Raw genomic sequence first — 57,671 nt, 5'->3', positions numbered from 1 at the left:
TGAGGTGATGCTCTGATGAAAAGGAACTTGCAGTGCTTAATGATGGAGCGGGCTCAGCGGCATTCGGCATAATGATTATCTAAAGAATAAGGTTAGCTGCAGTGTAGCAAACTCCTTGTGGGGATAAAATGGCCGCTTATTGCGGCCATTGATATACTGATTGCTATTATAGTGCGGCTTGCTGTTGCTTGATGAAGTCGTTAATTTGCTGCTCAAGAATCGACATTGGCACTGATCCATTGGCTAATACTGCGTCGTGAAAAGCTCGAATATCAAAATTCTCGCCTAGTGCTTGTTCGGCTTGAGCACGCAGGCGCTTAATTGTTAACTCGCCAATCTTGTAAGACAGAGCCTGTCCAGGCCAAGAGATGTACCGGTCGATTTCGGTGGTAACATTATGCAGCGACAGGGCCGTGTTACTTGCCATAAAGTCCATCGCTTGTTGACGGCTCCAGCCTTTGGCATGCATGCCTGTATCGACAACTAATCTTGCTGCGCGCCACATCTCATAGGTTAGGCGACCAAAATTGCTGTATGGATCTTGGTAAAACCCTGCCTCTAACCCTAGGTACTCAGAGTAAAGTCCCCAGCCTTCGCCAAATGCAGAAATATAGCTGTAACGTCTAAAATCAGGCAGATCGGTTAACTCACGATTGAGTGAGATTTGTAGATGATGACCAGGCACCGCTTCATGCAATGTTAGGGCTTCCATCTCATACAAAGGGCGTTTATCGAGTGCATAGGTATTGACCCAGTAATAGCCGGGCTCATCGTCACGGTTGGAGCCAGAGTATCTGCCGGTTGTGTACTTTGGGGCTATTTCCGCAGGCACTGGTGCTATACCGTAAGGTTGGCGTGGCAGCTTACCAAAGTACTTAGGTAGCATGGCATCGGCTTTCTTAGCAATATAGGCCGCTTCCTTTAGTAGCTCCTCAGCCGTTTTAGGGTAAAACTGTGGATCGGTTCTTAAGAAGTGTAAGAAGTCAGCAAAACTCCCTTCAAACTCCAATTCGTCGATGATCTGCTGCATCTCGGCGCGAATACGTTTAACTTCGCTTAACCCCAGTTGATGCACTTCATCTGAAGTCATGTCTAAAGTCGTGTAGTAACGTACTCTATTTTCGTAGAATGCTTCACCGTCGGGTAGCTTTGAAGCGGCGATGTCATTACGGGCATTGGGTATATACTCATTGACCATGAAATCGTAAAACGCTTGATACTCTGGTAGCACGGTATCTGTAACCAATGCTAAGCCTTGCTCGGTGAGCGCGACTTTTTCTGCGGCAGTGAAATACTCAGGGTACTCAGTAAAAGGGCCGTAATAACCACTTTCTTTTGCTGGCACTATGAAGGCGCTGATACTTGTTTCAAAGCCATTAAGGGTGACTTTTGCCGGCGTAATTCCTGCTTTAAGACCCTGTTTTAACCAGTAGGTTTGCTGAGCAAAGTAAGTAGGTAGCGCTTTAAGTTGGCTGATGTAATTTTGATAGTCTTCAACTTTTGCAAATCGCCCTTTTGAGATAGAAGCTATATAGGCATGAAAGCCACTTTCTGCAGACAGGGGAATGTAGTGATCTTTATAGCGATATTGGTCAACACTATTCTGTACTTGGTCCTGCAGGATTTTAGCATTAATAACGTCGTCAGCACTTAACTCTGCTCGGTTTAGTGCTTTTATCTGGCTGAGTAATTCAATGCGACGCTGGTTGAGTGATGCCAGTGACTCTGGTGATAAGTTTTGTAATTTTCCCGCCGCTGATTGAGCACCCAAAGAGTAGGCAAGGCTTGGGCTTTCATCTAAAGAGATCTGCCAAGAGGTATCGATAGCTTGTTGCAGTTGTGCGTTTATCTGTGATTTTATCGGCGCAGTGGTAGCGCTAGGTTCGCTAACTGACGAGGTTGGGGCGGTTTGACAGGCGCTTAAGCCGATAATTAACACCGAGGGTAGTAGGTATTTATACATGATATGTCCGTGATTTTGTTATTATTGTAAGCTCGATTATGCCTATTGTGTTGTTAAAGGTCACGTAGGAAAGTTATACCAAATGTTATGAGAAGTATGGCCTTTATGATTGAGCTTATCTGACTTTATAAGGGGTTATACGGCAGGTACAAAAAAACCGGCCTTAGCCGGTTTTTTATGAGGTTATCTAATGCTAATTAGTATAAGACTAGATAACGCGTGAGAACTGCTGCTGTCTTGCTTTCTCACGGTAGTAAACATCAAAACAGATACAGATGTTACGGATCAACAAGCGGCCAGTTGGGCTGATGGTGATCTTTCTATCTGTGATGTCGACTAGCTTATCGTCAATGAACGTTTGCAGTAGCTTTAAGTCTTCTACAAAGTACTCTTCGAAGTTGATATTCAGCTTCTCTTCAATTTGTGCCATATCTAGGTCGAAGTGACAGATAAGCTGCTTAATCACTACGCGACGAATTTCATCGTCACGGTTTAAGCCACAACCTTTCCAAAGTGCATGGCCGTTAGCATCGATAGATTCGAAGTAAGGACGGACATCTTTTTGGTTTTGTGCGTAACAATCGCCAATCTGGCTAATTGAAGAAACACCTAAACCAAGTAGGTCACATTCTTCTTGGGTCGTGTAGCCTTGGAAGTTACGGTGCAAGCGACCTTCATTTTGAAGAATTGATAATTCATCATCTGGTTTAGCAAAGTGGTCCATACCGATATATTGGTAACCGGCGCCCGTTAAGGTTTCGATTGTTTGATGCAACATATCTAGCTTTTGCTGTGGAGACGCTAAGTCTTCATCTTTAATCTTACGCTGCGCTGCAAAACGTGATGGCAGGTGAGCATAGTTAAAGACAGATAAACGATCTGGATCGAGATCGAGTACGCGTTGCATGGTTTCTGCAAAGGTCTCTGGTGTCTGGTGAGGCAAGCCGTAGATAAGGTCGATGTTAGTAGAAACAAAGCCAAGCTCTTTTGCGCGTGCCATCAGGTCAAAAATGAACTGTTCATCTTGTTCACGGTTAACCGCAATTTGTACTTTCTTATTGAAATCTTGCACACCAATAGAGATACGGTTGAAGCCCGCTTCTTTTAGGGTGTCTAGCATAGACAGCTCAATTTCACGTGGGTCGACTTCAATTGAGTACTCGCCGACTTCTGCTACGTTAAAGTTAGCTTTAACAAGTGCAGATAATGTTAGGATTTGCTCTGGAGTCAAGAATGTTGGTGTACCGCCACCCCAGTGAATTTGGGTGACTAAATAGTCTTTGAATAACGGCGCACGCTTAACAATTTCAGCTGCTAGGTATTCAATGTACTGATCAGCTTTATGTTGGTGGCGTGTGATGACCTTATTACAGCCACAGTAGTAACAAAGCTTTGCGCAAAATGGGATATGAATATAAAGAGAAAGCTTATCACTTTTGCTATTTTTGATGGAGGTCAGCAATTGATCTTCGGTAAACGAATCGTCGAACTCTAGCGCCGTCGGGTAAGAGGTATAACGCGGTCCGCTATAATTGTACTTTTCGATCATTGACTGATCCCAGCTAATTTGTGTGGGCTGCTTCAAGGCATGTCCTCCGACGTTTAGTAATTTAGCAACATGTGAAGTATGCATCGTAATTAGTGCAATAACCTTGATCCATGTTGTAAATTTGGAATGTGGGTAACAAAGAGCAACAGAATATCGCTGAATTTAAGCTCTATGTCTGCGCTGTTAAGTAGATTTTGTGCACAGACTCACCCAATATTATTAAAATCTTCTATAAGTGCGATCTGGGTAGAATCTAGATAGAGAGATAGTACAAGCTTTAACCATAGTTGTTGATGCTGATTAGTGCAGTGACGCTGCATCGAATTCGCTAAGTTGTTTAGCCTCTTCGAGTATTTGAACTTCGAGCTCTGCTTCTGATTTCATACGAGTATAGTCGAGCTTCATGCGTTGTTGTTTTGACAGCGTTTTACGCTGCTCTTTAATTGGATGCTCTTTTATTACTTCAAAATGTTTGAAAGTCGCAGGGTACTTCTCGCTAACAAGTTCTGACATACCTACCAAATTGAATAGTTTGGCGATACGCATTACTCCTTCAGAAAGCTCGCAACGCTCTTCTAGCATGGCTGCTGCGATGTAGCGAATGCTGTCTAGCAACTCTTCAGACTTTGCTTTAGCGGCTTCAGCTTGCTGTTGTTGCTGCTTTGCCCTAGCTTGGTTTTGCTTGCGTAAGCGCAGCAGTAGCGAGGTCGCATAAGCGGTGAGTGCAACGAGTATAAAAAAGCCAATAACAATAAGCGCTGTGGTCATGCTAGGTCCTGTTGCGGTTAAAAAGCGTTCTAATTAATTGGATAGCAGATAAAAATATGGCATCAATAAAGATGCCATAAAGTGTCGGTATATTGAGAGCTAGTCGTTCTGGTAATCTTTTAGCAGATCGGCACCAGATTCAAACTTGTCGAATAGGTCGTCATCAGAGACTGCTTTCTTCGCTTTAGGTTGCTCCTCTTCATCAGATAAGCCGAGCTTATCTAACAGAGTTTCAATTTGAGTTAATTGCTTATCTAACCACTTCTGGTCATCTTGGTTAAGGCTCTTACCCTCTTCAAGCATGTCTAGCAGGCTATTGAGCCTAGGATCTTCCTCAAGCTTTAATAACTTCTGTTCATCAGTCAGTTTCGGCCCTTTAGGCTTACTCTCTACTTTTTTCTCTTTAACAATATTGAGCTGAACAGGTTTCTTGCTGCCATGACGAGGGTCGCTGTTTTTGGCGCTGCCCCCATTGGCTTGGTTTTCAATCATCGAAGCGTTGTGACGGCTTCCCGCTTTATTGCCAGCAACCTGTTTTTTACCCGCAAGAACTCGTTCGTGCTTCTTGGTTCTTGGAGCTAATTTTGGAGCATTTTCGTTGCTCTTACGCGTTTTCTTACTACGGGACATGATTCGCTTATCTCGATAACTTAAAAGACTCTGCTGCTGACAGAACTAGTTGTCTCTATCAACAATTGAAGTTTGGTCGCGTGTTATACCAGATCCTGATGGTTTTTGCACCAGAATGAGATCGTTTGCTGCAAATAATAGCTTAAAACCGTCATTTTCAGCCAGATATTTGAAACTTTGCTGTTGGTAAAAGCTTACGTGGGTAAGGTTGTTCTTATAATGCCATTTATCAAATCCAGCTAAATCGGTAAGTAATGGCGTGTTAATCGCAATCCACCCCCCCGGCTTAACTCGCTCACATAGCAGGGTCCACTCTTTGCGCGGGAACTTAAAATGTTCAAATACGCGATAACAACAGATGAAGTCATATTGCAGGTTTAGCTGCTTAGTCCACGGGGCAAGGCTGGGATCATACTGGTTTATTTGGTGGCCGCGCTCAGTCACTCTTCGTAAATTTTTGGGATTAAGAGTTCTACCAAAATTGAGCCCAAGCAGAGAGTGGTCTGTGGTTTCACATTGCAATACTAAATCGAATAGAAATTGAGATAGCGATTTTTGCTTGTTGTTGGCTAAGCGATACTTTTGCAGTTCTGCGGTGTGTGGCAGGTGTGAATTTGCGTCTGCAAACACCAGTTCACATTGGTGACAGCGGTATAAGCAGCGTTTTTTATTCTCAAAAAATATCTGATTGTTGTCACTAAAGCATAATGGACATCGACGCATTAAAACGACTCCAGCTACATTAATGGTGAGAATAGCCGCAAAGGCTGTTGAAGAAAAGAGAGAGTAGCCACTCAACAACTTGACTTGATATTAACATATAAACCAATTGTTTGAGTGATACCAATTGCATTAAGTATTTGACCAGTTCAGAGCCCCTCAGCCTTTTCAATTCAAAGCGCATTGGTAAAGAAATGGTTATTCCCTTTTAAGCCAATGCAAAGCAGAAGTGGAAAGACTGAGGGGCTCACGTAGTGCGGGTTTCAAAACGCTGTATGCTTCGCTATGGGATTTGGATATACGACTAAATGGATTTAGGAGGTAGAGCGAAGCAGGATGCCAGAGCCGAGAATAACTATTAGCTCAAATTCCACTACTTGCCTACAGCGTTTTGAATTCCCGCTGAATGGTCAAACTTTTAATGCAATTGGTATGAGGATAAACCAGTATAAAGATTGGTGTATTTTAGGCAATAAAAAAGGCGACAGATAAACTGTCGCCTATAAAAGTGCAATTAGCACCAATTCTTATTTCAAGTATCCGTACTTGCTAGTGACTATCCCGGTCAATATTCGTCTTATTTTTATTGCTTTCCGTGCAATTATTTTAGTTTATGGTCTTCCCGACACTTTATTTTTAGTCCTGTTGTCTTCCTGACCACAGCTTCCGTAGATGGTCTTCATGACACATCACAATCCTATCGTCTATCAATGACGCCTAAGTAACCATCCTTGTTAGGTGTATCTAAGTATCTTCCAGTGATAACAAGCTTCCAGCGAGTGCATCCAAAGCAATTAGCTTCCTATGCCAATGTTTGTATCCTACAAACATTCTCCTATTGGTGCGCGTTTCTCTGAATGTAAGGGTAAATGCTAAATAGCGCTTTGGCCTTCCTAACCAAATCCTTACTAAAATTCTTACGACCGGGACTTCAAACTGAAATCTCTGCTCTTATTATTTTTAGTGAGTGGTCTCAATAATATTATTATTATTTCGTTAATTTATTCTTATATCTTAAATGTAAAAATACCAAAATCTGCAAGTTATTATTAAATAATTTTTGTACTAACAGTTGGGTTCATCTCGGTACGGGGCTCATTAAACCGAAATCTGTGATCACTGTCAAGTAAGTTTTTACTGGTAGTTTACGTAAACGTTAACTAGATGAAATAAAAAAGGACAGCATTGCTGTCCTTTTAGTATTAACTAATATTTACTTAAGGCTTGATATATATTTAGATAATGCGTCCATATCGTCAGCATTTAGCTTCTTAGCAATATCTTGCATCATGCCATTTAAATCGTTGTTACGATTTGTATCATGAAACTTATTTAGCTGGATCTTGATGTAATTAGCGTGTTGTCCGCTAACATCAGGGAAACCTGCAGCTTCAGATCCTTTACCTTCAGGTCCGTGACAAGCAATACATGCTGTAATGCCACGAGCAGAGTCACCGCCTTTGTAAAGCTGTTCACCTAAAGCAGGAACATCTTTAACTTCGATAACTTGTTTGGTTTGACTTGCATAGAATGCTGCGATATCAGAGATATCTTCGTCGCTAAGCATCATAGCCATGCCGCCCATGATTGGGTCTGCTCGGCCTTCTTTACCACCTGATTTTGCCGCGCTGCGGAAATCATGTAGTTGCTTTTCGATATAGGTCGTTTGCTGACCAGCAAGTTTAGGGTACATGTCTATCATGCTGTTGCCGTCAACACCGTGACAAGCAGAACAAACAATGGCTTTGGTTTTTCCTGCTTCAGCATTACCTTCAGCCATTACAGGTGAAGACATTGTGGCTAAAACAGACAGCGCAAGAGCTAACTTTTTCATGGCGTTCCAACTTCTTATTAAAATATTTGTCCTGAGCTTACTAGGAAGACCCGCAAGCGTGATAAAATGTATTTTATGTGATCGGGGTAATATTTTACACGAAATTGTGAAAATGTAAGCAACTCTTCGATATTTAACAGAGTTAGTTGAGAAAATTTTGGAGTTAATTGTGAGTGAATCTCGTATCGATTTCCGTAAAGCAGAGTTTTTAATTAGTGCGCCGGACATTGCGCACTTAAATGAATACCTCCCAGGTGACGTTGGGGTGGAGATAGCCTTTGCGGGTCGTTCGAACGCAGGTAAGTCCAGTGCGCTAAATCTATTAACGGAGCAAAAAATTGCACGTACCAGTAAAACGCCTGGTCGAACGCAGTTGATTAACGTGTTTAAACTAGACAAACATCGCCGTTTGGTGGATTTGCCGGGTTATGGTTTTGCTCAAGTTCCATTGGCACTAAAAAAGAAGTGGCAGCAGGCGCTAGGTGAATACTTACTTAAGCGAGAATGTTTAAGTGGCGTTGTAGTTTTGATGGATATTCGTCATCCACTGAAAGATCTTGATATGCAGATGATTGAGTGGGCGGTAGAGAGCGATATTCCCGTTTTAGCACTATTGACCAAGGCTGATAAGTTGGGTCAAAGTGCCAGAATGAAGATGGTTAATGAGGTTCGAAAAAAGTTGAGCAACTTTGACGATGCCGTAAAAGTAGAAGCCTTTTCTTCATTGAAAGGGATTGGCAAAGGCAAAGTTTTGGGTATTCTTGACCAGTGGTGCAAACCAGAGTGGTTGCAAGAGCAGTTGACTGCTGAGTCGATTGAAGCTCAGATTGAGTCAGGTAAGTAGCAATCTAGTCACTGTAAGAATTCTAATATGAATAACGCTCCTAATGATAGGGGCGTTTTTTTTAGCCAAAAAAAAACCGACGGAATAAACCATCGGCGTAAATTAGCTCTTTTGGGGAGAAGCTAAATTCAACAAGACTCAAGACCTACCAAACTATGTTGATAGTGCTTAATGAACACAGCATAACCCTTTTTTTAGTCGAATTAAAGTAATTACTCTAAAATTAATTTAAGACGAAAAAAAGCCCCAGCAGATTAGATCTGCTGGGGCGCCATAATTTGGCAATTCACTTCAAATCAGCGAATTTAAAAAAAGGTCTGAAAGATAGAACATCTTAACCTCTGTACCCTACGCAGAGAATATTACCCTATTAACCGTATTATGAAAAACAGTTTTTGTAAAAAACACACAATAATGTGACGCCGATCTCAAGAATCGTTCAATAAAAATACATATTCTGATCAGTATATTTCATATTACTGATTTAAAAACATAGGCTTGCATTGCTTTCTAATTGAACAATTGATTGGCGAGATAGATTTTTGATTTTCTATTCAGCGGGCGAATTGGTTAGCCGTTTTTTACAAGGGGCTGTTAGGATTAGATTGGCAGCTTGAGTTTAATGTAATGCTGATGGCTAGATTAATAGAGCTGATTGAAAGCAATCAGCTCTATCGGGCTTAACTTAATGTGATTGGTTAGGCGAGATTTGATCACCCCTAAGCTGTCGCTGTCAATTTAGTGCGCCTGCTCCCAATTGTCACCAATACCAGCTTCAGCAAGCAGTTCGACATCAAGTGTTGCAGCCGCGGCCATTAACTCACAAATCTTAACTTGCAAACTGTCAGCTTTATCAGCATCAACCTCAAACACCAATTCATCGTGTACCTGCATGATCATGGTGATTTCACCGTTTGTTTCGGTCTCAATCCATTTAGCGACATTAATCATCGCTTTTTTGATTATATCGGCAGCAGTGCCTTGCATAGGTGCGTTGATTGCTGCGCGTTCGGCAGCTTGCCTGCGCATTGCGTTGCGATCTTTAATTGCAGGTAAATACAGCCGGCGTCCAAATAGTGTCGATACATAGCCCAGATCAGTGGCAATAGCCCGAGTCTCTTCCATGTAGTTGAGTACACCTGGGTAGCGCTTAAAGTAGGTATCGATATAACGTTGTGCTTCCGCGCGAGGGATATCTAACTGCTTGGCTAAACCAAAAGCTGACATGCCATAGATTAGACCAAAGTTGACAGCTTTTGCACGGCGACGTTGATCGCTAGTGACTTCACTGAAATCCACATCAAATACCTCTGCTGCTGTGGCTTTATGAATATCTTTGCCTTCAGCAAACGCGGTTAGCAGACCTTTATCTTGCGATAGGTGCGCCATGATCCTTAGTTCGATTTGCGAGTAATCGGCTGCAAGTATTTTTCTGCCTTCAGGGGCGATAAACGCATGGCGAATGCGGCGACCCTCTTCGGTTCTAATAGGGATGTTCTGCAGGTTCGGCTCACTAGAAGACAAGCGCCCTGTAGCAGCATTCGCTTGGTGGTAGCTGGTATGGACTCGCCCTGACTTGGCATTGACCATTAAAGGTAGCTTGTCAGTATATGTGCTCTTTAGCTTGGCAAGACTGCGGTGCTCCAGGATGATTTTCGGCAGTGGGTAATCTAGTGCTAATTCGACTAACACCTCTTCAGCGGTTGAAGGGGCACCTTTTGGGGTTTTCTTGATAATAGGGTAACCGAGCTTCTCGAAAAATAACTCTTGTAGCTGTTTTGGCGATGCAAGATTAAATGGCTGACCTGCAATTTCATGGGCTTTTGTTTGAAGATCATCTATTTTACGCGCAAGCTCTTCGCTTTGCTGGCCTAACAACATGCTATCAATGAGGACGCCCTGACGCTCAATTGTTGATAGAATATCGATCAGCGGTAGTTCTATATCGGTAAACACACTGGCAAGCTGGGGTAGCTTCTCTAATCGAGGCCACAAGTGTTGATGTAGTCTTAGGGTGATATCTGCGTCTTCAGCCGCATAAGGCGCTGCGGTTTCCAGTGGGATCTGGTTGAAAGTGAGCTGTTTAGCCCCTTTACCGGCAATCTCTTCAAAACTAATATTTTTATGGCCAAGATATTTAAGCGCTAAGTCATCCATATTGTGTTTTGATGCGACAGAGTTAAACACGTACGATTCAAGCATGGTATCGAACTGTACACCCTTGAGCTTAATACCGGCATTAGCAAAAATGCTGATATCGTATTTAAGGTTTTGACCAACCTTTTTAATTGCTTCATTTTCTAACAATGGTGTTAGTTTCTCAAAAACCAATGCTTTATCAAGTTGCTCTGGTGCATCTACATAGTCATGGGACAAGGGCAGGTAGGCGGCTTTGCCTGCTTCTACTGCAAATGATATCCCAACCAGTTCAGCTTCCATGTAGTTGAGACTTGTGGTCTCAGTATCAATGGCAATGAGATCTGCTTTACTAAGTGTTGCAATCCAGCTGTCGAGTTGCTCAACAGATAAAATAGTGTCGTACTTGGCTTCAATATCTTGCTTAACGACGGCTTCATCGTTGTCTTCATCTGCGGTGGCGGTGGATTTGTTATCTAGTACCTCCGCTAACCAACGCTTAAACTCCATTTCGCCATAGCATTTAACTAGCTCATCTTTATTAGCTGGTTCAATATCCATGGTGCGCCAATCTTGCTCAAGTTCTACATCAAGCTTAATGGTGGCGAGCTCATAGCTCAGTTTGAGCATATCACCATGTTCGGCAATTTTAGCTGGCATGGTTTTCGAACCACGGAATCCCAGTTCTGGCATCTTTTCAGGCGCGGCAAGAATATTATCAACCCCACCAACACCGAGTAGCATTGCTAGCGCCGTCTTCTCGCCCACACCTGGTAGACCGGGTATGTTATCGGCCTTATCACCTTGTAGTGCAAGTAAGTCGATGATCAGCTCTGGGCCGACTCCAAATTTCTCTGTTACCTCTGCAGGCCCCATTACCGTGTTGGTCATGGTATTGATTAGAGTGACGTTGTCGTCAACCAACTGAGCCATATCTTTATCACCGGTGCTAATGAGTACAGCACGTCCCTCTTTGCTGGCTTGGGTGGCAATAGTACCTATGACGTCATCAGCTTCCACACCTGGAATACACACTAGTGGTAAACCGAGGGCTTTAATGATTTGATGCAGTGGTGCAATTTGGCCGCGGAGATCATCAGGCATTGGTGGGCGCTGCGCCTTGTATTCAGAATACATGTCGTTACGGAATGTTTTGCCTTTTGCATCAAATACAACTGCCATTTGGCTAGGTTTATATTGATTTAACAGACTGCGAAGCATGTTTATCACGCCATATACAGCACCCGTTGCTTCACCTTTAGAGTTAGTCAAATGTGGCGGAGCATAATAGGCGCGGTAAAGGTATGAGGATCCATCCACAAGGACTAAAGGGTTGTCGGCAATTTTTGGCATAATAGGTATTCATTTATCGCGTTTCGATGATGGCGATAGCATGCCATATCAGCGCTGTTTCAGCTACGGATAAATAATGATAAGCCTGTGGATAACTCTGTGCATGGAACTGCAGAACCAAAAATTACTTATTTTTAGCTATAAAATGAGCGCGAGTTAAGTTGTTGAATTTTAGTGGTAAATTCTAATTGTGTGAAGTGGGTGCTATTTTGAGTAATTAAACTATAAATGTGGACTTTTTATTTTTATTCGTTTTATAAACCTATTCCTTGGTCAAATATTCACCGTTTGATAAAGTGCAGTGATAACTTAGCACGATAATTAATCTGATCAAGCGCTTTATTGCAATTTTGTTAAAACAATATGATATATAAATGGAGATTTTAATGAAAAAAGTCGCAGTTCTTTTAAGTGGTAGTGGCGTCTTCGATGGCACGGAGCTACATGAGTCTGTTTTAACTTTGTTAGAGATTGCCCGTGCAGGTGCATGTTACCAGTGCTTCGCACCTGATATCCCACAGTTACATGTGGTTAATCATCTCACTGGGGAGGCGGATGAAACCGATAGTCGTAATGTATTGGTCGAGTCAGCCAGAGTTGCTCGTGGTGATATTAAGCCGGTGACAGATGTAGTTATTAGCGAATTTGATGCATTGATTATCCCTGGTGGCTTTGGTGCAGCGAAGAATCTTTGTAATTTTGCTTTGGCGGGGGCGGATCATGTTATCGACCCGAGTGTTAAACAGTTCATTAGCCAATTTACCCAAGCGAGTAAGCCTGTTGGCTTTATTTGCATATCACCTGTGATGATCCCGCAATGTTATGAGGCAGGCGTAAAAGGCACTATTGGCTCAGACTGTGATACTGCAGCGGCATTTGAGCTGCAAGGGGGCAGCCATCAAGTTACTGCCGTAGACGATATTGTGGTTGATGAGGTCAATAAAGTGGTGAGCACCCCAGCTTATATGCTCGCTGATAATATTATTGAAGCCCATGCAGGTATTGAGAAGTTGGTTAGGCAAGTGTTATTAATGGCTGAGTAAGAAGCGGGAAAAAGGTGCCATTAACTGGCACCTTTAATGCGTAACGAGTGAATGTCTTAGCTTAGACCAATCAGTATAAGAAGTAGCAGGCCAAAAACACTTCTAAAGGCGAGTTTTAGCGGCTCTGATGTTGGGTTAATGAACTTGAGCTTAGAATAACTATGTTCTTCATTGCAAACGACATGGCCTAGCATGCTCCTAGCATTCCCTCCCTCCTTGGAGGTCTGATACAGGAGGTACGAGAGCAAGAGTGCTCGAAGCTAGAATAATGCAGGAGCCGTTGCCGAGGAGCATTTAATGACCTTACTTCAAATCCGCTAAACTCTCTCTGAGCGATCAAATGTTTATACTGAGTGGGTTTAGACTCTTAAGCTTCAATGCTGCTTGGCTACCAACATACTTAGCATCAATCAGTGAAAGGTCTTCGCCTGTTCTCTCGCCCATAGGAGGTGAAAAAGACAATCGCTTGTAGTCATCGCTCAATGTTTGCCAGCGGATTTTGTCATCTCTTGAACCGTGAGGATAAAAACCGACCGTAATGGCATTGTGCAGACTTGCCACATGCAGTGGACCCGTTGAGCCTGCAATCATCATATCTGCTGCGACTAACGAACGAGAGAATTCGCCGATATCTTTTATCGGTTTAGCCATGAGTGCGTCATGCCCATCAGCCGTGATTAATTCGACTACACTGGCAGCTAAAGGCTCTTCAGTCGGCCCAAATGTGACGATAAATTTAACTTCGACACCTGATTCTTTAGCGATAACATCAGCCATGGTGGCAAATTGCGCTGGAGACAGTGAACCTTCAGAACCACCACTACCTGGATGAATAAAGATAAGCTTCTCATTAGCCGTTTTACCGTAGAACTGTTGCCATTGAGCCCTCTCCTCGCTGACATCCCATAAGCGCCATTTTATGTCTGCTGGGGGAATATATTGTTGGCATAAAAAGTACTCAATATGATCTGTACAGTAGCGCCATTCAGGTTTTAAACATGCACTGCGATTAAGTGGCGCTCTATGGGTATATAAGTATTGGAACCATTTTCTACGCTGGCCTAGTCGATAGGGAATGCCTGCGGCTTTAATGACTTTGGTCATATCTTTATGACTATGCATCACAATGGCTGCATCGTAGCCTTTAGCTTTGATTAGCTCAACGAGGTTCGGATCATCTTTTTTATAAATAAGTAGGTTGTCTATACAGTCGAACTGACAAGCCAATGAATGGATCAAGGGGGAAACGATGACATCGATCTGAGCGTCGGGCATTGAACGTTTTAACAATGATATTGCTGGTAATGAATGACAAAAATCACCCAGCTTATCGACTCTGACAATCAATATCCGCTTCATGGATGGAAACCTTAATAAAATAAAATTAGTTATACATGTTTGCCCATAAGATGACAATTGAGTCTATGGGTTTGTAAGGCATCTACGAGGTTTAGCTGCCAAGCAGACAAGCAATGGCAGCATATTGGTCATTTATTGACGCGCATCTATTGCTGTTAAGTAGACTTTTTTCGACTATCAATAAAACCTTGTAATACACCGACCAGCAACCCGCCGAGGTGTGCACCATTAGCAATAGAAAGACCGAACATATCGGTAAAGCCAAAGACGAGCCATAGCAGCATAAAACCGATGTAAGCAGGTGGTAGCCCAATACCTGATTCTGGACGCTTAACTCCCATAATCCAGGTGTAGCCGACTACGGCGTATACCACTCCTGATAGCCCACCGAAATTGGGGCCAGCCATAAAGTATTGCAATATATTCGGTAATGTACCGCCTACTAAAAGCAGTATAAAGAGCGGTTTAAAGCCTATTTTATTCTCAATCTTACCGCCTAAATACCACCACCATAATAAGTTGAAGATGATGTGCATCGCTGAAAAATGGATAAGGCTTGGGGTGAATAGTCGCCAAAATTCATTGAGTGAGACGGGTGAGGTGGCGCCAAAGAAGGATAAACTTTCAAAAATGGGGTTGGCAAAGCCGAGATTCATGGCCGCATATATGACTAAACAACTGAAAAATACCAGCAAAGTGAGTGGGCCAGCGCCAGTGATAAATTGGGTGACTAACTGCAGAGCAGGATTGCCGTAGTCTAGTTGGGTCTGGGTGCTACCATTTTCCCATGACGCAGCGAGATACTTCTGGTCATAAGGGTTGCTAAGAAACGCATGATACTCTTGTTGAACTTGAGACCGTTGAGTTTCATCGTGCAGTACCAGCATCACTCCTTGTTCGGCGGGCATAATGCTACAGGTGATGTTCTGCCCTTTAAGATAGTCGATGAGGGCTTGCGCTGCTCTGCCATTGGGTAAGCTGCCTATCTCAATCATCGCTCTCTCCTGCTGTCATTAATCAAAGGAGTATTACGTGTTAGCTTGATGCCAAGCGCTATATCCGCCATCTAAGCTATAAACATTATCAAAACCTTGCTCATTTAGGTAGGTTGCAGCGCTTTGACTACTAATACCGTGATAGCAGACAACAATTAAAGGCTGATCCATGTCGGCTTGGGCAATAAAATGGCTGATGTTTTCATTACTTAGGTTAAAAGAGCTGTCGATATGTCCAGCCTCAAAGCTGGCTGCATCCCTTATGTCGACGATTTGCAAATCGGCTGTGGCCTCTTGCATGTGGATGAGTTGATTTACACTTAAGTGTTGAAACGCTGACATAGAAAACCTGCATTAATCGAATATGTGAGTCGCGGTAGCTTTGAGATAAATAGGGGGTAGCAATCTTGCTAGCCCCCAAATACAATTTAATCCCAGTTTAGGATCACTTTTCCAGATTGTCCTGATCGCATAGCATCAAAACCTTGTTGGAAGTCATCTATCTTGTAGTGATGAGTGATAATAGGTGAAATATCTAAACCTGATTGGATCAAGCTCGCCATCTTGTACCAAGTCTCAAACATCTCACGGCCATAAATACCTTTGATGATTAACCCTTTAAAGATAACTTTACTCCAGTCAATGGCCATTTCGCCACCAGGAATACCTAGCATAGCGACTTTACCACCGTGGTTCATGGTATCGAGCATTGAGTGGAAGGCTGCCGGTACACCTGACATCTCAAGACCTACATCGAAGCCTTCAGTCATGCCAAGTTCGTTCATGACATCTTCCAAGCTTTCCTTGGCAACGTTGACCGCACGGGTGGCGCCCATTTTTTCTGCCAGCTCGAGACGGTATTCGTTTACGTCTGTTATCACCACATGACGCGCACCTACATGACGACAAACTGCTGCAGCCATAATGCCAATCGGACCTGCACCGGTAATCAGAACATCTTCACCGACAAGATCAAATGATAATGCGGTATGAACAGCATTGCCAAATGGGTCAAAAATAGCAGCTAAATCATCAGAGATATCATTTGGGATCTTAAAAGCGTTAAAGGCTGGGATCACTAAATATTCAGCGAATGCACCTTCACGGTTAACCCCAACACCAGATGTGTTACGGCATAAATGAGTACGACCACCACGACAGTTACGGCAATGACCACAGGTAATATGCCCTTCGCCAGATACTCGGTCACCAATAGTAAAGCCGCGAACCTCTTGCCCCATATCGACAACTTCACCCACATACTCATGGCCAACGACCATAGGTACTGGAATGGTGTTTTGCGACCATTCGTCCCAGTTGTAGATATGCACATCGGTGCCACAGATGGCGGTTTTACGGATCTTAATCAGCAGATCGTTGTGGCCCATTTCAGGTTTCGGGGCGTCAACCATCCAGATGCCTTCTTCAGGCTTTAGTTTGCTAAGCGCTTTCATCTTATAACCTATGCCAGGCCAACTATTGTTAACCTTTTAATTGATACAAAAAGGGCTACAACTCTGTGTAGCCCTATTGGGTTAATTCTAGCCGATAATCCCCATCTCTTTCGCGATACGGGTAAAGGCTTCAATAGCTTTGTCAATTTGCGGCTTGGTATGCGCAGCAGACATTTGCGTTCGAATACGCGCTTGACCTTTCGGTACCACTGGGAAGGAGAAACCAATCACATAGATATTCTCAGCTAGTAGGCGGTTGGCGAAGTCACCGGCCAGTTTAGCATCGCCGATCATTACTGGAATGATGGCATGATCAGCACCGCCAAGGGTGAAACCTGCTGCTGACATCTGCTCGCGGAAATAACGGCTATTTTCCCAGACTGCTTCACGCAACTCTTGGCCATCTTTAAGCATTTCTAATACGTGGATAGATGCCGTTACAATGGATGGTGCCAAAGAGTTAGAGAAAAGATACGGGCGTGAACGCTGGCGTAACCAGTCGACCACTTCTTTCTTCGCCGAAGTGAATCCACCGGAAGCACCGCCAAGGGCCTTACCTAATGTGCCTGTAATAATATCGACGCGATCCATAACCTCACAGAATTCATGAGTACCACGTCCCTCTTGGCCTACAAAGCCTACTGCGTGAGAGTCATCGACCATCACTAGCGCGTCGTACTTGTCTGCAAGATCACACACACCTTTAAGGTTGGCGATAACGCCGTCCATAGAGAATACGCCGTCAGTAGCAATCAAAATATTACGTGCGCCAGCTTCTTTAGCCGCTTTTAGTTGGGTCTCAAGGTCTGCCATATCATTGTTGGCATAGCGGAAGCGCTTTGCTTTACATAAACGTACACCGTCAATAATGGAGGCGTGGTTTAATGCGTCAGAGACGATGGCATCTTCTGCACTCAGTAAAGTTTCAAATAGGCCAGCATTGGCATCGAAGCATGAAGAGTAAAGAATGGTGTCTTCCATGCCTAAGAAGGAGCTCAGACTCGCCTCTAATGTTTTGTGGATATCTTGTGTGCCACAGATGAATCGCACTGAAGCCATACCAAAACCGTGTGCGTCGAGCCCGCCTTGTGCGGCCTTAATTAGCTCAGGGTGATTTGCTAAACCTAAGTAGTTATTGGCACAAAAGTTAATTACTTCGTCGCCATTGACTTCAATTGCAGTCTGTTGAGGAGAAACAATTACGCGCTCGCTCTTATACAGGCCTTCCGCTTTTACATCGGCAAGCTGTTGATTTATCTGGTCGTAGAATGAGGTCTTTGCCACCCGAATTCTCCTTAATTAGCATAGTTTTGATTATTGGAGTGGCGGCATTTTAACCTTAAAAAGCCCAGCTCTACAGCCTTTTTTTCTGCAACATTCTCCTGATAAGCCAGATTAGGTCTGGAGAATGTTTCGGATTAGTTAAACTAATTAAGAGTTTGTGTTTTACTGGTTGATATTCCTGCTGTTGAGGACTATATCCATTGTTAGGGCTTAGTTGCTTAAGCTGTTGCTTTTTAAGTACCAAGCCAGAATTTTAATGAAAGGGTTACATCCTGATTAGTCAATGAGTGATTAACTAAATCTATTGAAAGTCAGCGAACTGACTAAGATTATAAATAGTGGTTTCCTAGCACAGTATTCAACAAGGTATTTATACCAATTGCATTAAAAGTTTGTAGTGGTCAACTAATATTGGCCACGATCTTAGAGTTTAACCAAAACAATCGTTCTGATTCATTAGGTGTCAGTCCGCCGTTATATTGGTGCGGGCGAAGCTGACAATAATATCCAATTATGTATCGTGTAATTTCTTGCTGAGCTTCAGCAAAGCTACGATACCCTATTGGTGGTATCCATTCTGTCTTAAGGCTCCTAAAAAAGCGTTCCATTGGACTATTATCCCAACAGTTCCCACGTCGAGATAAACTTTGCTTGAGCTGATATCGCCATAATAGTTGTCGATATCTTCTGCTTGTATAGTGAGTCCCTTGATCGCTATGGAGCATAACACCTTTAGGTTTTCCACGACCTTCATAGGCCATCGAAAGCGCTTTGCCCGTTAAACGGCTATCAGGTGATAACGACATAGCCCAGCCAATGACTTTACGAGCAAATAGATCAATCACAACCGCTAAGTACATCCAGCGGTTACCTGCCCACACGTAGGTGACATCACCAACCCAAACTTCATTCGGAGCGGTGACAGCGAATTGTCGACCTAGGTGATTAGGGATTTCGATGTGCTCTAGTGTCGCTTTTCGGTATCTGTGCTTAGGTACCTGACAACTCACTATACCAAGCTCCTTCATCAGCTTAGTGGCGCGATAACGGCTTAACGAGATACCTTGCTGGCTAACCATATCTGCAACCGTCCTAGCTCCTGCCGAGCCGTTACTTGCAGTATGTACTTCGCTAACTAGACTTCGAAGCTTTACTTTATCTGCGTTTATGGTTATTGGCCGTTTTCTCCAATACTTGTAACTACTACGATGAATACTGAACACTTCGCATAATGTTTTTATGCTGTAGCTCTGCCTGAGTTTCTCAATTATTAAGAATTGTTCAGTGAGTCCGACATCAACAGAGCTGTGGCTTTTTTTAATATTTCGTTGTGCTCCTGGAGGCGAGCTAGTTGCTTTTTTAACTCTCGAATTTCAATTTGTTCTGGTGATATAGGTGATGCTTTAGGTTGCTTACCTTGTCGCTCTTCTCTTAATTGCCGAACCCACTTATCCATGGTCGATTTACCCACGTTCATAGCTTGAGCGGCTTCAACAATTGAGTAATTTTGATCTAGCACTAATTGAGCTGATTCAAGTTTGAATTCTGCGCTAAAAAGTCTTCTTGTACGTTTCGTCATAGTGTCACCTGTTTACTTATGAGGTAATGATATCACCTCTAACTAGGTGGCCAAATTCACCGTACCACTACAGTTTGACCATTCAGCGGGAATTCAAAACGTTGTAGGCAAGCAGTGGGATTTGAGCTAATAGTTATTCTCGGCTCTGGTATCCTGCTTCGCTCTCGATAATTGCTCCTGCATTATTCTACCTTCGACCATCCTTGCTCTCGTACCTCCTAAATCCATTTAGTCGTATATCCAAATCCCATAGCGAAGCATACAGCGTTTTGCCAATTTTGTTTAACCTCAGCCGCACTACGTGAGCCCTTCAGTCTTTCCATTTCTGCTTTGCATTGGCTTAAAAGGGAATAACCATTTCTTTACCAATGCGCTTTGAATTGAAAAGGCTGAGGGGCTCTGAAATGGTCAAATACTTAATGCAATTGGTATTAGTCATACCTTGTTGAAATGGGGTTGTCTAAGCTGCGGTTTCAGCGCCACTGGCCATTGAGGTATAATACTCTTCTAGCCTTTCAAAGGTGGCAGCAGACTCTGGGGTTGAGTAAGCTTTAAATATCATAATCACTCGTAGTAATCCCTCATAGAGTGACTCTTTAGTGATTGAACCAATACAAGACTGCGTTTGAGTCAATTTATAGCTTATCCAAAAGCTCACCAACATTTTTATCGTATCTGCTAGCGGCGCAATATCACCTTCTTCAACGTTTAAAAAACCATCTTCTGTTAGCTTGATAAGTACGCTACTTGAGCGTGCTAGTACGTCCTGTTGGGCTTGTAGGTATCGATTTTTTAATGCTTCATCTCGGCTGAGAATATCTGCCAGATTGGCGTACATAAAGCGAAATTGCCACAGGGTGTAAAACATGGCGTCAAAGTAACCGACTAGAAGATCGACATCGACCTCTTTGTCGACATAAGGTTGGAAGCCAGATTCTAAATGTTGCTCATAGAGACTAAAAATAGAGCGAATGATGTCTTCTTTATTACGGAAATGATAATAGAGGTTCCCTGGGCTAATATTTAGGTGAGCGGCAATATGATTGGTTGTGATTGTTCTTTCGCCATGCTGGTTAAATAGTTCTAAGCTGGCTTGTACGATTTTGTCACGGGTCTTCATATTCATCCTAAATGCTTAATATCCAAGAAATTGCCGCCTTTAATGGTAAAACTCACTAGGCTTGGCGATAAAAATGCGCGCGCAACTCGACATATTCGCGGTTAGGCGTCTACGTTAAGTTGTGACTATCATGTTAGCATTGAGCCAATTCTTCAAGCAAAACTGACGAAAGTAAAAAAATTCATGAATCGTAGCCTCTATTCCGCTTTGCTTTATCTTATCTCGCCATTGCTGATGGTTTATTTATTTGTACGTGGTTTTAAGAGCCCTGATTATCGTCTTAGATGGAATGAACGCTTTGGTATTAAACGATTAGAGCAAACTGATCTGTTACTGCATTGTGTTTCTATGGGGGAAACCTTAGCTGCTATTCCACTGATAAAAAAAATTCAAGCAGCCTACCCGGATCTATCTATCACAGTCACTACTACCAGCCCTACGGGATCGAGAGAAGTAGTTCGAGCATTTTCAGAGCAAGTACAGCACTGCTACCTGCCATTCGATCTAGCTTGGTGCAGTAAACACTTTATCAATCAAGTTGCACCTAAATATTGCATCATTATGGAAACTGAGCTGTGGCCTAACCTAATTCACTATCTTAAGCACAGTGGCGCCAAAGTGTTGTTAGCGAATGCTAGATTGTCGCAGAAATCAGCTGATGGTTATCAGAAACGCCTAGATTTGAACCTACCGATGCTACAAAGCTTAGATGCAATAGCTGCTCAGTCGAAACAAGCTGCGGCTCGCTTTATCGACCTTGGTGTTGCGACCGATAACATAACGGTATGCGGTAGCTTGAAATTTGATCTCAATATTGAGCAGACACGCATCGATGCTGCTCAGATGATGCGAGAAAGCTGGAATGCACTGCAACGTCCTATCTGGGTGGCAGGCTCGGTGCATCCTGGTGAGTTCGACTCTATGATCCTGGCTCATCAACGGGTGCTACAACAGTATCCAACAGCGTTAATGGTACTCGTACCACGTCACCCTGAGCAGTTTGATGCAGCGGTGGCTGTGGTCAAAGCGGCGGGAATGCAGGTGGCTAGGCGCAGTATAAATGATGAGGTCACTGCGCAAACTCAAGTTGTCGTTGGCGATACGATGGGCGAGCTGCTCACGCTATATGCAGCAGCAGATCAAGCATTTGTTGGTGGCACCTTGATCGAAAATGGTGGCCATAATCCATTAGAGCCCGCAGCTGTGGGGTTACCAGTATCTGTTGGACCACATCATTGGGATTTTAATGAGATCACTGAATTATTGCAGCGAGAGGGAGCATTGCAGGTCGTTGACTCTAGCGATGCGTTAGCTCAGGTTCTCATTTCAATGTTTAATGACAAGCACGCCTATCAGGCGGCAAGTGAAGCGGGTAAGCAAGTTATGTTGCAAAATCGAGGTGCATTAGATAAGCAGTTTGCTCTGGTGAGTTCAATGTTGAAAGTGAAACCTAGCGAGAAGAGCTAACTCCCGCTATCCCGCTGAAATAACAGCGGGTATAAAGCGAAGCTTATTTTTTGATGAGCGCTGTACGATATGCTGCGTGCAACAATTGCCAATTTTCCTCGCTAAAGCAAAGCGTTGGCAGTTTGGCTAACTCTTTTCTAAATGAGCGAAGTAAGCGATCCATATTGGCTTTTTGCCAGTCAGCTTTTGCTGTTCTTAACTCGCCACGATCGAAATCAATCAAGTAGAACTGTTCATCCGCAATTAGGATGTTTTTAGCGTTAAGATCGGCGTGGTACACCCCGTGATTATGGAAACGGGCAATGCATTGACCTAAAGCCTGCCATTGCTCGGTAGTCATTGCTGTTTTACTTAGTCTTGCCACGAGATCTTCGGCGCCTTCTACTCGCTCGATAATTAAATCAGCGCGGTAGTTAAGGCCGCTTCGCTCGACATTTGCAGCGATAGGTTTGGGAACGGGGAAGCCCTGATCATATAGGGTTTCCAGTAACGCCAGTTCGGCCACTGCTCGGGTACGTGTTAAACCTGTAAATAGATACTTATCACGGCTGATCTTTTCTATTAAGCCGCCACGATAATAGTGACGTAATACCCATTGTTGAGCATTTTCTTGTTCACTACTGGCATCGACAAACCAAGTGGTATAACGGCCTTTAGATGAGCCTGTTACTGCTTCGCGTGCACGCCAGAAGTCCACACTAAACCAAGTCGTTTCGATATGTTCAGAGGTATGTTCGCAATAAGCGATGCTGCCAGTGGCTGTTTTTTTAAACTTCATAGATAGAATTGTACGCTAAAGCGTGGAACCTGCAGCCATTCTACATTAAGATCGGTGGATTACGCCAAATAACCTTCGAGTCCTATGAGCTTAACGACCGCGAATCTCTCTACTGAATCACAAGTCAATACGTTGGATTTAACCAATGCTAACTCTTTGTGTCTACTCAGGCTGTCGGCTATTGGCGACGTATGTCATGCGGTTGCTATGGTGCAATCGATTCAACGACGTTATCCGCAGCTCAAAATTACTTGGGTATTAGGCAAAATTGAATATCAACTGTTAAAACACCTTCCTGGAGTGGAATTTGTGATTTTCGATAAGTCACAAGGCTGGCGCAGTTACATTAATTTAAAACGAGCGCTGAAAGGGCAGCTGTTTGATGTGTTACTGCATATGCAAATAGCGCTTAGAGCGACGATTGCATCCCTTGCTATATCAGCTAAGGTGCGTATTGGTTTTGATAGGTTTCGCGCCAAAGAGGGGCAATGGTTGGTGACTAACCGCCGCATAGAGCCACAAGCAACCCCCCATGTACTTGATGGTTTTATGGGGTTTGCTAAGGCCGTTGGCGTTACGGATACCCGCTTAAGTTGGAACATCCCGGTTCTTGCTGCTGATACAGAGTTTGCTGAAAGTTTGATCCCAAGCGGAAGTCCGATTTTGGTTATATGCGCTGCAGCAAGTAAAGCCGAGCGTAATTGGCTGCCAGAGCGATATGCCGCTGTGGCTGATCACGCTGTGGCCTGTGGCTATCGAGTGATGTTGTGTGGCGGACCGACAACATTGGAGAAAAAACTGGCCGAAGCTATACAAGGTTTTGCTCAGTCAGAGCTCGAGGATCAGGTTGGCAAAACATCATTGCTGCAACTGTTAGCACTGTTAAAGCAAGCCAGTATAGTGCTGGCTCCTGATACTGGCCCTGCACATATGGCTGTGACGCAAGGTACGCCAGTTATTGGTCTATATGCTCATTCAAACCCAAGGCGAACAGGGCCATATTTATCACAAGATAGTGTTGTGAGTGTTTACGACACCATTATTCGAGAGCAGAAAGGTGACGATGTGCCATGGGGCGTTAGAGCTAAAGGTGAGCAGCTAATGCAGCAGATTGAGGTTGTAGCAGTCATTGAGCAGTTTAACCGTATGATGCGCTAATATCTGTGCTTTCTAGCAGGATTTAAACTGCTCTGAAAAGTAAACCCTTTCAGGGCTTATCACTTTCAAGTAAAGCATGATTTGTAGTAACGCATGCTGTTCCAAATCCTTTTTTGAGCCAGAAAAAACAATATATTCAATGTGATAGTTGTTTGGCAGAGAAAAGTAGAGTGAACTTGCCATTCCCCCCACTTTTTGCGGTAAATTACCGGTCATGATAAGCGTTTCGAATGGGATCATCGCTGGCATCTCGCCCATTTGATGTGCATCTACAATTGTCTGATTAAAATTGGCAAAAGGATGGCCTTTAAATAACATCTTCTTAGCCGTAATCGTAGGAATAATTCCTGATTCTTGACGAGAATCTGCAATTACATTTATTTGCAGCTTGCTGCTCGCATTGCTGGAATCAACACCTATGAACATAAAGTCATGCAGCTGTTGCCTGCCTGCTCTTAACTGTTTCTGTTCCGCCAACGAGATCCCTAATAATTGATAGAAAAGCGATTGCTGCTCGTCATCAAACAAATTGTCAGCGATATAATTCCAACGGATTTGCTGAGCATTGTTACCCAGGTATTGCTTCAATTGATGGAGTTCAGGTTTATCCAAGTAGTCCATACGTAACATATGGTAGGTAGTGGGAAAGAGTTGGTGCCAATTCATGAAGCTTGATAGGCGCCTTGGTAGCTTGTTTGAGTGGCCAGTCAGTAGCCTTAGTAGTTTATTGTCATTTCCACTAAGATAACTTTTTAGGTTTTTCAGTCCAGTAGCTAGATCGCGAGTTTGCTCTTCGGAACTTAAACGTTGCCAATAAAACATCTTTTGGTATTCCGAAGAGCCATCATCAATCAATTCCAGTTTTTTAATTTCAACCCCTGAGATTCTAGTCAGATACCGAATGAGCCTAGCAAGATCTTTACTCCAATAGGTGTTGCCGTAAATGGTGATATGGCTGTGAGGATGACCTGCCAACAGTGTGGCTGCATGTTGGCATAGTGAAGCTATGCTAACAAAGGATGCGGCATTGATACCTTGCAATAAAGCTTCGTCGTTAACTGGATGTCGTTGCCAGCAAATTAACTTAGGGTTGTGGCTTTGATTGTTAACGAGCATTGCTGCCTGCTGCACGCTAGGCAGAGTTGCTTTATCTATATAGATTTCGAGAGCATACGGTGATTGCTGAGCATTTGAAGATGAAGATGCCACAGGTTAACTTTATTCGCGCAGGTGATTCATCAATTATAGTTGAGGGTTATTTCACGAGCAATCAAGACATTAAGATAACGAGATCAAGCACTGTTGTTTGTATAGAACAAAAAATTAATTTGTCAGCCTGAGTTATCAAGTCTCCGATTTCTTGGTCAACATGTTATTATTAACGGCTATCAAACAAGATTTAACAACATTAGCACTGTGTTGTTTTGCTTGTTGTATTTTTAAGGGTGCTTATATGTCGCTGTCCCCAAAATTTTTATTTGTTCCTGTGTCTTCATCAGAAGGCATGGGCGAATATATGCGCTCTTTAATCATCGCCAACGAAGTGAAGCAACGTTGGCCTGATGCTAATATCCAATTTATTATAAGTCGACAGGCACCCTATGCATTCACATGTCCTTATCCTGTGGCACTTTTAGATGATACGCCGACAAAAAATACTAAAGCGGTAAATGACTTCCTCTCTTTTTACAAAGCTGATTTTGTTATTTTTGATGCTTCAGGTCGTCGCTCACAGTTGGTTCATGCCAACAAGTTGGGGGCTAAAGTAATATTCATTAGTCAGCATAAACGTAAACGTAGTCGAGGGATGAAGCTGTTACGAGCGAGAGTGACGGATAGCCATTGGGTGGTGCAACCCGAGTTCATTATCGGCACGATTAGCTCGTTTGACAGACTAAAACTTAAGCTGATTAACAAACCTGAGCCGACTATTATCGGCTCGGTGTTTGCAAGTCCTGTTGCGCATAGGCAATCAGAGTTACTTAAAAAACTATGTTTAGTCGCAAATGATTTTATATTGTTTAACGCAGGTTCTGGTGGACATAAAAATGGGCAAGGCCATTGTATTGAGGAGTTTGCTATGGCCGCGGCAAGAATTTACCAAGCAACAAAAATACCATGCGTGGTAATTTTCGGTCCGAGTTACCCTAAGGCAATGCCAGAGTTTGAAGGTGTCATTAATATTAAGGAATTGATTCATGTCGATTTTATGGATCTTCTTGATGCTTCGAAAGCTGCGGTGCTAAGTGGTGGTGATACACTTTTACAGGCGATAGCGCTGAAAAAACCGTCGGTATCGGCCGCCGTGGCTAAAGATCAGAATTATAGAATTAGAGTGTGCCAAGAAAGAGGGCTTACGGTGAGTAGCAGCGTTACCGCTGATGAGTTGACTTCAAGACTGCTTGATCTTATTCAAGCTGGGACTGCCCAGCAACTCGATACTGCTTTGACGCAGTGTGAATCGACCAACGGCTTAGATGTAGCAATGGAAGTGATTACTGACTTGATGAGTGAGCAGAGCGCTGTAAGCTAACAAAACTAAATATTGATTTGTTGGTATTAGTAATAAAAAGGAGAGCAAGAGCTCTCCTTTTTATTACTTAGCTCTCTTTAACTCTCTGTTGCTCCGTTCATCAGCCTGTATTTGTCGTGAACTTGTGCTACTGAGATATCGGCAATATGTCCTTTGCCTTGTGTAGCATACATAACATGAGATGTAGCTGATTCTGGCGGAGCCCAGTAAGGCTTTTTCTGACGCATCATGGCGAGCAGCGGTCGCTGAGCTGCAAAAGCAAAATGCAAAATTGCGGTATCAACAGTAATAACGAAATCCGCTTTTGCAATTAGCGAAGGCAACTCAAAAAAGTGTTTGTCTACGGTAAACACCACAACTTGTAGTCCAGACTTTGCAGTAAACGCTTGCGTCTCGCGGGATACTTCTGGATAACTTTCAGGAGTGGTATTAATAATAAAGCGCTGACCGTTATCTACTTTAGCTATTTTCTCAATTAGCTCAAAAAGGTAATTGATAGGCCAGTCTTTTTTTACATTGGTAGAAAGGTGATTAACGAACAGTAACTTCCCTTGTCTTTGTGGGTCATTGAAATGACGTTCTAGCCAATCCTCTGTCACAGGTAGAATGGTTTCAGGAATAATCATGTTGGGCATGATCTCTGTAGCAGCTACGGATAGTCCAGTCACTGTGTTGAAAATCAGCTGATAGCGATCGGTAATATGGTGAGTCGCTGGTAATAAAGTTTCTTCAAGGACAAATGTTGCATTCGAATGGCGAAAAAACCAAGGGTTCAAAAGCCCGAAAGAAGCCTTTTTAGGTATGCTGGAGACAATAAAGGCCGCAGAGGAAATTTCTCGTGCTAGCTGGGAGTATTGTCGACTTTTGCTTACGGTATGGCAAAAGATGATGTCATATTTTTGCTGTTTGGCTTTTTCTGTGTTTGCCTGCATCGCTTGTGGTGAATCGGTGCAGCCATAGGTTAGGTTGAAAGCTCCTTCCGCCTCCATCCATTGCTGCAGTATTTTACTGCGCGACAAGCGCCATTCATCGCTATTACAGCGATTATCATCTAACCAAATATCTAATGTTATATGTGGGTGCTGTTGCTTCAAAGCGACAAGAAAAGTCTTTAAATAAAGAAAATCCCCTAAAGCAACGGGTGACATGAATAACATGCGCTGGCATTGCGCTAATTGATCAGAAGTGATGATAGCCATATTGATAAGTGTTCCTATTTTTAGTCGGCTTAGCATACCTTGAATTTGTTGGCTTTGAAAAAGATCCAAGTTGATATTAGAGATAAATATGAGCTTTTTATGAATCTAGTCCTCAATTACTGGCGCTGAAGGCGCTACTGATATAGTTTCAATATTGGAATATGGTATTATTGTTATAATTGAACCGTGCTTTACGGCCGTAATACGACCTTAAACTGAAGGCTTACTTTTGATTTGCTTTGACGCGCTGCATCCATACTATTTACCACAATACTTACCTGTGATGCATGAATTGCAATTGCGGGGAGAGCTTGTTCATTTTGTTATCTATCGGAGTGATGAGCAGCAAGCTGCACTAGATGCCTTGGTCAAAGAATATCAGCTCTCTGTCACTTGGGTAGATAATCAAGAGCAAGCATTAGCGTATTATTTAGAGCAAAAGCCTAAGTGGGTTGTGTTTGGCAACACGTTTGATGGCGACAAAAAGCTCAAAGGAGTTTGCGGTACAGCGCTCATGCAGCATGGTATCGGGCCCAAGTCAGTATATTACACAGTGTCTGATTCAGACTTTGATGTACGTTTTGTGGAAGGTGAATATCGGTTAAACCGACTACAATCAATGTTTCCAGACAAGCAGTTTATCGATACTGGATATGCCAAACTCGATCCTATTGTGCAAGGAATTGAAGCTGGAATTGATCTCGAAAAACTAGGCTTGGATCCTGCTAAACCAACGTTGCTCTATGCTCCGACTTTCTACCCTAGCAGTATTGAAAAGATGGCTACCAACTGGCCAGCAGAATTTGCTGAATATAATATCTTATTGAAGCCGCATTACTTTTCTTTAAGTAAACCTGCTTATAAAAAACAGAAAAAGTTATTATTACATTGGGCTTCCTATGACAATGCTTACCTTGCAACGGCGGAGCAGACTAATTTATTGCCATTTATGGCCAGTGCAGATCTGCTGATTAGTGATGCTTCTTCTGCATTGTTTGAATTTGCGGCGCTAGATAAGCCTGTTGTTTGGTGTGATTTTTATCACCTGCGTTGGAGCTACCGTGGGATCTTCAAGTTTCGCTTTAACCAACGAATGGATGAAGACCTATATCGATATGCAGCAGTGGCCAAGCATGCCAAAACCTACAAAAAACTTAAAGCAGCTGTCGATCAACAGATCGCTGAACCTGAATCATTTGCGAAGCAACGCGCTCATTACACCTATGAACTAGCCGGAAAAGTTGACGGTCAATGCAGCAAGCGAATTGTCGATTTCCTATTAACAGAGAAATAAAATGAGAATCATCACTTTTGGTACGTTTGATATGTTCCATATTGGGCATTTGAATATTATCGAGCGGGCAAAAAAGGTGGGAACACATATAACTGTGGGTGTTTCATCTGATGCGCTTAATTTTTCTAAAAAACAGCGTTATCCAGTATGCAACGAACGTGATCGTATGCGTATTGTTAGTGCATTGGGTTGCGTTGATGAAGTGTTTTTGGAAGAGTCCCTTGAATTAAAGGCCGAGTACATTAAAGTGCATAAAGCTGACTGCTTGGTAATGGGGGATGACTGGGAAGGAAAGTTTGACCATCTAAAACCACTATGTGATGTGATATACCTACCACGTACACCTGCGATATCTACCACACAGCTAATTGAAGTGGTAAAAGAGATCCCATAAACCTCAGTAGTTTATGGGAACAGTATTTACTCACCAATAAAGTGTTGCGTCGCTAACCAAGATAAATACTCAGGTACAGCTTGCTCAACAGTCTTAAACTCAGCGGTGTAACCTGCAGCTCGTAACTTTGTTAGATCTGCTTGGGTGTAGCTTTGATATGCACCCTTTAGTTTATCCGGGAATGGAATGTACTCGACGGCGCCTTTGCCGTGGTGTGCGATAACAGCGTTTGCAACATCATTGAAACTCTGTGCTTGGCCTGTACCGCAGTTGAAAATGCCTGAAACCTCAGAATTTTGCCATAACCATAGATTAACTTTGACAACATCTTCAACGTATACAAAATCACGTAGTTGTTGACCATTTTCATAACCATCAACCCCCTCAAATAAACGGCAGATCCCGTTAGCATTGAGCTGGTTATTGAAATGGAAAGCTACACTTGCCATGCCGCCTTTGTGCTGTTCTCTTGGGCCATAGACATTGAAATACCTGAGGCCGGCAACTTGGCAGTTTGGCTTTTGTTGACGTACATATTGGTCAAACAAGAATTTAGAGTAAGCGTAGACATTAAGTGGCTTTTCTAAGTCTCTTTGCTCAATAAATTTCTCGCTACCGCCATAGACCGAAGCTGAGCTAGCATAGATATATTGGCATTTTGTTCTATCACAAAACTGCAGCAGTGTTTTAGAGTATTCATAGTTATTGCTCATCATGAATTTGCCATCCCACTCGGTGGTGGATGAGCATGCTCCTTGATGGAAAATAACTTCAATCTTTCCGTCGAATTCACCTGCTATTATCTGCTCAAGAAATTGATCTTTGTCCAGATAATCTGCGATCTCACAATCCGCTAGATTGAACATTTTTGTACCGTCGGTTAAATCATCCACGGCAATAATGTCATTACGACCCATATCGTTAAGGGCTTTGACTAAATTGCTGCCGATAAATCCTGCTGCACCTGTGACTACTATCATATTTATTTCCACTTTTAGGGCGGTATTGTTCACAATACCTTAAAAGGACAGACTTACTTTGTGTAGTAAGTATTTAAAAATTCTGCGATGCTTTTCGCTGTATAATCAATATCAACTAAACTCATGTCGCGACCAGTTCGTTTACTCTCTGGTGGTGTAAATGCTAAGCGTTTATGTTGTTCGCTCAACGTCTGCCAGCGCACTTTGGGTTGAGATTTTCTGCCTGCGTAAAAGCCGACAGTTGGCACGTTGTGCAGTCCTGCAATATGCAAAGGACCCGTCGAGCCAGCCATAAACATATCTGCAGCAACTATAGATTTTGCAAAATCAGTTAGATCTTTTAGTGGTTTGGCAAGGGTAATATTGACGCCCTGCTTGCTAACCTCATCAAATATAGCTCCGGCTAAGTTCGCCTCTTCACCGCTAAACGTTAGCACAAACCTGCATTTATGCTGAGTTGATTGATCAACTTGGGTGATGAGCTTTATAAAGTCTTTTGTTGGTAAACTACCTGAGGACCCTCCGGTACCAGGATGAACAAAAATCAACTTTTCGTCATTTTGTTTACCGTAATATTGTTGCCAATGCTCACGCTCTGCTGTGACATCCCAATATCTTTTGGGAAGCGCTGGAATCGTCATGTTATGCGCAGTTAAAAAGGCCTCGATTAACATGCAGCCGCCGCGCCAGCAGCCTTCACCGACCTTGTATTGTGCATCTGTTCGGTTTTTATAAAAGTACTGATACCAGTTATGTTTAGGCGCTAACACATAGGGAATATTTAGATTACGAATGATTTTATATATTCGGAATTGAGAATTAGAAACCAATGCAGCATCGTATTGACGTGCGTCGATCTCTTTACGTATTGCCTGATCATCACCGCTATCGACAATAACATGATCAACATAAGGGCAAGCGAGCGCAAAACTCTTAAGTACTGGCGTTACAAACACTTCAATGCTGGTATCTGGCATAGCGTTTTTGAGTAAACTCAAGGCAGGCCAAAGCAGTACAAAGTCACCAATTTTATCATGTCTAAAAACTAGGATTCTCTTCATTATCATTTCGCACTATTGGGTTAACTTGTTCTGCGGTCTTCAATATTTTTAACACAGATGGCTTTAGGGTCAAATTAATCTGACTTTAACTGCTGATTATATCAGTTTTAGTAGTAAGAGGGCTGTTCGGGATGATGTTTTGTGTAGCTAAGCCACAAAAGTAAAAGTGCCTCAGCTAGAAAGTTACGTAGATTAAGTAACAGCTCGAACTAAAATTAGGTACAATTAAGGACTAATATTTTGTAAAAGTAATGAGTGTTATGAAAGATTCTCTGCCAGCATTTGAAAAAGCTAAGGTTCTTGTGGTCGGTGATGTGATGCTTGACCGTTATTGGACGGGGCCGACTGGACGTATTTCGCCCGAAGCGCCAGTGCCTGTTGTGCGCATTAACCAATTAGAAGATCGTCCCGGTGGAGCGGCAAACGTAGCACTGAATATTGCGACCTTGGGCGGCCAAGTCTCTTTAGCGGGTATTGTTGGTGAAGACGAAACCGCAGCAGCATTAACGACCGGCATTCAAGCTTTGGGTGTTGAGCCTAAATGGCACGTGGTTGCAGATAAACCAACGATTACTAAATTGCGGGTGATGTCGCGTAGCCAACAACTCATTCGTCTAGATTTCGAAGAACCTTACCAGCAAGCAGATAGCCAAGCGTTGTTGGACAGCGCCGCAAACTCTTTAGCTGATGTAGATGTGGTTATTTTATCTGATTATGCCAAAGGTGCTTTGATCGAGCCGCTAGCTTTTATTCAGCAAGCGAAGTCTCAAGGGGTCAAAGTGTTAGTCGATCCAAAGGGAAGCGATTTTTCTAAATATCGAGGTGCAACGCTGCTTACCCCAAACCTGCATGAGTTTGAGTTGGTTGCAGGAGCTGTTACCAGTGAAGCTGATTTGGTTGAAAAAGCGCATAAATTACTTGAAGAGTTTGATTTAGAAGCGCTGTTAGTTACTCGTTCTGAGCAGGGAATGACGTTGATTACGGCTGAAAATAAAGAGCTTCATATTCCTACGGTAGCTCGAGAGGTACATGATGTCACGGGTGCTGGGGATACGGTTATTTCTGCACTGGCGACTTCATTGGCCGCTGGAAGTACTATGGCTGAAGCGTGTGCAATCGCTAACACAGCTGCTGGTATTGTGGTTGCTAAACTCGGTACTTCGACGGTGAGCCGCATTGAGCTTATCGAATCATTGTCTGATACTCATCATAGTGAGACTGGCTTTGGGGTTGTGACTGAAGATCAGCTCATGTACGCACTTGAGCAAACTCGGTTACGTGGTGAGCGCGTGGTGATGACCAACGGCTGCTTTGATATTTTACATGCTGGTCATGTGAGCTATTTACAGGAGGCGCAAGCCCAAGGCGACAGATTGATTGTTGCTGTTAATGATGATGACTCTGTCAGGCGCTTAAAAGGAGATGGTCGTCCAGTAAATCCAGTGGGTCGTAGAATGGCTGTGTTAGCGGGTCTTGCGTCTGTGGATTGGGTGCTGCCGTTTAGTGAAGACACGCCGCAAAGAGTGATTGCTCGTTTATTACCTGACTTACTCGTTAAGGGTGGCGACTATAAGATTGAAGATATTGCTGGTGGTAAAGAAGTTATTGCTGCTGGCGGATTAGTTAAGATACTGTGTTTTGAAGATGGTATTTCTACTACAAAAATAATCGAAAATATCATGGCTAACCAATAGCTTGATATAATTAGAGGGCTGGCTGTTTTGTCTTATTGCATGGCAGCGAGCTCTTTAAATGATACCAATTGCATTAAAAGTTTGACCATTCAGCGGGAATTCAAAACGCTGTAGGCAAGTAGTGGAATTTGAGCTAATAGTTATTCTCGGCTCTGGCATCCAGCTTCGCTCTACCTCCTAAATCCATTTAGTCGTATATCCAAATCCCATAGCGAAGCATACAGCGTTTTGAAACCCGCACTACGTGAGCCCCTCAGTCTTTCCACTTCTGCTTTGCATTGGCTTAAAAGGGAATAACCATTTCTTTACCAATGCGCTTTGAATTGAAAAGGCTGAGGGGCTCTGAATTGGTCAAATACTTAATGCAATTGGTATGAGACTGATTTTTTGGTCAATTAGCTTGTCACTCCCCCTCGCGGTAGCTGTCTATAAACTATAATATTTAACTGGCTCATCTCTCAAAAGTATAAATCTATGAACCGCACTAAAAAAATCACAAAAAAACATATGAGCAAGGTTAAAAAAGCCAATGCGAAACTCAATACTGCTAATAAGCCAAAGTACGTTTCTAAAGCAGAAAGAGAACGTTTAGCAACGCTAGCTGAGCAAGAGGGCGCATCAATAGTCGCTGAATAGGCTGATTGTTGTGCAATTTGGTAACTTTATTACAATAGATAGCCATAATTCGGACGCAGCTAATATTAATTGCCCTAATAGATATGACAGAATAGCCGGCTAATTTTTGCTTTAGCGTTGTAAGCTTAAGCCGAAGTAACGGATAGGAGTGTTATGAATACCGTATATTCAATCGGAGAGCTGGAATCATTTTTAGTCGCAATTCTTGTGCTATTTATTGGGCATAGCGTAAATCGTCATGTTGGCTTCTTTAAAAAGTATAATATCCCAGAACCTATCATAGGCGGGTTAGTGGTAGCAGCTATCACCACCTTGCTACATTTTCAGAATATTACCCTTAAGTTTTCTTTGCCGATGCAAAATACCTTAATGCTAATGTTTTTTAGTACGGTTGGCTTGGCGGCAAGCTATAAGCTGTTAGCAAAAGGCGGCAAGAAGGTGTTTATATTCCTTGGCATTGCTTCCGTTTACATTGTTATTCAAAATGCTGTTGGTGTAAGTTTAGCGACGGCTTTGGGGTTAGAACCCTTAATGGGGCTGGTTGCCGGTTCAATTACACTGTCAGGTGGCCACGGTACTGGCGCTGCATGGTCACAGACCTTTGCTGAAAACTACGGCATGAGTACGCTAGAGTTTGCCATGGCTGCGGCAACATTTGGTTTAGTCATGGGCGGCATTATAGGTGGCCCCGTCGCGCAAAGACTTATTGATAAGCATAAGCTTGAGTCATCTTATGGTATAGGTGGTAATCACCATAAAGATCACCCCGATCTGGTGACCTATGATCAATTAGAAGAAGATCGAGTGACCGCTAAGAGCGTCATGGAAACGCTATTCATTCTGCTGCTTTGTGTGGCTGGAGCCCGATGGATTGAGCATTTGGTGTCGGTATTCAATATTAGCTGGATGAAAATGCCAGACTTTGTTTACGCACTATTTCTTGGGGTAGTGATTACCAACTTGACCGAATTGACCAGAGGTTATAAGACCAATAGTGAATGTGTCGATATACTAGGTACTGTGTCTTTATCACTGTTTCTAGCGATGGCGTTGATGAGTTTGAAACTGTGGGAAATTTTTGATCTCGCTATACCGCTGTTGATTATTCTGTTGGTGCAAACAGCAGTACTTGGCTTTTTTGCATACTTCGTAACATTCAAGTTGATGGGTTCAAATTATGACGCCGCGGTTATAGCGGGAGGTCATTGTGGTTTTGGCATGGGCGCAACCCCCACTGCTGTCATGAATATGGGGGCGCTGGTTTCTCGAAATGGTCCTTCACCACAAGCCTTTATGGTGGTGCCAATTGTAGGTGCCTTCTTCATCGATATTGTTAACTTGATTGTATTGCAGGGTTATATCGGCTTTATATTATAACGGGTTAACGGATTAGTAATATGGCGGCGAGAGTGATAAATACTCCGCCGCTAGTGCGATCAAACCAATGTAGCTTATTACTTGATTTTAGCGTCGGCGCGAGCACATTTGCCATGCAGGCATAAATCATTACAAAACTAAAATCGACTACAGCCCAGGTGATTGCAAGAATAGCTAATTGTGGGCCTTGTGGAGCTGTGATATCGATGAACTGTGGAAACAGAGCTGCAAAAAATAGTAGATCTTTAGGATTGCTTATCCCCACTAAAAAGGCTTGTTTAAACAGTTGATAAGGCTGACCAGTTCCCTTGGTACGCTCTAGCTTTAACCCTTGTCCATCAGCTTTAGTCAGCAGCAACTTAACACCAAGAAACAGTAAGTAGGCTCCGCCACACCATTTCAATATAGTAAATCCATATTCCGTAGCATTTAACAGGGCACCTAAGCCGGCAGCCGATGCCATCATTAGAATCAGTGCTGATGTTACGCTACCAAAAGCGGTCGCTACACTACGGCTTTTACCGTAATGGATGCCATGGCCCATAGACAGAACAGCCATAGTGCCTGGGGAGATGGCAATCAGTAGAATGGCGAAGAGGTACAGCAGCCAAGTATCAATGCTCATAATATTTTATACAATGTCTGAAAACTGGCTGCACTATAACGGGCTATTTAGCTTTAAGCAATTAAGCTCATACAGATTGGTATTAACTTTTAAAATCGGGAATGACTTTTGGGTGGCGACCTTTAATAGAGCGGTAAAACTTGATGATATGTTCCATGTCATGTTGAATGTCATTTGTAGTCTGCATCCCTTCTGGTATAACGACCGTTTTATTATCAAAATCGAGTCCAACTGTGATGATCGGTACCTGAGCTTTATTGGCTATATGGTAAAACCCCGTTTTCCAGCGGGTAACTGGGCTGCGAGTGCCCTCTGGTGCAAGTGCTAAGCTAAAGTGAGAATTAGATTTAAATAGATCAACGACAGCATCTACTAGGTTGTTATTTTTAGATCTGTCTACTGGAGTGCCGCCGATAGCGCGGAAGAACCAGCCCCATGGTGCAATGAAAAGTTGATGCTTACCGAGAAAGTTAATTTTTGCACCTAGCGCACCACGAGCTAAAACACCAATGATGAAGTCCCAGTTACTGGTGTGTGGACCTACGATGGCAACATATTGATGATCGGTTGGCAGTGTACCAGCTATTTTCCAGCCACTGACTTTTAGCAAACCTTTGCAAAATGATTGAAACATAAGATCAAACCGCCTAGCTATTTTTATAAGTATTATTGTTTTCTGTGACTTTTACCAATGAGCCTGCATAATTGGTAACAAGATCTTAGATGTGTAATTGGGTATAGTACACCCAATCACCTGAGTGTGGAGAGAGCCATGTTTAAAAAAGGAATTAGCGTTTTACTGTTATGTGTAGCATTCAGTGTAAATGCAGTACCGACCGATGATATTGCAAGTATATTGGAGCAGCAAGAAGCGGCGTGGAACCGCGGCGATCTTGATGCTTATATGCAAGGGTATTGGAATAATGAGCAGATGCGTTTTGTCTCTAATGGTAAGTTCCGTTATGGCTGGGAAGAAACACTGGCAGCCTACAAAAAGCATTACCCAGACAAGGCGACCTTAGGCCATCTTACATTTACAATTAAAGAGACTAAGATGCTCAGCAACTACGCAGCAATAGTGGTTGGACGATGGTCTCTTGAGCGTGTTAAAGACAATCCAAATGGCGTGTTCACTTTGTTAGTGGAGAAGATAGATGATCGTTGGGTGATAACCCACGACCATACTTCCGATTAGGTTAAATGCCCAGTCGTTATATTTTGAGGTTGAATGGTAAAGTCATCACGGCCGAGGTTCCTGCCTTTACCGTCATAGCGCACTTCTGAAAAGAGCACTTTCCCGTGTTTATCTTTCATTATTATCGTGGTCGAGCGGGTACCATATTCATGGTGCTGAATGTAGATCGAAGATAAGTGCCGCTCCCATTCTAAACTAACACCTGTCTGCGGTAGCTCATCATCGGGGGCTTGTGTACCATCAGTCATGATTGCCAGTAAGTCTTCGATATTGGGGTCTTTGTTTGTCGTGATATGGGATTCGATGGCTTGACTCCCTCGGGCCATCTTTGGCCAAATATCATCAAGGGCGCCATTGCTGATGGAATGAAATCCATGGCTTAATTGCGAGTATCGTTTTAGTCGACTGTCGAAACAGTAAAGCGCTTGTTCATCACCAAAGAGCAAGTTGAATGGATTATAGAAAGGGCTATATCGCTGCAACCATGCTTCATCTAATTCGCTGCTAGATAGCGCTTTTATGACTAGTTCGCCGCGACTTTTCATATCGGACTGAATCAGTTCGGGGTCACGAATATTGGTGAGCCCCGCTACTGCACCTCGTTGGTTGACACCAAGCCAAGTCCCGCCCGCTTCAAGATCTTTACCTGCAAGTAGTTGCTCATTATCATGCCAAAAATGAGCTGCCTCGGTAGGGCGGTGATGAAACTCATCTCGATTAGCGCAAATAATGAGTGGATATTCAGCGTGTGCTTTTAAAGCGACAAATAGAATGCACATAAGCCAACTTCAGATAAAGTGATAAATACAGACTAATACTCATTAGTAGGAAAAGCTATTAAGCGATTAGCCATTTATAATTTAATGGTGATGCCCATGATCATGAGAGTGTTTATGAGCATGTGGTTTGGCTTTGTGTAGCATTAAGCGGCTCATGAACTTGCGTGGTCCTAGGCGCAGTAGGCTGGCAGCAAACAGAATGGCAACAACCCAAAGGCTTGCCGTGTTAAGCAGGTTGGGTAAGTGCCCAAGTGCTTGCCATTGGGGATGAATCCACTCGATAACAGCTAAGAGTGCCAATAGCAGCAATAAAAGTACCGCTCTTTGTGGCCAGTTCATAAGTTTTAACTGCGCAAAATTGATAATGGGAGCTGCAATCAAAGGCAGCATTACAGCTGTTGTTGTCCAGCCGCTATAGGCTAGTGAGAGTGAAAGCACGGCAGCGCCAAGGTTGCAAAAGCGCATAGGTAAAAAGACTAAAAGCAACACTGCAACTTGAACGATAGGGCTAGATAAGGGCACAGCAGGGTGACCAATTAGATTCGCTAAAATGAGGCTTAATACAATCCAAGGCGCGCTACGGTCGACGAGATGAGCAAAGCCAAAACGTATCGCTGAGTTGGGCACTGAGTCATGTGGGTCGGTTGGCTCTACTTTACTCATAGTCAGTAGTGCGCCTATCAATAGCACGGCAACGGCTTGGAACATTGCAAAAATAGGTCCGAGCAACAGGCCTGTAATGATGATGGCTTCCGGACCTAATAATCGCTGCAGCCAGCGTTGGCCAAGCGACTCATTTTTAGGCGACAAACCAAAGTGAAATCGAAGGCTCGCAACGGCATAGCTGAGCAACAAGATTGGCGCAATGGTCAGCATCCAATCTAATAGGTGTTCAGTTGAATGGCTATGACTGTGGTGATGATCATGGCCGCCAGAGTCCATCATTAACAGTAAAAATAATAAACCTATACCGAGTAAGCTGCCGATCCCTGCTTGATATTCAAACTTACCTTGCGTATCAGTATTGGGCTGTCCATGGGGCTGATGCAATACAACATGTAAGATTGAACCAGTAACAAAGGCTTGTAAATAAACGGTATTTTCAAGACTTAAGTGAGAAAGCAGTTGCTCGCCAGCAAAATAACCGACTCCGGTTAATAACATCATTCCAGCTAAAACGATCATAGCCCAGCGGCTGCCGACTTGTGGCTTCAATAACCACCAGATAGCGACGCCGACGGGTAATCGGTGCAAGATAATGCCTAGTGCAAGTAATGGTGAGTTTCCATCTTGTTGGGCTAAAATCATTGCTCCACCATCAGTAATGGTGTGTAGCAGTAAGCCCCCAATGCCAAGAATAAGGGTTAGATTGTGGGTAACTTCTGAATAGCGATGAAATAAGCGCTCACTTAGGGTGGGGCCCCAGATCCCAATGACCACAAATACAATTGCAAGAAAACCACCGTGCTCGAGCAGCTCAGGTAAAATATGGATCAGCACTAATCCACCCAAAGAAACGAATATAAATCCGTCTAGGCCTTTTTGTAACCCAGTTCCCGATGAAAAAAATCGGTAAAATAAGGGCCCTAATAGTAGTGCGATACAGCTAGCTAAGAGATACAGCATGGAGATTCCATTTCAAACCGCGAGAGCGAAAAAGCGCCATAGTATACCAGTGTTAAGGTTAATTGGCAGAGCGATAAGTTGAATTTACATTGATATATTCTCGATGAGAAATTCATGTTAATTGTGAGTGGATCCGCAGCAAGTGCAAATATTTTATAACTTTTTGTTAGCTTTGTCGTAAAACATAATAGACTACTCTCCTAATTCAGTAACTAGGCGTCCTTTAATCTATGGATACTTTCTCTGCAGCCGTTATGCTGTTTCTAATCATGGACCCATTAGGCAACTTGCCGATATTTGCCTCCATATTACGCCATATAGAACCTAAAAAACGTCGTCGGGTTTTGATCCGCGAACTGCTATTTGCCCTAGTCATCATGCTGTTGTTTCTGTTTGCAGGAGAAGCGATTCTAAATTTTCTCAATTTGCGTTCTGAATCTGTGAGTATTGCAGGCGGTATTATCCTGTTTTTAATCGCGATACGGATGATTTTCCCACAACCTGGTGGTGTTGTTGGTCTAGCGGCTGGGGAAGAGCCTTTTATTGTTCCCATGGCGATCCCATTAATGGCGGGGCCGTCGGTACTTGCTGCGCTTATTTTACTGGCTCATACCGACGGTAGTCGTATGATGGACTGGACAGTTGCTCTGCTTGCAGCATGGGGATTAAGCGCTATTATTTTACTGTTTTATAAAGTCTTTACTAAAGTATTAGGTGAGAAAGGGCTCACTGCAGTAGAGCGCTTAATGGGGATGGTGCTGGTGATGATCTCGGTGCAGATGTTCCTAGACGGCGTGGCAAGTTATATGAAAGCACTGTAACGGCTAAACCTAAGTGATTGATGCGGTCATAGGCCATTTCAATCACTTTCTATCAAGCTTACCAAAGATACAAATGTTGCAGAACAATTATTAGACTGTAATACTCTGAATATAATATTCAAAAATAACAATAATTATGCTTACTTGTCTGTTTCTTTGTGCTGTTAGTCTGACTTCAATCGATTCTACTGATTATCAAAATTTGCTGCCCTATCAAGGTGTGCCAACTTCGATGGAGCAAAGAGATAATAAAAAAAATCTCAGTATTGGTTCTGTCTATGTTGATCAAGGTGCTTGGCATGGCTTTCATCTACCTAACAATGCTGAATATTACGGCAGCTTCACCGGACCTCTATTCATTGCTCAAGAGTATAGTTTGCACCTTAGTGATAGCCTGCAGCGCTTACAACTCATCAATGTGACCACTGATGAGTTTATTTCATTTGATAGTGCGGCGAGTGTCGATATTCACAGCCAGCCTGATGGGTTAGTGCAAACCTATATTTGGTCTGATAAAAAAGTCAGTTTAAGGCTCAGTTATAGCGACAATCGCACCGCCACAGTGATGACTGAGCTGACCAACCTTTCAAATCGCGAGCAACAGTGGCAGCTAGTCTGGCGAGGTCAGCCCTTTGCTAGCCACCCAGAACAGCCACAGCAATCACTTATAGCTGAGGTTGAATCAACTGATAATCAAGTGAATTGGCATTTCAAGCCTGTGATGCAAACCTGGCGTATGCAGTTGGCTGATGCGCAGTATCAATTGTGGTTTGACCGTGACATGTCGATAAGAATTAATGCTCAATCAGGATACCTGGCTATCGCAGAACCGGTAACTATAGCGGCCAAAAAATCTCACCTATTTAAAAGTGCACAACGTTACTTTCATACTGCCCAAGAGGCAAAAGCTCATGGTGAGCCAGATTGGAACTTGATTGAACAACAGCTTGCGGACAATAAGCGTCGTTGGCAGAGCAGAATGGATAAGCTTATTGATGGTGGCGATAAAATCGCTCGTCAACTTGCAGTTAAGAGCATGCAAACCATCATACATAATTGGCGCAGTCCAGCTGGTGCATTGCTGCATGATGGCATAACTCCCTCAATCACCTATAAGTGGTTTAACGGCGTATGGGCGTGGGACACCTGGAAGCAAGCCGTTGCAGTCGCTAGATTTGAGCCAGAACTGGCCAAATCGAACGTACTGGCGATGTTTGATTATCAATTTACCGAACAAGATGAAGTGCGACCTCAAGATGCTGGCAACCTTCCGGATGCCATTTTCTATAATAAAGATTCACAGCGAGGTGGCGAAGGCGGTAATTGGAACGAACGCAATGGCAAGCCTCCATTAGCTGCCTGGGCGGTATGGCAGATCTTCCAACAAGATAATGATATTGAATTCATTAAAACTATGTACCCAAAATTGGTTGCTTACCATCAATGGTGGTATCGCAATCGTGATAATAATGACAATGGTTTAGCTGAGTATGGTGCTAATCTTCACCCCGCTCACATTAGTGAAGACGGCTCGCTAAATGTTGAAGCTATTATCGAGGCTGCTGCGTGGGAGTCTGGCATGGATAATGCGCCGAGATTTGATGCGGATGCTAGTCTACAGGTTTGGCAAAACTACCAAGGTGGAGAGTTAGTGGGGTACTCAGTGTCGCAAGAGTCTGTTGACCTGAATGCATATCTGTATGCAGAAAAGCGCTTTTTACAACAGATGGCTGAAGTACTTGAGCTTAATGCTGATGCCCAAAAGTGGGATGTTGAGGCTGAGCGCCTCGCTAAGCAGATCCAAATGCAGATGTATGATCCTGAGTCAGGCTTCTTCTATGATATCCGTTATAGTGCGACAGGCAGCGAGCTGATGATCGACAAGGGTAAAGGTGTCGAAGGATGGTTGCCCTTATGGGCTGGTGTAGCCTCTAAAGCGCAAGCTAAAATCATGGTTGAGCGACACCTAACTGCAGATGAGTTCGGCAGCAAAATTCCATTTCCAACAGTGAGTGTTGATAGCCCCAGTTTTGCCGCTGCGCAATACTGGCGAGGTCCGGTATGGCTAGACCAAGCATTATTTGGTTTACAAGGTATTGCACGCTATGGCTATCATGAACAGGCACAATCATTAGCATTGCAACTAGTGATTGAGGGAGAGGGTATCATTGGTCAAAGCGCTATTAGAGAAAACTATCATCCACTTACGGGGAAAGGCTTACATTGCACTAACTTTAGTTGGTCTGCGTCGGTACTGCTTTTGATCTACGACACTTGGTTAAAGCAATCTGAAGAGTATCGAGTTGATAGCTCATTATAAGGTGATTGCCGCTAGGTTAACTGTCGTAATTGCGGCTTATCTCTTACTAAAGATAATCTGTTTGCGCAGATCAAGCGTATAGCAAGTCATTAACTATTTTCAGCTTTGATTTGGGCGGCAATTCTATACTGCAGCCCTTTTCTAGCATGTTATCGGGATAAATAGATAAATAAAGTTGAAAACTATTTCGCAACAATGCGGTCTGATTATTGATAGAAAGTTAAATTTTATCTTTATTGAGCTTTACAGGCAGTTGGAAATAGCAACAGATGGAGTAGGTAGCATGAAAGTTTTAGTCCGGAACAGTGTCATTATTAGCTTTCTTGTTAGTAGTTTTTTTGTCATGAATATCGCCTTAGCTGCACCATTGAATAGCATAACGGCAGATGCCAATATCGTTGATAAAGAGCGAGTGCTCTATTGGTTGATCAAACGTGGCGAAGTTGCTTCAAATGCATCGCAAGCTGAAAAAGAACAGGCTGTTGAAGCTTTTATTGCCCGTTCTAAGGGGCCTAAAAGAATATCTCTTCAAGAAGCAAGGTTTGAAGCTTCCCGCGCTAAAAAAGGTAAAAAGACTAATAAATTGGTCAGCTTTGCCGCACCACAAGCGCAATCGATTACTAATAAGACGGTTAAAGTATTAGCAGTACTCGTAGATTTCCCCGATCTTCCTCATAATGATAACGGTTTAAGCAGCAGTGATACCTCAATGTATTACAGCTCTTATCCCCCGGAGCATTACAAAAATTTGTTGTTCTCGACTAGCGGTTACGCTGGACCAACTGGGCAAACATTGATGACAGGCTATGAATACTATCAGGCAGAATCAGGTGGGAGTTTCTTTTTTACAGGCGATGTAAAAGGCTGGTATCGCGCCGCGAATAACGCTGCGACATACGGCGGTAATGACAGTACTGATAATGATATCGGCGCGCTTGATTTAGTTAAAGAGGCTATAACTGCAGCCGTTGCGCAGATGAGTAGTAGCGAATTGGCAACTTACGATATTGAAGATCCCTATGATATTAATGGCAACGGCAACTTTGATGAGCCAGATGGCGCAATCGATCATGTGATGATTTTCCATTCCAGTATCGGTGAGGAAACAGGTGGTGGCATGCTAGGTGCCGATGCTATTTGGTCCCACCGTTCATCTATTAACCCTTATACCATCCCTGGTAGCAGCATGATGCTGAGTAGCTACACTATTCAACCCATAGATGCGGCATTGGGTGTATGCGTACATGAGTTTGGACATGATCTGGGCTTGCCAGACGAATACGATATTAGTGGTGAAGGCAAAGGCTCTCCTGTGGGCTTATGGTCTGTGATGGCTTCTGGTAGCTGGGGCGGTGCGATAAGAGGTACTGAGCCTACAGGGTTTAGCCCCTATGCGCGTTCGTATTTGCAAGAGCGGTATCAAGGTAATTGGGTTTCAGAACAAAAACTACAGCTCAGTGCGCTAGATTCAAGCGGATTGGATGTGGCGTTAGTTGAAGCGGTTAATCATCAGCAGGTCAACCAGATCTCAATGGCTGTTCCAGCTATGCCTCTAGCATTCACACCGCCTTACCGCGGCGACTATCAGTTCTACTCAGATCAGGGGGACATGATAAATCATGCAATGTCATTTGATGTCGAGTTACCAGCAGTAACACCATTAACATTACTGATGAAAGCGCATTGGAATATTGAGCTTGATTATGACTATGCACAGGTGATGGTTGACGGCACTGCTCTGGCAGGAAATTACACCAAAGCAAGTAATTCGCAAAACTCCGCTCGCAATATTATCACGGGGAAATCGAGCGAACTCGCGGCGGCAGAAGGGAGTGAGAGTTGGGTTGAGCTAGAATATGACCTGAGCCCATATGCCGGCCGCACCGTGCAGCTATCGATCAACTACGTGACCGATCAGGCTGTTGGTGATTACGGTATTGTTATTGACGATATTACCATTAACCAAGCACAGACTCAGGTGCTATTTAATGGTGCTGAAAATACTACTGACACTGTATTTGCGGGTTTTTTACGTGTCACTGATACTCGTCCAGGTAAAGATCGCCGTTACATCGTGCAGCTACGTAGCCAACAAGGGGTGGACAAGGGCCTAATTAGCCAGCGCTATGACCCTGGTGTATTACTATGGTTTGAGAATGAAGATTACAACAGCAACGAAGTTAGCAAACATGCAGGCTACAGCTTAATTGGTGTGGTGGATGCGGACCAAAACTTAATTGGTAATTTAGATACTGAAGTGCAAGTTCGCGATGCTGCATTTAGCTTGTTTAATCAGTCTTTTTACAGCACAGGAACGATAGAAGATGAACATTTGTCAGGCCATAAGCTGTTTGAAGATTCTAATGATTATTCGGCACCGTTGCAGCCTGAATCAGGAATGGTACTGACAGAGCTTGGTATTTCAATGGAAGTGATGGCACAAGCTGAAGATAGCAGCACTGCAATGGTGAAATTTACCTATACAGGCAATGCAGTTGCACCAGGAGAGCTTAGCGCAACTATTTCTCAAAATCAGCAAGGAGGCCAGGTTAGCTTTACTGCCAATGTCAGTGGCGGGGATGGGAATTATCAATACGCGTGGGATTTTGGTGTAAATAATGCTACTAGTACTTTAGCTGCGCCCAGCTATACATATGCCAATGCGGGTAGCTATTTAGTGACTCTAACTGTTACCGATGGTAATGGTACTGAATTCACCAATAGCACTACAGTTATTGTGCATGCAGTACTTGATGCTGGATTTACATTTACTGCGAGTGGTTTATCGGTAACATTTAACAATACATCGTCAGGTGGAAGTGGTGAACTCAGTTATCTATGGCAATTTGGCGATGGAGCAACAAGCACTGGTGTATCTCCTTCACATACTTACACTGCTGGAAGTTATACTGTGACGCTCACAGTGACAGATGACCAAGGTCAAAGCAGTGTTATGACTGCAGTGATAAATGTTGCTGCTGCAGAGACAAGCACCCAAAAGAGCAGTTCAGGCTCTGGTGGGGGGAGTTTAGGAGTATTGTCATTATTGCTTTTATGCGTGTTTGCCGGTTATCGGCGTCAGCAAAGATAAAAAGTAAGGGCAGCCACTATTGTTAGTGATAGTGGCTGCCCAATATAGGATGTGGCTATTTACCAAGAGCAGTTATGGCTTGCTGAGCTGCGGGTAGGAATATCTCACTGACAATAAGCTGCTCCTGAGCATGATCGAAGTAACGTCGACGTCCCCAAAGTTCACTGCTGACATCTTGATCTAAAGATTCTGCGAGTTTCGCTATTTTGCTACAAGCTTCAAAATGTGCGACTTCAATTTTTCCTGGAGTAAACTCATCCTTTGAATAGAGTAATTCGCCTAATGGTCTGACACCCAACCCCAAAAATTCTTGCTGTTTTTTTTCAAGTAAGCGCCCGGGAATAAGCGTTCTAGCAAAAATCCAAGGAATGCCATCAAGTATCAGTAATACTTCCCTAATCCAGACTTGTTGCTGAGTTGGGTACTCATCAGTCAGCGGTGATAATGTATCTTCACCAAGCACTTTCACTTCAAACACTTGGCATTGTGTTTTCAGTTTTTTAGTTAAGCTGCTGCTGCTTAATAGCCAGTCTTTAAAAGGTGGTGAGGGCAAGTTGGTCATTTTGTCTGGTGAAATCCACTTAATTGATTCACCATAAGGAAAGCTTAACCTAGTCACAGTCATCTAATTCTCGGTACAATGCTAGAACCGAAGCAGTCTAGCATGTCAATGCCGACTCAGATAGCCGTTGCTGGTTGAACTGATGGGACTACTTGAAAAGAAAACTGATTGAGAAGCTATCTCATCTTATATTGACGACGGAGTCATTTTCCAAATGAGAATATTTATTGCGATACTACTCTTAGGCTTGAGTAGCAGCTTTAGCCTATTTGCAGCAGACGACAAGCCGCTAGAGGAGTACGCCTATTACGGATTCGAGCCTGAAATCGTTACTAACTATATATCGAACCGAAACAAGCTTGGTTATGTCAGGATCAGTGTCGAGCTAATGGTTAAAAAGCCAGAAGACTTGGTTAGCTTAGAAAGGCATGATCCTTTGCTGCGTGCTGCAATCGTGGAGATCTTAGGCAATCAAACCGAAGACAAGGTGAAATCACTAACAGGCAAAGAGGAGATTAGGCGTGAATGCTACAAAATGGTCAATCGCCTTTTAGAGCAAGAAACCGGTAAAGAATTGGTAGTGAACCTGCTGTTTACCAAGTATCTTTACGATTAATTTCGCTGTCCAGCTTAACTGTACGGCGCTGAGTAAACATGAATAAAACAGATAGCAAGCTGACTCCAATCGCTTCAACAAAAGCGACCCCAAAACTCAATAAGGGGATGCACCCGCGTAACCTTCACAATGCAGGTTATGATTTTGAAGCGCTTATTAGCAGTTTTAATGAGCTTAAACCGTTTGTTAGCCGTAACGATTTTGGTAATTTGTCGATAGATTTCGCCTCTCCTAAAGCAGTAAAAGCGCTTAATGCTGCGTTGCTCAAGCACCATTACGGGGTGGATAACTGGGATATACCTGAAGGGTTTTTATGCCCACCGATCCCGGGGCGTGCTGACTATATTCATCATATTGCAGATCTACTTGCGGTAAAAAAGTCATCTAAAAATAAGATCCCCAAAGGCGACAAAATTACTGTATTAGATATAGGCACAGGCGCAAATGTCATCTACCCGCTGCTTGGAGTCCAATCTTACGGCTGGCAGTTTGTCGGTAGTGATGTTGACCCAGCCTCACTTGAAAATGCGCAGCAGATCTTTGCTAAAAACCCAGGGATAAGTGGTAAATTTAGTTGCCGATTACAAGGTAATACGCAGCATGTATTCAACGGGATTATCAACAAAGACGATCGTTTCGATGTTACTTTATGTAATCCCCCCTTTCATGCGTCTCTTGCTGAAGCCAGTGCTGGCACGGCACGAAAGTTAACTAATTTGGCGGCTAATCGTGCTGCTAAATCGGGAAGCAAAGCAACCAAGAAAACGGCAAATATAGAGACTGCAGTACTCAATTTTGGTGGACAGAAAGCCGAGCTTTGGTGTGAAGGCGGCGAAAGGCAGTTTCTCAGCAACATGATCAGCGAAAGCCGAAGCTATGCTAGCCAGTGTTTTTGGTTCACGAGTTTAATCTCTAAAAAAGAAAATTTGAAACCTGCTCAAGCTTTACTTCAGAAAGTCAACGCCCATCAAGTGAAGGTGATTGAGATGCATCAAGGCAGCAAAATTACCCGTATTTTGGCGTGGACTTTTTTAACACAAGAGCAGCAGCAGTTATGGCTGCAGTATCGTGAGCTATTTTAGTTGAGTCGGCTGCTTATGGTTAACAGCAATTAAAGACTGAAATAACTGGCATTAGCATTTCAATTTATTCAGAACTTGGCCTAGACTCATACCAATGTGATTGAGTTAATTGGACTTAGTTGTGAACTTCAGACTGGAAAACTTACTAATAGAGTTGGAGTTATACCTGCAAAAACCTGAGGTGAGAGCATCTCAGGCGGAGTTAGCGCGCTTAATTAGTGATGATTTTATGGAGTTTGCTGCTAGCGGCTGCAGTTTTGGTAAAAGTGAAGTGCTTTCACGCTTACCAGATGAACGTGCGCCGCATATTGAAACTAGCCATTTTGAAGTGAGAGAACTCACGGAAGGGGTTTGTCAGATTTTTTATCGTGCAAAGCTTAAAAAAGCGGATGAGAACATCACCAGCTTTTCTATACGGAGTTCAATTTGGCGTAAACATAAGGAGGCGTGGCAAATGGTGTTTCACCAAGGCACGCCTTGTAGACCATTTTGATGCTTTGTCCCACCTTTACATAGGCTTATGCTTGTCCATTCCAAATAATTTTTCCACAGTCCGTTAAATCGTAGCCACCTAATGTCGCTGCTAATTGCTGTGATTGGGGTTCGGCTAGTAAGTTGAATAACCGTTGCAACTGACGTCTAAAGTAGATCCCTTGTGGCATTACGAAGTCAAAAGATTCTGTCACTAACGGCACAAAGCTCAAACCACTTTCAAGTGCAACGGACTGGCAACCAAAGCCAATATCAGCGTCATTACGGGCGATATAACCTGCTAATTCCCGCTCACTTTGAGCAACTAAGCTTGAGTTTAGCTGCTCAAATGTAGCCCCTTGCTTCATTAGCCATTGTTCTAAATGTTGCTGACTACCTGCACCTGCTTGTCTTGCAACCCAGCGCCAAGACTGTTGGGATATTTTGTCCAACTCCTGGCAGCGATGATGCATATCCGAGCGCATCATCAATCCTTGTTTACGGGTATAGCCATGCACCATCACCCATTGCTGATGGTTTGCATAGCCTTGCAGTAATGCTGGATGGCGCACGCCGCGCTCTTCAACACTGCCCCAGTGGAGAGTACACACATCGGCATAGCCGCGAGAAAGCAGATCTAATCCTAAGCGTGAGCCAGTAGAGCTGTAGCTAATCAATTCACTCTTACCGACTTGCGACATCATGCGAGCAACTAACATGGATAGCAGAGGATCATCGCTGCCGGTTATGTGCATTCGATCTGAGAGCATACCGCTATGGCAAGAATCCATGACCCAACGGTCAATTAATATTTTAGGGAACAGCCATTTTCCGGTGATTTTCGTCGCGGGTAAAATGCGATCATTCGCCATGGAATAGACTTTTTTCTCATTTAAATCTAAATATTCAGAGACCTGTCTGGCACTCATGTAGATAAGCTCTGTAGGCTCAGTCATTGTGATTCCTTGTGGCGAAAACCGTTGTTGCTTGTTGATGTGAGTGATTAAATTGCATCAAATTCAATGTTTTCTGCGCCGTTATAAACCAAGAAGTGACGGCCTTTGGCTCGGGCGATCATCGTGATCCCAAGCTTCTGTGCGAGTTCAAGCCCCATTTGGGTGGCTCCACTTCGGGAAAGCAGCACTGGAATGCCCATCTTGGCAACTTTAATCACCATCTCTGAAGTTAGCCGCCCAGTTGTGTAAAACAGCTTGTTATGACCAATGTCTTGCTTTAACCACATCTCACCTGCCAATGTATCAACGGCATTATGGCGACCAACATCTTCTACAAACCCTTTTATTTGGTCACCTTGGCATAAACCGCAACCATGCACCGCACCTGCATTTTTGTAGGTTTCGTTATAGGCACTGATATTCTTAAGCAGGCTATAGATCATGCTTTGCTTTATTTGTGGTGTTGGCAGGTTTATCTCATCGAGACCCGCCATAAAACCACCATATACAGTGCCTTGACCACAGCCTGAAGTGACTGTCTTTTCGGAGAGCTTTTCATCTAAGTCATCGGTTTTTTCACTAGTGAGGATAGCTGCGGAGTTTACATCCCAATCGACAATGACAGATTCGAGTTGACTTAAGTCAGAGATAAAGCCCTGATTTTTAAGGTAACCCAAAGACAAAGCTTCCGCTCTGGCTCCTAAAGTCATTAAGGTTACTATTGGGCGCCAATTCAAATAAACCGTAAGTGGGCGTTCACAAGCAATAAATTTATCGACCTGTTCACCCTTTTCGTTGACGGCTTTGACCGCAATAGTAAGCGGAACTTCGGTGTCAGTTTTGATTAAAGTTGGGTTGCTCTTGTTTGCTGTCATAAGACCCGTCATCAGTTATGAGATTTCAATTACCTTTATTGGTAAGCAATATCTGTACCTAATTTTAGAGGAGGATAAGTTAGCTGCAGATCACACTTATCGAGTTAGAGTCGCCCTTTTATGTCCTATTGCAGATTGCGTTTTAGACAAAATGTCCTAGTCTTTGGTGGGAATAGTTGATCTAGTTCAAATTATTTTATTGTTATTGCATGGCACACATATTGCTTTGTTAGAGGAGTATCTATTTAGTTGGACTGTCATTTAGGCAGCCATCTCAGGCAAGACGGAGACTGAATGCAACATACCGAAAGCCAATGGCCAATGTACGTTTCTCTAAAAAAAATTGAGAAGCAAGTCGGAAGATGGACCTCAGTACAGTGGGAAGTCGATCAAATGCTTCCTGCCACCCACGCCGCACCAGAAGGTGCAAGACTCGTCTTGCTTGAGCTGCATAAAGACGAGCGCGGCAGTTACCGTATCAATATTGATATGGATAACGCCATGTTATACATCGTTTGTGACGAAAACCTCGAGGGGGACTGGATCCCCGCCGCTATCTCAGCAGATCAAAACGTTGCAGCTGGCTGTCTAGAGGGCGATACCCCAGTACTCAATATCCCTATGCCACAAGCTATTGCTTGCTGGATTGAAGCGTTTATTACTCGCCATGGTGAAGTTGAAATTAGAGCCCATCGTCGTCAAAAGCATGTTAATCGCCGAAAGAATGAAGGCCCAAGCACCAACCATTTAGCAGGTAACTCATGAGTGGCTTGTTGTCGCGCTGGAACCTGCGCCGACAAAAAGTAGAGCAGGAAGCTGAAGCCGATTTCGAAGCGCTAGATGCTACTGAAGTACAGGTTGAAACCGAAGAGGTTATTGATACTGCTACGGTAGAAGCTGATGGCACTAGTGTTGATACGGTCGAATCTAATGAAGATAAACTGCTTACGGCAGAAGATCTCCCTGACCCCGAAAAAATTGAAGTCGGTGGTAGCTTTGCTAGCTTCATGGGCGCCAATGTCGATCCAGCCGCTAAGTCTGCTGCATTAAAGGCGCTGTGGAAGCAACCACATTACAGCGAAATTGATGGGTTGCTTGAGTATGCTCTCGATTATAGCAATCAACCTAAGTTATCTGCCGATGTATCGGCTGAATTAGCCAAGAAAGTATTCCGCCATGTTGTTAAAGATAAAGACGATGAGGAGGAGAACGAAGAGGCTTTGGCACTCGAGTCAGATGAGATGACCAGTACCGAAGAAGCTGTTCAAGCTGAAGTTGTTAGCGATACCGAATCGGTATCGGACATTTTGGACGGTGAAGATGAGCACCTGTCCCAAAATGAACCAGAACACCAAGACGTTACTAATAAGAAAGTTGTTTAACGTCACTATAGAGTGTTTTTAATTCCACAAATTTGGTATGTGAATTGCTGTATCTAGGGTAAAGCTGGCGTGATTGATAAGCGCAACAAATAAACAGCGACTATACGTACAGAAACAGCCAAAGAACTGTTCAGGAACGCAATGTGAGCAATCGTGAAACACAAGTTGGACTCAAAGAGGTTCGACAGCAGGTCCTTGCTGGGACACAGGTTATTCAAAACCTAATCCCACCGACCGTAAGTTATACCACCGAGGGCAATGTGCTCGTTATCGGGCCGGAAGATTTGGCACGTTTAGCAGCTGACAAATTGTCCCATATGGGCAAGTGTGCCATTTTAGCTAATGAAGCTATTACTAGCCAAGATGAAGCGCATCTTGAGCGGGTTATGAATGCCGCTGAAGATGTTGAAAGTTACTATAACAAGCTTATAGAGATAAAAGGCTTTCTTGGTCAGTTTCAAGTTAAAGTCGAGCACGAAGAGGGGAACGCTGACCTAAGTGTTGTGGCGATTCGTAAAGCCCATTTCGATCTCATTCTTGATCTCAGCATGAGCCCATGCATTAACCTAGAGATGCTACCGCCAGGCTATTTTTATGTCGGCCAAGATGAAGCCAAACTAGCTGAAGCACTGGAACAGTTACCTGATCTTATCGGTGAGTTCGATAAGCCGCGTTATGTGAAGGTCAATAGTGAGATCTGTGCTCACAGTCGCAATGGCAACGAAGGCTGTAATCGCTGTTTGAATTTCTGCCCCGCAGATGCAATCGCCAGTGTTGAGAAGAAAATCGAAATCGATCCTTACCTTTGCCATGGTGCGGGGAGTTGTACTAATGCCTGCCCAACGGGTGCAATTAGTTATGACTTGCCGACACCACAGTCAATGCACACTTACCTCAATAAATTGGTGACACGCTTCCGCTCACAGGCGCAAGTGGCACCAGTGGTGTTGTTTCATGACATTGGAAAAGGGGCTGAGTTAGTCACTGACCAACTTGCGGGCGAAATCATTCCTGTAAAGATGGAAGAGATTACCGTTGCTAGCATTGATCACTGGATGTCGTCACTGGCATGGGGCGCACGCCAGATCTTAATCCTTAATACAGACGCCACTGCGCCAACACTAACCCAGATGCTCAATGGTGAACTAGCGTTAGCCAATGACATTCTTGATGAGATGGGTCAGCCACGTCGTATAAGTTTAATCACCGAAAACCACTTAACCGAAGCCGGTGCAGACGAACTTTCAGAGCTGTTAACCACTAGTGCTAGCTGGCCAGTGATTGTTCCTGCTGCATTTGCTGCGACGACTAAGCGCGAGACAATTTATGCCGCGGTTGATCACCTAAATGAGCAGGCGGCATCTGTCGATACCTGCTTATCTCAAAGCAATATCCCTTATGGCCGAGTTAGCGTTAATACCGAGAGCTGCACCTTGTGCATGTCTTGTGTCGCAACTTGCCCTACTGGTGCGTTAACTGACGGTGGTGACCTACCTGCACTACACTTTGTTGAACAAGACTGTGTGCAATGCGGTTTATGTGACGCGGGCTGCCCGGAAAAAGTTATTAGTTTAACGCCGCAGGTTAACTTCGATAAAGCCTCGCGCCAAGCACGTCAGACCTTACATGAGGAAGCCCCGTTTGAATGTATTACTTGCGGCACACCGTTCGCAACGCAATCCATGGTCAAACGGATGTTAGAAGTGGTAGGAACCCACAGTGCCTTCAGTGCCAACACAGAGCGATTGAAAATGTGTGGCGACTGTCGTGTAAAAGACATGTTTGAAGACATTCTTCAAGATCCTGAAAAGCAACTGCGATAAGAGTTTAGCCATGACCGAATTAGTAAGAGAAGTTTCAGAAAATGACCAGCTAAGAGCCGATATCTATCAGTTACTAGCCGCACTATTACGTCGCCAGCCAAGCACAGAGTTATTGCAGTTCTTAGCAGGCTTAGATATTGACGCTAACGATGATAGCGACATGACTAAAGCTTGGGTTGGACTCAAGTTGGCAGCAGAGCAATTTACTAGCGAGCAGCTAGAGGATGAGTATTTTAATATCTTCCTCGGCGTGGGTAGCGGTGAAATCCTGCCTTACGGTAGCTGGTTTATGACAGGTTCATTGATGGATAAACCATTAGCCTTATTACGTAACGACCTTATGCAGCTTGGTTTCGAGCGTGAAGAGGAAGTGAAAGAGCCAGAAGATCATGTGGCTGCTTTATGTGAAGTAATGGGCACTTTGATTTTAGAAGCACCTGGATACCGCCAGCTAGCTTTCTATCAACGTCACATGGGCAGCTGGATTGCACGTTTTTGCGATTCATTAGCGAAAACGCCAAGTGCGGCGTTTTATGCCACGGTAGCGGAACTTGCTAAAGCATTTTTTGTTATCGAAGCCAATGAGTTTGAACAGTTAAGTTTAAATATTCCTGTTAACTGCCCAGGCAGCGAAGCGGAAAAGATTGAACCAAGCACTAACGAGCTAGCTTCTTAATTAGCTTGCTAGTGTAGGCAGTATTTACACCTGTTAAGCAATTTGTTTGGCAGGTGTAGACAAAAAATAGGGCGTTTTCCCTAACTTAATCGAGTGATGCGTTTAGTGACTTAAACCAATCATCTCAATATCTGTAATCCAAAGGAGACACTATGAAGAAGCAAGCTTCCGATATGGGTCGTCGTCAGTTGCTAAAAGCATTGGCTATTGGCAGCGCCGCAGGCGTTGTGGCGACAGCTAGTGGTCAAGCGATGGCTGCGACACCTGAAGTTGCCCCCGCTGCTAAAGGCGATGGCTACCAAGAGTCCGATCATGTTCGTAGTTATTACGCCTCGTTACGCACTAAATAAGCGCAACGTAGTCAATAATTAAAGGAGAGTGTGTGATGCGATTAACCCGCAAAACAGACCAAGCAGCTAGCAGTAATAAGGCTGTCTTAGGTTTAAACCGCCGTCAATTCCTCAAGTCTGCGAGTCTCGCGACAGGTGGTATTGCTGCGGCATCAATGCTTGGCGCAGGAATGATGCGAAAAGCAGAAGCTAAAGATGTACCCCATAGCGCGCCAACAGAAGTTAAACGTACTATCTGTTCTCACTGTTCAGTTGGTTGTGGTATTTACGCTGAAGTGCAAAATGGTGTGTGGACAGGCCAAGAACCTGCATTCGACCATCCGTTTAATGCTGGTGGACACTGTGCAAAAGGTGCTGCGCTACGTGAGCATGGTCATGGTGAGAAGCGTCTTAAGTATCCAATGAAGCTTGAAGGCGGAAAGTGGAAGCGACTTTCATGGGATCAAGCGATTGAAGAAGTTGGTCAAAAAGCACTAGATATCCGTAAAGAGTCCGGTCCAGATTCTGTATTCTTCATGGGTAGTGCTAAGTTCTCAAACGAACAGGCCTATATGTACCGCAAATTTGCTGCGATGTGGGGCACGAACAACGTCGACCACTCAGCACGTATTTGTCACTCTACCACTGTAGCTGGTGTTGCAAACACTTGGGGTTACGGTGCGCAAACCAACTCTTTCAACGATATTCGCAATGCCAAAGCCATGATGTTCATCGGCTCAAATCCTTGTGAAGCTCACCCTGTTGCAATGCAGCATATTTTGGAAGGTAAAGAGCGCGGCGCGAAAATCATCGTTGTCGATCCTCGATTCACCCGAACTGCAGCTAAGTCTGACGAGTTCGTGCATATTCGTCCTGGTACGGATATTCCTTTCATCTATGGTCTGTTATGGCACATCTTTGAAAATGGTTGGGAAGACAAGACCTTTATCGCCCAGCGTGTTTACGGCATGGAACGTATCCGTGAAGAGGTTAAGAAGTTTGACCCTGCTGAAGTAGAGAATGTTGTCGGTGTACCGAAAGAGCAGATGTACCGCGTAGCTAAGCTTTTAGCTGAAACTAAGCCTGGTACAGTTGTTTGGTGTATGGGTGGTACTCAGCATCACGTCGGTAACGCGAATACGCGTTCATACTGCATCTTACAGTTAGCCCTTGGTAACATGGGTGTTCCAGGTGGTGGAACGAACATCTTCCGTGGTCACGATAACGTACAGGGCGCAACTGACTTTGGTCTATTGTTCGATACTCTGCCGGGTTATTACGGCTTGAAGACGGGGTCTTGGAAGCACTGGTGTAACGTTTGGGACTTAGATTATGAGTGGGTTAAGAACCGCTTCGATCAAGAGCAACGCTTAGGCCAAGATCCAATGACTTCAACGGGTATCCCATGTTCACGTTGGCATGATGGTGTACTTGAAGATAAGTCTAAGATTGCGCAGAAAGATAACATTCGCATGTCATTTTTCTGGGGCCAATCAGTTAATACTGAAACCCGTGGTCGTGAAGTGCGTGACGCATTGAACAAGATGGATACCGTGGTTGTTGTGGATCCATTCCCAACAATGGCTGGTGTGATGCACGAACGTACCGACGGTGTGTACTTACTGCCTGCATCGACACAGTTTGAAACTTACGGTTCGGTATCCGCATCTAACCGTTCACTTCAGTGGCGTACCCAAGTTATTGAACCACTATTCGAGTCTAAGCCTGACCATGTGATCATGTACAAGCTGGCTAAGAAGTGGGGTATCGAAGGAGAGTTCTGTAAGCATATTAAAGTCAATGGCGATGAGCCATTGATTGAAGATATGACACGCGAATTCAACAAAGGCATGTGGACCATTGGTTACACGGGTCAAAGTCCTGAGCGTTTGAAAATGCACCAAGAAAACTGGGGCACCTTCGATATTAAATCTCTTGAAGCACCAGGTGGTCCAGCTCGAGGTGAAACTTACGGTTTACCTTGGCCTTGTTGGGGCACGCCTGAGATGAAGCATCCTGGCTCTCAAATCTTGTACCGTACTGGCCGTGAAGTTAAAAACGGTGGTGGTAACTTCCGTGCTCGTTATGGTGTTGAACATAACGGTAATAACATCTTGGCTGAAGGCTCTTACTCGAAAGGCAGTGAGATCAAAGATGGTTATCCAGAGTTTACCGACAAGATGCTTAAGCAACTTGGCTGGTGGGATGATCTGACCGCTGAAGAGAAAGTTGCCGCTGAAGGCAAGAACTGGAAAACCGATATTTCAGGTGGTATCCAGCGTGTGGCGATTAAGCATGGCTGTATTCCCTACGGTAACGCAAAAGCGCGTTGTATCGTTTGGAACTTCCCTGATGATATCCCGCTGCATCGTGAACCACTTTATACGCCACGTCGTGACTTGGTCTCTAAGTACCCAACTTACGAAGATCGTATGGTTGCACGCCTACCAACCCTTTATAAGTCTATTCAAGAAGTGGACTTTGCTAAGGACTTCCCACTTGCAGTAACAACGGGTCGACTCGTTGAGTACGAAGGTGGTGGTGAAGAGACGCGTTCTAATCCATGGCTTGCAGAATTACAGCAAGAGATGTTTATCGAGATCAACCCTGCTGATGCAGCCGATCGCGGTTTACGTGATGGTGACGATGTGTTCGTTCATAGTCCAGAAGGGGCGAAAATCACAGTTAAGGCGATGGTAACTCCACGAGTTATCGCTGGTGAATGTTTCATGCCATACCACTTCGCGGGTGTATTCGAAGGCAAGAGCCTAGAGAAAAACTACCCAGAAGGTACAGTTCCTTATGTTATTGGCGAATCTGCTAATACCGTAATGACCTACGGTTATGACGTTGTGACTCAGATGCAAGAGACTAAGTCTAGCTTGTGTCAGATCAGTAAAGCCTAATTAACTTGATGAGGAGATAAGCCATTATGGCAGTCATGAAATTCTTATGTGACACCAAACGCTGCATCGAGTGTAACGGTTGTGTCACTGCTTGTAAAAACGAAAACGATGCCGCGCTAGAGTGGGGCATTCAACGTCGTCGTGTAGTCACTATCAATGATGGTGAACCAGGTGAAGCCTCAATTTCAGTGGCATGTATGCACTGTACTGATGCACCGTGTATGGCAGTCTGTCCAGCAGACTGTTTCTACCGTACCGAAGACGGCATTGTCCTTCACAACAAAGATACCTGTATCGGTTGTGGGTACTGCTTCTATGCTTGTCCTTTTGGAGC

The 57,671-nt window shown here is 43.7% G+C and carries 51 protein-coding genes (2 of these 51 running past the window's edge); 24 read left to right on the top strand and 27 right to left on the bottom strand.

What is annotated here, in order from left to right; all coding sequences use genetic code 11:
- The 7 genes from SWP_RS22515 to SWP_RS22485 form a co-directional block, all read right to left on the bottom strand.
- Positions 1-70 carry the beginning of an alpha/beta fold hydrolase gene (locus tag SWP_RS22515; protein ID WP_020915023.1) on the bottom strand. 908 nt of this gene lie to the left of the window's left edge, so only the first 70 of its 978 coding nucleotides appear in the window; its start codon is at positions 68-70; its stop codon lies off the left edge, out of view.
- A 96-nt stretch (positions 71-166) separates the two neighbouring features.
- Positions 167-1,963: a DUF885 domain-containing protein gene (locus SWP_RS22510; RefSeq protein ID WP_020915022.1), complete on the bottom strand. Its 1,797-nt coding sequence runs from the start codon at positions 1,961-1,963 to the stop codon at positions 167-169.
- A gap of 208 nt (positions 1,964-2,171) precedes the next feature.
- Positions 2,172-3,548, bottom strand: a complete 1,377-nt coding sequence (hemN, locus tag SWP_RS22505) for an oxygen-independent coproporphyrinogen III oxidase (RefSeq protein ID WP_020915021.1) — start codon at positions 3,546-3,548, stop codon at positions 2,172-2,174.
- 264 nt (positions 3,549-3,812) lie between these two features.
- Positions 3,813-4,280 (bottom strand): DUF2489 domain-containing protein, encoded by a 468-nt coding sequence (locus SWP_RS22500; RefSeq protein ID WP_020915020.1) that lies wholly within the window; start codon positions 4,278-4,280, stop codon positions 3,813-3,815.
- A 99-nt stretch (positions 4,281-4,379) separates the two neighbouring features.
- Positions 4,380-4,910, bottom strand: coding sequence for a Der GTPase-activating protein YihI (yihI, locus tag SWP_RS22495; RefSeq protein ID WP_020915019.1), 531 nt, complete (start codon positions 4,908-4,910; stop codon positions 4,380-4,382).
- A gap of 45 nt (positions 4,911-4,955) precedes the next feature.
- On the bottom strand, positions 4,956-5,633 hold the full coding sequence (locus SWP_RS22490; protein ID WP_020915018.1) for a class I SAM-dependent methyltransferase: 678 nt from the start codon (positions 5,631-5,633) through the stop codon (positions 4,956-4,958).
- 1,210 nt (positions 5,634-6,843) lie between these two features.
- Complete coding sequence (locus SWP_RS22485; protein ID WP_020915017.1) at positions 6,844-7,464, bottom strand: c-type cytochrome; 621 nt, start codon at positions 7,462-7,464, stop codon at positions 6,844-6,846.
- A 169-nt stretch (positions 7,465-7,633) separates the two neighbouring features.
- Between SWP_RS22485 and yihA the strand changes: the two genes are divergently transcribed.
- The gene (gene yihA / locus SWP_RS22480; RefSeq protein ID WP_020915016.1) at positions 7,634-8,308 is read left to right on the top strand and encodes a ribosome biogenesis GTP-binding protein YihA/YsxC; all 675 of its coding nucleotides are present in this window, start codon (positions 7,634-7,636) and stop codon (positions 8,306-8,308) included.
- Positions 8,309-9,046: 738 nt separating this feature from the next.
- Here yihA and polA read toward each other — a convergent pair.
- The gene (polA, locus tag SWP_RS22475; RefSeq protein ID WP_020915015.1) at positions 9,047-11,797 is read right to left on the bottom strand and encodes a DNA polymerase I; all 2,751 of its coding nucleotides are present in this window, start codon (positions 11,795-11,797) and stop codon (positions 9,047-9,049) included.
- Positions 11,798-12,183: 386 nt separating this feature from the next.
- On the opposite strand from polA, the gene elbB reads away from it, so the two are divergent.
- Positions 12,184-12,840: an isoprenoid biosynthesis glyoxalase ElbB gene (elbB, locus tag SWP_RS22470; protein ID WP_020915013.1), complete on the top strand. Its 657-nt coding sequence runs from the start codon at positions 12,184-12,186 to the stop codon at positions 12,838-12,840.
- Positions 12,841-13,176: 336 nt separating this feature from the next.
- On the opposite strand, the gene SWP_RS22465 is transcribed toward elbB, so the two are convergent.
- The 7 genes from SWP_RS22465 to SWP_RS22430 all read right to left on the bottom strand — a co-directional run bounded on the left by SWP_RS22465 (position 13,177) and on the right by SWP_RS22430 (position 20,631).
- Positions 13,177-14,199, bottom strand: coding sequence for a glycosyltransferase family 9 protein (locus SWP_RS22465; RefSeq protein ID WP_044556197.1), 1,023 nt, complete (start codon positions 14,197-14,199; stop codon positions 13,177-13,179).
- A gap of 155 nt (positions 14,200-14,354) precedes the next feature.
- Positions 14,355-15,194, bottom strand: a complete 840-nt coding sequence (gene glpG / locus SWP_RS22460; RefSeq protein ID WP_020915011.1) for a rhomboid family intramembrane serine protease GlpG — start codon at positions 15,192-15,194, stop codon at positions 14,355-14,357.
- Between the two features lie 33 nt (positions 15,195-15,227).
- The gene (gene glpE / locus SWP_RS22455) at positions 15,228-15,536 is read right to left on the bottom strand and encodes a thiosulfate sulfurtransferase GlpE (RefSeq protein WP_020915010.1); all 309 of its coding nucleotides are present in this window, start codon (positions 15,534-15,536) and stop codon (positions 15,228-15,230) included.
- 86 nt (positions 15,537-15,622) lie between these two features.
- On the bottom strand, positions 15,623-16,648 hold the full coding sequence (gene tdh / locus SWP_RS22450) for an L-threonine 3-dehydrogenase (RefSeq protein WP_044556196.1): 1,026 nt from the start codon (positions 16,646-16,648) through the stop codon (positions 15,623-15,625).
- Positions 16,649-16,735: 87 nt separating this feature from the next.
- Positions 16,736-17,932: a glycine C-acetyltransferase gene (locus SWP_RS22445; RefSeq protein WP_020915008.1), complete on the bottom strand. Its 1,197-nt coding sequence runs from the start codon at positions 17,930-17,932 to the stop codon at positions 16,736-16,738.
- A gap of 401 nt (positions 17,933-18,333) precedes the next feature.
- Positions 18,334-19,511 (bottom strand): IS3-like element ISSpi4 family transposase gene (locus tag SWP_RS22440; protein ID WP_143711184.1). Its coding sequence is split into 2 segments (ribosomal slippage): positions 18,334-19,253 and positions 19,253-19,511, totalling 1,179 coding nucleotides; the frame shifts between segments, so codons are not numbered across the junction.
- Between the two features lie 460 nt (positions 19,512-19,971).
- A complete protein-coding gene (locus SWP_RS22430) occupies positions 19,972-20,631 on the bottom strand; it encodes a TetR/AcrR family transcriptional regulator (protein WP_020915007.1) in 660 nt (219 codons plus the stop codon).
- Between the two features lie 183 nt (positions 20,632-20,814).
- Between SWP_RS22430 and waaA the strand changes: the two genes are divergently transcribed.
- Positions 20,815-22,098: a lipid IV(A) 3-deoxy-D-manno-octulosonic acid transferase gene (gene waaA / locus SWP_RS22425; RefSeq protein WP_020915006.1), complete on the top strand. Its 1,284-nt coding sequence runs from the start codon at positions 20,815-20,817 to the stop codon at positions 22,096-22,098.
- 43 nt (positions 22,099-22,141) lie between these two features.
- Here the strand turns inward: waaA and SWP_RS22420 are convergent, their stop codons facing one another.
- Positions 22,142-22,876, bottom strand: coding sequence for a 3-deoxy-D-manno-octulosonic acid kinase (locus tag SWP_RS22420; protein WP_020915005.1), 735 nt, complete (start codon positions 22,874-22,876; stop codon positions 22,142-22,144).
- A 207-nt stretch (positions 22,877-23,083) separates the two neighbouring features.
- Between SWP_RS22420 and SWP_RS22415 the strand changes: the two genes are divergently transcribed.
- Positions 23,084-24,034, top strand: a complete 951-nt coding sequence (locus SWP_RS22415) for a glycosyltransferase family 9 protein (protein ID WP_228371175.1) — start codon at positions 23,084-23,086, stop codon at positions 24,032-24,034.
- A gap of 12 nt (positions 24,035-24,046) precedes the next feature.
- Here SWP_RS22415 and SWP_RS22410 read toward each other — a convergent pair whose 3' ends face one another.
- On the bottom strand, positions 24,047-25,243 hold the full coding sequence (locus SWP_RS22410) for a hypothetical protein (protein ID WP_044556195.1): 1,197 nt from the start codon (positions 25,241-25,243) through the stop codon (positions 24,047-24,049).
- 244 nt (positions 25,244-25,487) lie between these two features.
- Between SWP_RS22410 and SWP_RS22405 the strand changes: the two genes are divergently transcribed.
- A complete protein-coding gene (locus SWP_RS22405; protein ID WP_020915002.1) occupies positions 25,488-26,567 on the top strand; it encodes a glycosyltransferase family 9 protein in 1,080 nt (359 codons plus the stop codon).
- A 77-nt stretch (positions 26,568-26,644) separates the two neighbouring features.
- On the opposite strand, the gene SWP_RS22400 is transcribed toward SWP_RS22405, so the two are convergent.
- Positions 26,645-27,766 (bottom strand): glycosyltransferase family 9 protein, encoded by a 1,122-nt coding sequence (locus SWP_RS22400; protein WP_020915001.1) that lies wholly within the window; start codon positions 27,764-27,766, stop codon positions 26,645-26,647.
- Between the two features lie 229 nt (positions 27,767-27,995).
- Here SWP_RS22400 and SWP_RS22395 point away from each other — a divergent pair, with 229 nt between their 5' ends.
- A complete protein-coding gene (locus SWP_RS22395; RefSeq protein ID WP_020915000.1) occupies positions 27,996-29,060 on the top strand; it encodes a CDP-glycerol--poly(glycerophosphate) glycerophosphotransferase in 1,065 nt (354 codons plus the stop codon).
- Between the two features lies 1 nt (position 29,061).
- Positions 29,062-29,454 (top strand): FAD synthase family protein, encoded by a 393-nt coding sequence (locus SWP_RS22390; protein ID WP_020914999.1) that lies wholly within the window; start codon positions 29,062-29,064, stop codon positions 29,452-29,454.
- A gap of 26 nt (positions 29,455-29,480) precedes the next feature.
- On the opposite strand, the gene rfaD is transcribed toward SWP_RS22390, so the two are convergent.
- Positions 29,481-30,434: an ADP-glyceromanno-heptose 6-epimerase gene (gene rfaD, locus SWP_RS22385; RefSeq protein ID WP_020914998.1), complete on the bottom strand. Its 954-nt coding sequence runs from the start codon at positions 30,432-30,434 to the stop codon at positions 29,481-29,483.
- Between the two features lie 53 nt (positions 30,435-30,487).
- Positions 30,488-31,495: a glycosyltransferase family 9 protein gene (locus tag SWP_RS22380; protein WP_228371095.1), complete on the bottom strand. Its 1,008-nt coding sequence runs from the start codon at positions 31,493-31,495 to the stop codon at positions 30,488-30,490.
- 260 nt (positions 31,496-31,755) lie between these two features.
- On the opposite strand from SWP_RS22380, the gene hldE reads away from it, so the two are divergent.
- From hldE to gltS, 3 genes are all read left to right on the top strand, one after another.
- A complete protein-coding gene (hldE, locus tag SWP_RS22375) occupies positions 31,756-33,189 on the top strand; it encodes a bifunctional D-glycero-beta-D-manno-heptose-7-phosphate kinase/D-glycero-beta-D-manno-heptose 1-phosphate adenylyltransferase HldE (protein ID WP_020914996.1) in 1,434 nt (477 codons plus the stop codon).
- 474 nt (positions 33,190-33,663) lie between these two features.
- A complete protein-coding gene (locus SWP_RS23775; protein WP_020914995.1) occupies positions 33,664-33,825 on the top strand; it encodes a DUF2986 domain-containing protein in 162 nt (53 codons plus the stop codon).
- Between the two features lie 153 nt (positions 33,826-33,978).
- Complete coding sequence (gltS, locus tag SWP_RS22370) at positions 33,979-35,202, top strand: sodium/glutamate symporter (protein ID WP_020914994.1); 1,224 nt, start codon at positions 33,979-33,981, stop codon at positions 35,200-35,202.
- Between the two features lie 4 nt (positions 35,203-35,206).
- Here gltS and SWP_RS22365 read toward each other — a convergent pair whose 3' ends face one another.
- Both SWP_RS22365 and SWP_RS22360 read right to left on the bottom strand, forming a co-directional pair.
- Positions 35,207-35,827, bottom strand: a complete 621-nt coding sequence (locus tag SWP_RS22365) for a LysE family translocator (protein WP_020914993.1) — start codon at positions 35,825-35,827, stop codon at positions 35,207-35,209.
- Positions 35,828-35,909: 82 nt separating this feature from the next.
- Positions 35,910-36,461: a lysophospholipid acyltransferase family protein gene (locus SWP_RS22360; protein ID WP_020914992.1), complete on the bottom strand. Its 552-nt coding sequence runs from the start codon at positions 36,459-36,461 to the stop codon at positions 35,910-35,912.
- 138 nt (positions 36,462-36,599) lie between these two features.
- Here SWP_RS22360 and SWP_RS22355 point away from each other — a divergent pair, with 138 nt between their 5' ends.
- Complete coding sequence (locus SWP_RS22355; RefSeq protein ID WP_020914991.1) at positions 36,600-37,022, top strand: YybH family protein; 423 nt, start codon at positions 36,600-36,602, stop codon at positions 37,020-37,022.
- On the opposite strand, the gene SWP_RS22350 is transcribed toward SWP_RS22355, so the two are convergent.
- Positions 37,019-37,801, bottom strand: coding sequence for an NRDE family protein (locus SWP_RS22350; protein WP_020914990.1), 783 nt, complete (start codon positions 37,799-37,801; stop codon positions 37,019-37,021). The two genes, SWP_RS22355 and SWP_RS22350, sit on opposite strands and share 4 nt — an antisense overlap.
- Before the next feature lie 81 nt (positions 37,802-37,882).
- Positions 37,883-39,427, bottom strand: a complete 1,545-nt coding sequence (locus tag SWP_RS22345) for a hypothetical protein (protein WP_020914989.1) — start codon at positions 39,425-39,427, stop codon at positions 37,883-37,885.
- 230 nt (positions 39,428-39,657) lie between these two features.
- On the opposite strand from SWP_RS22345, the gene SWP_RS22340 reads away from it, so the two are divergent.
- The 3 genes from SWP_RS22340 (at position 39,658) to SWP_RS22330 (ending at position 45,659) form a co-directional block, all read left to right on the top strand.
- Complete coding sequence (locus SWP_RS22340; RefSeq protein ID WP_020914988.1) at positions 39,658-40,248, top strand: YhgN family NAAT transporter; 591 nt, start codon at positions 39,658-39,660, stop codon at positions 40,246-40,248.
- A gap of 136 nt (positions 40,249-40,384) precedes the next feature.
- Positions 40,385-42,568, top strand: a complete 2,184-nt coding sequence (locus tag SWP_RS22335; RefSeq protein WP_020914987.1) for an MGH1-like glycoside hydrolase domain-containing protein — start codon at positions 40,385-40,387, stop codon at positions 42,566-42,568.
- Positions 42,569-42,851: 283 nt separating this feature from the next.
- Positions 42,852-45,659, top strand: coding sequence for an immune inhibitor A domain-containing protein (locus SWP_RS22330; protein WP_020914986.1), 2,808 nt, complete (start codon positions 42,852-42,854; stop codon positions 45,657-45,659).
- Positions 45,660-45,714: 55 nt separating this feature from the next.
- Here SWP_RS22330 and SWP_RS22325 read toward each other — a convergent pair whose 3' ends face one another.
- Positions 45,715-46,284: a chorismate--pyruvate lyase family protein gene (locus tag SWP_RS22325; protein WP_044556194.1), complete on the bottom strand. Its 570-nt coding sequence runs from the start codon at positions 46,282-46,284 to the stop codon at positions 45,715-45,717.
- A gap of 151 nt (positions 46,285-46,435) precedes the next feature.
- Here SWP_RS22325 and SWP_RS22320 point away from each other — a divergent pair, with 151 nt between their 5' ends.
- The 3 genes from SWP_RS22320 (at position 46,436) to SWP_RS22310 (ending at position 48,412) form a co-directional block, all read left to right on the top strand.
- Positions 46,436-46,837 (top strand): flagellar basal body-associated protein FliL, encoded by a 402-nt coding sequence (locus SWP_RS22320; protein WP_020914984.1) that lies wholly within the window; start codon positions 46,436-46,438, stop codon positions 46,835-46,837.
- 38 nt (positions 46,838-46,875) lie between these two features.
- Positions 46,876-47,919 (top strand): 23S rRNA (adenine(1618)-N(6))-methyltransferase RlmF, encoded by a 1,044-nt coding sequence (rlmF, locus tag SWP_RS22315; protein ID WP_044556193.1) that lies wholly within the window; start codon positions 46,876-46,878, stop codon positions 47,917-47,919.
- Positions 47,920-48,040: 121 nt separating this feature from the next.
- Positions 48,041-48,412, top strand: a complete 372-nt coding sequence (locus SWP_RS22310) for a nuclear transport factor 2 family protein (protein ID WP_048908481.1) — start codon at positions 48,041-48,043, stop codon at positions 48,410-48,412.
- 25 nt (positions 48,413-48,437) lie between these two features.
- On the opposite strand, the gene SWP_RS22305 is transcribed toward SWP_RS22310, so the two are convergent.
- Together SWP_RS22305 and SWP_RS22300 are read right to left on the bottom strand one after the other, a co-directional pair.
- On the bottom strand, positions 48,438-49,346 hold the full coding sequence (locus SWP_RS22305) for a helix-turn-helix transcriptional regulator (RefSeq protein WP_020914980.1): 909 nt from the start codon (positions 49,344-49,346) through the stop codon (positions 48,438-48,440).
- Between the two features lie 47 nt (positions 49,347-49,393).
- Positions 49,394-50,221: a formate dehydrogenase accessory sulfurtransferase FdhD gene (locus tag SWP_RS22300; RefSeq protein WP_228371094.1), complete on the bottom strand. Its 828-nt coding sequence runs from the start codon at positions 50,219-50,221 to the stop codon at positions 49,394-49,396.
- 294 nt (positions 50,222-50,515) lie between these two features.
- Between SWP_RS22300 and SWP_RS22295 the strand changes: the two genes are divergently transcribed.
- The 7 genes from SWP_RS22295 to fdh3B all read left to right on the top strand — a co-directional run.
- Positions 50,516-50,986: a DUF3305 domain-containing protein gene (locus SWP_RS22295; protein WP_020914977.1), complete on the top strand. Its 471-nt coding sequence runs from the start codon at positions 50,516-50,518 to the stop codon at positions 50,984-50,986.
- Positions 50,983-51,603: a DUF3306 domain-containing protein gene (locus SWP_RS22290; protein WP_020914976.1), complete on the top strand. Its 621-nt coding sequence runs from the start codon at positions 50,983-50,985 to the stop codon at positions 51,601-51,603. The genes SWP_RS22295 and SWP_RS22290 overlap by 4 nt, the downstream gene beginning before the upstream one ends.
- 143 nt (positions 51,604-51,746) lie before the next feature.
- Positions 51,747-53,426, top strand: coding sequence for a 4Fe-4S binding protein (locus SWP_RS22285; protein WP_020914975.1), 1,680 nt, complete (start codon positions 51,747-51,749; stop codon positions 53,424-53,426).
- A 10-nt stretch (positions 53,427-53,436) separates the two neighbouring features.
- Positions 53,437-54,102: a TorD/DmsD family molecular chaperone gene (locus SWP_RS22280; RefSeq protein ID WP_020914974.1), complete on the top strand. Its 666-nt coding sequence runs from the start codon at positions 53,437-53,439 to the stop codon at positions 54,100-54,102.
- 152 nt (positions 54,103-54,254) lie between these two features.
- Positions 54,255-54,452, top strand: a complete 198-nt coding sequence (locus tag SWP_RS22275; protein ID WP_020914973.1) for a twin-arginine translocation signal domain-containing protein — start codon at positions 54,255-54,257, stop codon at positions 54,450-54,452.
- A gap of 35 nt (positions 54,453-54,487) precedes the next feature.
- A complete protein-coding gene (locus SWP_RS22270) occupies positions 54,488-57,337 on the top strand; it encodes a formate dehydrogenase subunit alpha (RefSeq protein ID WP_020914972.1) in 2,850 nt (949 codons plus the stop codon).
- A gap of 26 nt (positions 57,338-57,363) precedes the next feature.
- On the top strand, positions 57,364-57,671 hold the 5' portion of the coding sequence (gene fdh3B / locus SWP_RS22265; protein WP_020914971.1) for a formate dehydrogenase FDH3 subunit beta. It continues 280 nt past the right edge of the window; only the first 308 of its 588 coding nucleotides appear in the window; the start codon lies at positions 57,364-57,366; the stop codon falls past the right edge of the window.

It is taken from the genome of Shewanella piezotolerans WP3 (assembly GCF_000014885.1).
Classification (GTDB): Bacteria; Pseudomonadota; Gammaproteobacteria; order Enterobacterales; family Shewanellaceae; genus Shewanella; species Shewanella piezotolerans.
This window is presented reverse-complemented; position numbering and strand designations above follow the sequence as displayed.

Excerpts from the sequence above, each read along its gene's own strand:
- SWP_RS22355 (WP_020914991.1), top strand. The coding sequence starts at position 36,600 with ATGTTTAAAAAAGGAATTAGCGTTTTACTGTTATGTGTAGCATTCAGT.
- SWP_RS22350 (WP_020914990.1), bottom strand. The coding sequence starts at position 37,801 with ATGTGCATTCTATTTGTCGCTTTAAAAGCACACGCTGAATATCCACTC.
- SWP_RS22280 (WP_020914974.1), top strand. The coding sequence starts at position 53,437 with ATGACCGAATTAGTAAGAGAAGTTTCAGAAAATGACCAGCTAAGAGCC.
- glpG (WP_020915011.1), bottom strand. The coding sequence starts at position 15,194 with ATGATTGAGATAGGCAGCTTACCCAATGGCAGAGCAGCGCAAGCCCTC.
- SWP_RS22365 (WP_020914993.1), bottom strand. The coding sequence starts at position 35,827 with ATGAGCATTGATACTTGGCTGCTGTACCTCTTCGCCATTCTACTGATT.
- SWP_RS22400 (WP_020915001.1), bottom strand. The coding sequence starts at position 27,766 with ATGGCTATCATCACTTCTGATCAATTAGCGCAATGCCAGCGCATGTTA.
- SWP_RS22295 (WP_020914977.1), top strand. The coding sequence starts at position 50,516 with ATGCAACATACCGAAAGCCAATGGCCAATGTACGTTTCTCTAAAAAAA.
- rlmF (WP_044556193.1), top strand. The coding sequence starts at position 46,876 with ATGAATAAAACAGATAGCAAGCTGACTCCAATCGCTTCAACAAAAGCG.
- rfaD (WP_020914998.1), bottom strand. The coding sequence starts at position 30,434 with ATGATAGTAGTCACAGGTGCAGCAGGATTTATCGGCAGCAATTTAGTC.
- SWP_RS22430 (WP_020915007.1), bottom strand. The coding sequence starts at position 20,631 with ATGAAGACCCGTGACAAAATCGTACAAGCCAGCTTAGAACTATTTAAC.
- SWP_RS22305 (WP_020914980.1), bottom strand. The coding sequence starts at position 49,346 with ATGACTGAGCCTACAGAGCTTATCTACATGAGTGCCAGACAGGTCTCT.
- SWP_RS22490 (WP_020915018.1), bottom strand. The coding sequence starts at position 5,633 with ATGCGTCGATGTCCATTATGCTTTAGTGACAACAATCAGATATTTTTT.
- SWP_RS22405 (WP_020915002.1), top strand. The coding sequence starts at position 25,488 with ATGTCGCTGTCCCCAAAATTTTTATTTGTTCCTGTGTCTTCATCAGAA.
- SWP_RS22420 (WP_020915005.1), bottom strand. The coding sequence starts at position 22,876 with ATGAAGTTTAAAAAAACAGCCACTGGCAGCATCGCTTATTGCGAACAT.
- SWP_RS22340 (WP_020914988.1), top strand. The coding sequence starts at position 39,658 with ATGGATACTTTCTCTGCAGCCGTTATGCTGTTTCTAATCATGGACCCA.
- SWP_RS22485 (WP_020915017.1), bottom strand. The coding sequence starts at position 7,464 with ATGAAAAAGTTAGCTCTTGCGCTGTCTGTTTTAGCCACAATGTCTTCA.
- SWP_RS22345 (WP_020914989.1), bottom strand. The coding sequence starts at position 39,427 with ATGCTGTATCTCTTAGCTAGCTGTATCGCACTACTATTAGGGCCCTTA.
- SWP_RS22300 (WP_228371094.1), bottom strand. The coding sequence starts at position 50,221 with ATGACAGCAAACAAGAGCAACCCAACTTTAATCAAAACTGACACCGAA.
- SWP_RS22390 (WP_020914999.1), top strand. The coding sequence starts at position 29,062 with ATGAGAATCATCACTTTTGGTACGTTTGATATGTTCCATATTGGGCAT.
- glpE (WP_020915010.1), bottom strand. The coding sequence starts at position 15,536 with ATGTCAGCGTTTCAACACTTAAGTGTAAATCAACTCATCCACATGCAA.
- SWP_RS22465 (WP_044556197.1), bottom strand. The coding sequence starts at position 14,199 with ATGAAGCGGATATTGATTGTCAGAGTCGATAAGCTGGGTGATTTTTGT.
- SWP_RS23775 (WP_020914995.1), top strand. The coding sequence starts at position 33,664 with ATGAACCGCACTAAAAAAATCACAAAAAAACATATGAGCAAGGTTAAA.
- SWP_RS22270 (WP_020914972.1), top strand. The coding sequence starts at position 54,488 with ATGCGATTAACCCGCAAAACAGACCAAGCAGCTAGCAGTAATAAGGCT.
- SWP_RS22275 (WP_020914973.1), top strand. The coding sequence starts at position 54,255 with ATGAAGAAGCAAGCTTCCGATATGGGTCGTCGTCAGTTGCTAAAAGCA.
- SWP_RS22415 (WP_228371175.1), top strand. The coding sequence starts at position 23,084 with ATGGTGCAATCGATTCAACGACGTTATCCGCAGCTCAAAATTACTTGG.
- SWP_RS22330 (WP_020914986.1), top strand. The coding sequence starts at position 42,852 with ATGAAAGTTTTAGTCCGGAACAGTGTCATTATTAGCTTTCTTGTTAGT.
- SWP_RS22325 (WP_044556194.1), bottom strand. The coding sequence starts at position 46,284 with ATGACTGTGACTAGGTTAAGCTTTCCTTATGGTGAATCAATTAAGTGG.
- SWP_RS22360 (WP_020914992.1), bottom strand. The coding sequence starts at position 36,461 with ATGTTTCAATCATTTTGCAAAGGTTTGCTAAAAGTCAGTGGCTGGAAA.
- polA (WP_020915015.1), bottom strand. The coding sequence starts at position 11,797 with ATGCCAAAAATTGCCGACAACCCTTTAGTCCTTGTGGATGGATCCTCA.
- SWP_RS22510 (WP_020915022.1), bottom strand. The coding sequence starts at position 1,963 with ATGTATAAATACCTACTACCCTCGGTGTTAATTATCGGCTTAAGCGCC.
- gltS (WP_020914994.1), top strand. The coding sequence starts at position 33,979 with ATGAATACCGTATATTCAATCGGAGAGCTGGAATCATTTTTAGTCGCA.
- SWP_RS22500 (WP_020915020.1), bottom strand. The coding sequence starts at position 4,280 with ATGACCACAGCGCTTATTGTTATTGGCTTTTTTATACTCGTTGCACTC.
- hldE (WP_020914996.1), top strand. The coding sequence starts at position 31,756 with ATGAAAGATTCTCTGCCAGCATTTGAAAAAGCTAAGGTTCTTGTGGTC.
- SWP_RS22320 (WP_020914984.1), top strand. The coding sequence starts at position 46,436 with ATGAGAATATTTATTGCGATACTACTCTTAGGCTTGAGTAGCAGCTTT.
- SWP_RS22335 (WP_020914987.1), top strand. The coding sequence starts at position 40,385 with ATGCTTACTTGTCTGTTTCTTTGTGCTGTTAGTCTGACTTCAATCGAT.
- elbB (WP_020915013.1), top strand. The coding sequence starts at position 12,184 with ATGAAAAAAGTCGCAGTTCTTTTAAGTGGTAGTGGCGTCTTCGATGGC.
- tdh (WP_044556196.1), bottom strand. The coding sequence starts at position 16,648 with ATGAAAGCGCTTAGCAAACTAAAGCCTGAAGAAGGCATCTGGATGGTT.
- waaA (WP_020915006.1), top strand. The coding sequence starts at position 20,815 with ATGAATCGTAGCCTCTATTCCGCTTTGCTTTATCTTATCTCGCCATTG.
- SWP_RS22290 (WP_020914976.1), top strand. The coding sequence starts at position 50,983 with ATGAGTGGCTTGTTGTCGCGCTGGAACCTGCGCCGACAAAAAGTAGAG.
- yihI (WP_020915019.1), bottom strand. The coding sequence starts at position 4,910 with ATGTCCCGTAGTAAGAAAACGCGTAAGAGCAACGAAAATGCTCCAAAA.
- SWP_RS22380 (WP_228371095.1), bottom strand. The coding sequence starts at position 31,495 with ATGAAGAGAATCCTAGTTTTTAGACATGATAAAATTGGTGACTTTGTA.